Source organism: Paraburkholderia fungorum, from assembly GCF_046026025.1.
Classification (GTDB): domain Bacteria; phylum Pseudomonadota; class Gammaproteobacteria; order Burkholderiales; family Burkholderiaceae; genus Paraburkholderia; species Paraburkholderia fungorum_E.
Genome location: NZ_JAQQFL010000008.1, coordinates 115,344 through 173,014, shown reverse-complemented (window position 1 = coordinate 173,014; position 57,671 = coordinate 115,344). Strand labels below are relative to the sequence as shown.

Genomic DNA, 57,671 nt, shown 5'->3' with positions numbered 1-57,671 from the left:
AACGGCGCGAGCGGCCCGTATAGCACCCAGACAGTGAAGCCGGTGTCGAAGTAGAGAAAACACGCCACCAGTGCGCGCCAATCTCCACTCTTTAATGAGCTCATCACGTTTTTCATTAGGCATCCTCAAATAGACTGACTGTTTTCTAACCTGGTGCGTCGCGCCGATTCATTGCGCTCGTGCACTGTGCACCGGAGTGGTCATGACGTTGAATTCCGGTCTGAATATGCAACCTTCATGCCATCCGTGCTCCTGTACTTCGACTCTCTGAAATCGTGATGCCGCGCCTGTGCCAGTCGCGCAAAAAATCAATAAACGTCGCGTACGTAGCGCTTTTCCTGCGCTAAATGGCTCACATACTCGCCGGCTCTTTCTTCGCTCATGCCACCGTGCTGGGCGACCACCTGCTTGAGCGCCGCATCGACGTCTCGTGCCATCCGGTTTGCGTCACCGCAGACGTAGAAATGCGCACCGTCTTCGAGCCATGCCCACAGTTGCGCACCCTGCTCGCGCATGCGGTCCTGCACGTAGATTTTTTCCGTTTGATCGCGCGAGAAAGCCACGTCGAGCCGGGTCAGCACACCGCTGTCCCGCATCGCTTCAAGTTCGTCGCGATAGTAAAAATCAGTGGCTGCGTGTTGCTCGCCGAAAAACAGCCAATTGCGCCCCTTGTCACCGCGTGCACGCCGTTCGTGCAGGAAACCGCGAAACGGTGCAACGCCAGTGCCTGGTCCGACCATGATGATCGGTGTGCCGGAAACATGAGGAGGCCGAAAGTGTGCGGATTTCTGCACGAACACGGGCACATTGACGTCGCCTGCACGGTCGGCCAGGAACGTCGACGAGACGCCCTTGCGATGGCGGCGGCCATTGCTGTACCGAACCGCGGCAACCGTCAGATGGACTTCGCCGGGGTGCGCCTTCGGGCTCGAAGCAATCGAATACAGACGCGGTTGCAGGCGCTTGAGCATGCCGGTCAATTCGGTTGCCGTCAGCTTGACGGGAAATTCGTGGAGTACGTCGGCGAGCTGTTGGCCCCACAGCCATTGTTTGAGGTCGGCTTTGCGCTCGGCGGAGAGCAGATCGCGCAGTGCGCCGTTGCTACTGCGTGCGGCAATGAACGCGAGCGCTTCTGGGCTGGGGCGCGCGATTTCGTAGTGCCTGGCAAGCGCGTCGGCGAGCTGCATTTCACCCGCACCGGACACGTTGACGTTGACCGCCGCGTCGGCAGTCAAGCCACTCAGGCTGATCAACTCGTCGACCAGTTCAGGGCAATTGCTCGGCCATACGCCCAGCGCATCGCCGGCCTCGTACTCGAGACCCGAGTCGCGCGTGTTCAACGAGAAGTAACGCGTGTCTTTAGCCGCGCCCTGCTTGTTCAATTGCAGATTCCTGACGAGCCGCGATGCGGCCGGCCGCGTCTTGGTCGGCACGGCGCCAGGCACCACGGCGTTGATCATGCCGCCCGGCGGCACCGCATGCAGCGCCGCATCTTCTTCCTTGATGCGCACGATGATGCTTTCGAGCCATGCGTCGGCGTGCTCCTGATACTCGCTGTCACAGTCAACGCGATCCATCAACCGCAGCGCGCCTTGCGCGGCGAAACGGTCATCCAGACGGCGGCCGTGGCCACAAAACTGATCGTAGTTGCGGTCTCCCAGCGCGAGTACCGCGTAGCGCAAACCGTCGAGGCGAGGCGCTGCGTCGCTGGCGAGATGCGACCAGAAACTTTGCGCGTTATCGGGCGGATCGCCGTCGCCGAAGGTGCTCGACATCAGCAGCACGTATTGCGCTTTCGCCAGCGCCGAAACCTGGTAGTCCGCCATGCATGACGTGCGGATTTCGAAGCCGGACTCCATCAGACGCGTGGCATAACGCTCGGTCAGCGATTCCGTGTTGCCGGTTTGCGAGGCCCACAGCAAGGTCACTTTGGGGCGCACGCGCAAGATACGCACACCGGATGCATGCGCCGCGTCGGCATGCGGCGCGGCAAGCACACCTGCGGGCACGGCCGCATGGGTTCCGCTGCGGCTATAAAGTCCGGCCAGCAAACCGTCCACATACAGGCGGTTCGCCGGATCCACCGGTGCGCCAGCCGGGAGAACCGGCACGCTGTCGATGTTCTGTGCTTCTGCCGAGCGCAGGCCACTGACGAAACCAGCCAGATAGGCCCGCTCGGTTTCCGTGAGCGACGGCGCGGGTGTCGGTGGAAGCTGCAACAGGCTAGTCAGTGCGTTGATGCGGGGCATGTCCAGTTCCTCGGTGTCCGCCGATAGAGCGTTTGCTGTCGCTGCGTCGATTCCGGTGGCAAGCGCGTCGGTGAACGTTTCGGTGAGCGACTCGGTGAGCGTCTCGTCATCCGCGTTCGAAACCGGCTCGATGGCATCGGCCGCAACGGGGCTCAGCGCGACCGCGCAGAACTTGAGTTCGGGCTGCTGCGAGATCGGATCGATTGCATCGCTCGTGACGGCGTTGATACACAGGTCCTCGCCGAAGACGTCGTTCCAGTGCATGGGCGCAAAGCAGTTGCCTGCCTGCACGCGCTCGGTGACGACGGCAGGCAGCACGGCCCGCCCACGCCGTGAACGGATCTCGACCGGATCGCGGGCCTTGATGCCGAGTGTGGCCGCGTCTTCCGGATGAATCTCGACGAACGGGCCCGGATTCAGCTTGTTGAGCATCGCCACCTTGCCGGTCTTGGTCATGGTGTGCCATTGATGCTGCAAACGGCCCGTATTCAGCACGACCGGAAATTCCCGATCCGGCAATTCGGCCGGGGCTGCGAAGGCGCGGGCGAAGAACACGGCCTTGCCGCTCGCGGTCGGGAACACCAGCCGTGGGCGGCTGCCGTCGGGCGCTTCCTTCAGCGTCTGGCTAACGCCGTCGTTCAGATAACGAACCGGGTTGCGCTCGGCGCCATCGCTGGAAGCCAGCGGCCATTGCAGCGGCGTGTCCTTCAGCCGGCCGTGGCTTGCGCCGCGCAAGTCGTAGCCGGTTTTCGGATTCGACACGCGCGTGATTTCCGCGAAAATCTCTTCGGCGCTACCGTAGGTAAACGCATCGGCAAATCCCATTTCGCACGCTACACGCGCAATGATCTGCCAGTCCGGCAGCGCGGCGCCGGGCGGCTCGATGCCCTTTTGCATCAACGTCAGATTGCGCTCGGAGTTGATCATCACGCCTTCGGCTTCGGCCCATAGCGCACCGGGCAAGAGCACATCGGCGTAACGGTTGGTCTCGGTATCGAGGAACGCGTCCTGCGAGATCACGAGCTCGGCCGCGCGCAATCCGGCGATAACGTTCTGACGGTTCGCGACGCTCGCCACCGGATTCGTGCAGATAATCCAACACGCCTTGATCTCGCCCGCGGCCATGCGGCTGAACATATCGATCGTGCCGTTGCCGAGCGCCGTTTTCAACGTACCCTTTGGAATGCCCCACAGGTCTTCGATAAACACGCGGTCTTCTTCGACCAGCACCGAACGCTGCCCCGGCAAACCGGGTCCCATATAGCCCATTTCACGGCCGCCCATCGCATTGGGCTGACCGGTCAGCGAGAACGGTCCGCTGCCACGGCGGCAAATCTTGCCCGTCGCCAGATGCAGATTGCAAATCGCGTTCGTGTGCCATGTGCCATGCGTGCTCTGATTGAGACCCATGGTCCAGCAGCTCATCCACTCCGGCGCTGCGCCAATCATGTGCGCGGCCTGACGGATGTCCTCGGCGGCGAGCCCCGTGATCTCCGCGACTTTCTCGGGCGTGTAGTCCGCGAGGAAAGCGGGCATCGTGTCCCAGCCCTGGGTGGCGTCAGCGATAAAAGCCGCATCCGTATGGCCGTTTTCATGCAGCAGATGCAGCAGGCCATTGAGCAAGGCCAGGTCGGTGCCCGGCTTGATCGGCAGAAAGAGATCGGCCTTGTCCCCGGTCGTATTGCGGCGCGGGTCGACCACGATCAGTTTCGCCCCTGCCTTCACGCGATCCATCATCCGCAGGAACAGAATCGGATGACAGTCGGCCATATTCGCGCCGATCACGAAGAACAGGTCGGCATGATCGATGTCTTCGTACGACCCCGGCGGGCCGTCCGCGCCAAGCGAGAGCTTGTAACCGCTGCCCGCGCTCGCCATGCAAAGACGCGAATTCGATTCGATGTTGTTGGTCCCGACAAACCCCTTGGCGAGCTTGTTGACGAGGTACTGCGCCTCGATTGACATCTGCCCGGACACATAGAACGACAGCGCGTCCGGTCCGTGCGCATCGAGCAGGCCACGCAGACGCGCTGCCGTGTCACTGATCGCCTGCGCCATCGGCAGCGGTGTCGGGTCCTGGCCGCGGGCATGACGCACGAATGCGCCTTCCAGACGCCCCGACTTGCGCAACGCGACGTGCGCCGACTGGCCCTTGGTGCAGAGCCGCCCGAAGTTCGCCGGATGCTCCTTGTCGCCGGAGATTTTGACGACCTGCCCGTCCTCGACGTGCAGCACCATCCCGCAGCCGACGCCGCAGTAGGGGCACACTGTTTTTACGCTACGGGAGGACATGGCAGGCGGCATCGTCGAGAAGGTTGACCAGAAAATCAGCGGCTCACATCGCGACCCACACCTGCCCGCTTTCCACCCGCGCGGCGAATGCGCTGACAGAATAGGCCGGTGTTTCGAGGCACTCGCCGGTGCGCAGATCGAAGTGATGCTTGTAGATCGGCGAGGCAACGACAAGGCGCTCACCGAGATTGCCGATCAGCCCGCGCGAAAGCACGGCTGCCTGCGAGCCCGGATCGTAGTTTTCGATCGCATAGACGACGGCGTCGTCGTCGCCGTCGCCGTTGTTCACATGGAATACCGCCACCTGTTCGCCATTGACGAGCGCGCACACGCCCGTGTTGGGAACAATGTCGTCGATCGGGCAAATCGCTGTCCAGGCAAGCGGAAGACGGTCAAGGTTCATGGCGCAGGTCCTCAGTGAATGACGCAAAAAAAGAATCAGACGGTTTCGACAACCACAGGAATCGAAGCGAGTTTCGAGCGCCGCTCGTCGAGCGTCGCGGGCCGGATCTGGCCGCGTTCCTCGACGAAAGCGACGTTGCTGTCCGGCTCGCCACTGTTGACGAAGTGGCGGAAGCGCTTGCGCGTTTCAGGATCGGTCACGGCCTTCTTCCATTCGCATTCGTAGGTGTCGACCACCTGCTGCATGTCCACTTCGAGTTCCGCGGCCACGCCCAGGTGATCGTTGACGACGACGTCCTTCAGATAATCGAGTCCGCCTTCAAGGTTGTCGCGCCATACGCTGGTGCGTTGCAGACGATCGGCGGTACGCACGTAGAACATCAGGAAGCGGTCGATGTAGCGCACCAGCGTTTCCTGATCGAGGTCCGAAGCGAGCAGTTCGGCATGACGCGGCTTCATGCCGCCGTTGCCGCAGACGTAGAGATTCCAGCCCTTCTCGGTCGCGATGATGCCGACGTCCTTGCCTTGCGCCTCCGCGCATTCGCGTGTGCAGCCCGACACGCCGAATTTGATCTTGTGCGGGGTACGCAGGCCCTTGTAGCGGTTCTCGAGTTCAACCGCGAGGCCCACCGAATCGCCGACCCCGTAGCGGCACCACGTCGAACCCACGCATGACTTCACCGTGCGCAGCGATTTGCCGTAGGCATGGCCCGATTCGAAACCGGCCGCGATCAGTTCTTCCCAGATGAAAGGCAGTTGCTCGACCCGCGCGCCGAACAGATCGACCCGCTGACCACCGGTGATCTTCGTGTACAGGCCGTACTTCTTCGCGACCTGACCAACCGTGATCAAACCGTCAGGCGTCACTTCGCCACCCGCCATGCGCGGCACGACGGAATAGGTGCCGTCGCGCTGAATGTTGGCGAGGTAGTAATCGTTGGTGTCCTGCAGCGAAGCGTGTTCCTTCTTCAGCACGAATTCGTTCCAGCACGAGGCGAGGATGCTCGCCACGGCCGGCTTGCAGATATCGCAGCCCAGACCGTGTCCGTGCTTCGCCAGCAATTCGCCGAAACTGCGCACGCCTTCCACGCGTACGATGTGATACAGCTCCTGGCGCGAATACGGGAAGTGCTCGCACAGATGATTGTTGACCGCGAGGCCCTGCTTTTTCATCTCCGCTTTCATCACCTGCGTGACGAGCGGCACGCAGCCGCCGCACGAGGTGCCGGCCTGGGTCGCGCACTTCAACGCGCCGATGTCGGTCGCGCCCGCGCAAACAGCCGCGCACAGGTCGCCCTTCGAGACGTTGTTGCACGAGCAGATCTGCGCGGCGGCCGGCAATGCCTCGACGCCGAGCGCCGGTTTCGCCTGACCGTCGGACGATGGCAGAATCAGGAATTCAGGCGACGCCGGCAACTCGATCCGGTTCAGCATCATCTGCAGCAGCGTGCCGTATTCGCTCGCCTCGCCCACCATCACACCGCCGAGCAGATACTTGCCGCACCCGGACACCACCAGCTTCTTGTAGACCTGCTTGCGTTCGTCGCTGAACTGATAGGCGCGGCTGCCCGGCGTATTGCCGTGCGCGTCGCCGATGCTGGCAACGTCCACGCCCATCAGTTTCAGCTTGGTGCTCATGTCGGCGCCCGCGAATTCCGCCGGGCCGCCGAGCAGTTGCTTCGCCACCGCGCGCGCCATGTCATAACCGGGCGCCACGAGGCCGAACAGTTGGCCGTTCCACAACGCACACTCGCCGATCGCGTAGATGTGCGGGTCGCTGGTGCGGCACGCGTTGTCGATCACGATGCCGCCGCGTTCGCCGAGCGCGAGGCCGCTCGCGCGGGCCAGATCGTCGCGCGGACGAATGCCCGCGGAGAACACGATCATGTCGGTGTCGAGGAAGCTGCCGTCGGCGAACTGCATGCGATGCGTGCCGTTCTCGCCGTCGACGATCGCGGTGGTGTTCTTCTGCGTGTGCACCGTCAGGCCCAGCTCTTCGATCTTGCTACGCAGCACGCGGCCGCCGCCTTCGTCGACCTGTACCGCCATCAGGCGCGGCGCGAACTCGACCACGTGCGTTTGCAAGCCCATGTCGCGCAATGCCTTCGCGCATTCGAGACCGAGCAGGCCGCCGCCGACCACCGTGCCGGTCTTCGAGCGCGCGCCACATTCCTGCATGGCTTCGAGATCGTCGATGGTGCGATAGACGAAGCAGTCGGCCCGCTCGCGGCCTTGCACGGGGGGCACGAACGGATAGGAACCCGTAGCGAACACCAGCTTGTCGTACGGCAAGGTCTCGCCGGTCGATACCGTCACCGTGCGCGCGTCACGGTCGATCGCCACCGCTTTCGCATTCAGCTTCAGCAAGACGTTCTGGCGTTCGAAGAAACCCGGTTCGACGAGCGACAGGTCGTCCGCCGTTTTGCCCGAGAAGAATTCGGACAGGTGCACGCGGTCGTACGCGGGTCGGGATTCTTCGCACAGCACCGTGATATCGAGGCCATGCGCCGCGTCTTGCGCCAGGCATTCGACCAGTTTGTGGCCGACCATCCCGTGACCGATAACGATGATTTTCATGACCGCGATTCCTCAGTGTGCTGGGCTTGCTGTACTTCGGTCGCCAACGCGCGACATCGGGCGAAAGCGATTCCGGAAATAAAAACGGCGTCCCGCGAACCCAGTCGATGACTGAATTCGGGGGACGCCGTTGTCCTGACCTGTGTTGCAGCGAGTGCCCTGTTGTTGCGCTCGCGCCGGATCCACGTTGATCCGGTGGCAAGGCTTAACGCAAAGCCCGTGCCAAGCGTGTGAAATACGGGCTACAGCGCCGCGTAGCGGGCCTTCGAGGTGAATAACACGGGGGTGCGGCGAGACGCGCGCGCGTCACGATTTGATGCAGCCAGGCACAGGGATGGTGCGACGCAGCACTGTGCACGTGCGGGTGGCGGCTTTGGCAGTCCGGCGGAAATATAACTTCCCAGTGTGTAGATCTGCGCTGCGGGACGTGTGTGATGGGCTTGGTGAACAGCGTCTCGATGCGGCGGACCGCCTCGATATCCCCTGCGATTCGCGCTTTTTTATCCGCAAGCGGTAATTTTCATCGACGGTGGCGTCGGACAACTTGCCGGAATGACCGAAGAAAACATCTTTTGAGTCCCGATTTCAGCGGGACTTCAAATTGCTCAACATCAGGTACCAACCTGGAGAAACCGGATGTGCACTGACGATGCCGCACGCCTGCTGATCGCCGACGACGACCCGAATCTGCTGGCCGCCTACGTGCTGTTTTTCAGCGCGCATGGTTTCGACATCCGCACCGCGCGCAACGGTCTCGACGCGTTCGCGCAGTATTGCGCGTGGCATCCGCGAGCCGCACTGCTCGACGTCGAAATGCCGCGTCTCGATGGGCGCGCGGTCGCCCGGCGCATTCGCCGCGTGGCCGACACGCCACCGCCCACGCTGGTCGCGGTGACGGGCCTCTCACGCGTCGAGGACCGGATCGAGTCGTTGCGCTCAGGATTCAATCATCATTTCGTCAAGCCGGCACCAATGCCGGTGATCCTCGCCGCGCTGACCGGGCGCAGCCGGCATTAGCGGGAACAACCGAGGGAACAGCCGCAGGGACAGCGTGCCTCGGTTGAACCCCGGCTCAATCACCAAAACCCAATTCCGCTTCGACTTCTTGCCCGACACGCAGCCACGTCCCGGCCCCACGCGCGACGACGGCATTGTTGCCGAACGTCAGCGCACCGTTTCGCTGCGGATTCGCCCGGTAGGCGCTCATGGTGTCGGTTGGCTCGTTGGGCCACTCGGGATCGGGCGCACCCTTCGCCTGATCGATGGTCGGCATCGGACAGCGCGCGCACAGCTTGACCAGTTGCAACTGCACGGTCTCACCCTCCACGCTGTCGACATTCAAACTCTCGACATAGTCTTCTTCGTATGCATCGAGCCCCGTCAGGACGACGTTGGGGCGAAACCGGTCGATCGGAATCGACGGGGCGCCCTTATTGTTCAGGCGCACATTCAGATCGTCGAGCGAGGCCTGGCCGATCACCAGCAGCGGAAAGCCGTCGGCGAAATACGTGGTGGCGCCGCCGACGCTGGCGGTGTACTCCGGATCCACAATCCGCTCGCGCTCGGGGTTGAAGCGCAGAAGCCGTGCCGGCACGCCGAGAAACGCTGAAAACCACGCGGCGCTTGCTTCGCCGGTGTCGAGCCCGTAGGCCGCGTCGCGCCAGACCACGGTTTGCACCCTTGGCGCCGCGCCGAGTGCGGCGGCGTCGAGCGGCGTGCGCAAGACGCTCATGCCCGGCGCACTGATCACGAGTTCGTGTTCGCCGATCTCGGCCTTGATCAGCGCGAGGCGCGGATACTCGCGCTGCGTGAGCATCGCGCCGCTCGGGTCGGTGACCATCCAGTATCGATCGTATTCGAAGCCCGTGGCGAGCAGGCGCGCTTCCTTGAGCGCAATGCCGGCACACGATTTGATTGGGTAGACGAAAAGCTCGCTGATAGTAGGCATGGGGTGCATGCGTGGGGCGACACGCGATTTTTTGTGTGAGTGGGCAATTGTAGAGCCTATCAAGCGGCGGCACGTATGCGCGCTGCCGTAAAGGCCGCTTCGTGGCGCGGCATTCGCGCCGGTTACTCCCAGCCCTCCAGCCGCAGCGTGGCGCGCACGAGCCGCTGCTCTTCCTGTTCGATTTCCCGTAGGTTTGCGCACACACTGGCGATATGATCGGCCGCGGCCTTGCGGGCCTGCTCGGGCAGCTTGCCGGTCACGGCGTTGTAAAGCCGCGCATGTTGACGATCGATTACCCGTTTTTGCGGCTCGCGGTGATAGAGATTGTTCACCGACGCAAACACCGAACTCAATAGCAGGTCGGTCAGCGTACTCAAGGTATGCACCAGCACCGGGTTATGCGAGGCCTCGCAAATCGCGAGGTGAAACGCGTGATCGAGCCGCGCGTGGGTGGACGCGCTGGTTTCCTTGCCATGCGCCGCGAGCATGTCCTCGTAGCGGCGCGTGATCAGCACGAAGTCCGCGGGCGTGCCGCGCAGCGCCGCCAGGCGTGCGGATTCCGCTTCGAGCAAGGCGCGCACCTCGAACAGATCGTAGAGCGTGCGCGGCTGCGAACCGAGCAGATGCATCATCGGCGTGAGCGCGGGTTGCGCGGTGAGGCTGGCGACAAACGAGCCTTTGCCGTGGGAGGTTTCGATGATGCCGCGTGCCCGCAAGAGCTTGAGCCCTTCGCGCAGCGCCGTGCGCGACACGCCGAGCTTGTCGGTCAAACGCCGCTCGGAGGGCAGCGCCTGCCCTGTTTTCAGCACGCCGTCGACGATCAATCGTTCGATACGCTCGGCGACGACGTCCGCCACCTGGCGCGAGCCTTCCTGATCTGTTGTCTGCATTGCAATTCCAACTGGTATGACCACTTGAGAATGCTAACACGCAGACGTTACGTCTGTTCGCCCTGTCCTATATGTATAAACGTACTCGCGACATCTACCCAGAAACCATCCAGTCAAAAACTGGTACGACCACTTGCATGGCCGGTCGACAGCGACTGCCATAGCCGCAACAATTCCGCCTGAGACACGCTCGCGCACCCATATCCACGGGCTTGACCGCCAGGTTGGCGCGGCTCCAGGAGACCCCCACATGAGCTACCACTACGACGAGCGCATCGACGGCGCACTCGCGACGCACGACAAAGCCGCCGTTGTCGCGCAGTTGCACACGCTGATCCCCGATCTGCAACTCCTCCACGAACAGGAAGATTTGCGTCCGTTCGAATGCGACGGCCTCGCCGCCTATCGCACAACGCCAATGCTGGTCGCGCTGCCCGACAAGGTCGAACAGGTCGAGGCGCTGCTGAAATTCGCCAACGCCCAGAAGATTCCGGTAGTCGCGCGCGGCGCCGGAACGGGTTTGTCGGGCGGCGCGTTGCCGTTGGACAAAGGCATTCTGCTGGTGATGGCGCGCTTTAACCGGATCCTCGAAGTCGATCCCGAGGCCGGCATTGCCCGCGTGCAACCGGGTGTGCGCAACCTCGCGATCTCACAGGCCGCAGCGCCCCATGGCCTGTATTACGCGCCGGACCCCTCGTCGCAGATCGCCTGCTCGATCGGCGGCAACGTCGCGGAAAATGCGGGCGGCGTGCATTGCCTGAAGTACGGACTGACCGTCAATAACATCCTGAAGCTCGAGATTCTCACGATCGACGGCGAACGTCTCACGCTCGGCTCGGAAGCGCTGGACGCGCCTGGTTTCGATTTCCTCGCGCTCTTCACCGGCTCGGAAGGCATGCTCGGCATCGTCACCGAAGTCACTGTGAAACTGCTCCACAAGCCGCAAAGCGCGAAGGTCCTGCTCGCCAGTTTCGACGACGTCGGGAAAGCGGGTGCGGCGGTCGCACGGATCATCGGCGCGGGCGTGATCCCTGGCGGCCTCGAAATGATGGACAACCTCGCGATCCGCGCCGCGGAAGACTTTATCCACGCAGGCTATCCGGTCGAGGCCGAGGCGATCCTGCTGTGCGAAGTCGACGGCGCGGAGAGCGACGTACAAGAAGATGTGGAGCGGGTCGACGCGTTGCTGCGCGCGGCCGGCGCCACCGATATCCGGCTCGCGAAAGACGAAGCCGAGCGTCAGCGGTTCTGGGCCGGCCGCAAGAATGCGTTCCCGGCGGTGGGCCGCATCTCGCCGGATTACTACTGTATGGACGGCACGATCCCGCGCCGCGAGATGCCACGCGTGCTCAAGGGCATCGAGGACCTGTCGACCGAATATGGTTTGCGCGTGGCCAATGTCTTCCATGCCGGCGACGGCAACATGCATCCGCTGATCCTGTTCGATGCGAACGCACCCGGCGAGACCGAACGCGCCGAAGCGCTCGGCGCCAAGATCCTCGAACTGTGCGTGGCGGTGGGCGGCAGCATCACCGGCGAACACGGGGTGGGCCGCGAAAAGATCAACCAGATGTGCGCGCAGTTCAATCGCGACGAACTGGGTTTTTTCCACGCGCTGAAAGCCGCTTTCGATCCAGCGGGTCTCCTGAATCCCGGCAAGAACGTACCCACCCTGCACCGCTGCGCCGAGTTCGGCTCGATGCATGTTCACCACGGCGCACTGCCCTTTCCTGAACTGGAGCGCTTCTGATGCGGATCGAACCGGTATCGATGGACGATAGCGAACGGCTCGTCGCCGAAGTCTCGCAGGCACACAGAGGCGGCACGCCGCTGAAGATTCGTGGCGGCAACAGCAAGGCTTTTCTCGGGCGCCCGGTGCCAGGCACACCGATCGACACCCGCTCGCATCGCGGCGTAGTCAGTTATGACCCGACCGAACTCGTGATCACGGCACGCGCGGGCACCCCGGTCGCCGAATTGAACGCCGTGCTCGACGCGGCCGGCCAGATGCTGCCCTGCGAGCCGCCGGTTTTCAACGGCACGGCCACGGTCGGTGGGATGGTCGCGGCCGGCCTTGCCGGGCCGCGCCGGCCGTGGTCCGGTGCGGTGCGCGACTTCGTGCTGGGTTGCCGCGTCATTACCGCTGAGGCGAAGCATCTGCGCTTCGGCGGTGAAGTCTTGAAGAACGTCGCGGGCTACGACGTGTCACGTCTGCTCGCCGGCAGCTTCGGTTGCCTCGGTCTGATCACCGAGGTGTCGCTCAAGGTGCTGCCCAAGCCGCGCGCGCTCGGCAGTCTCACGCTCGATCTCGACGCGGGCGAAGCGCTGCGTGAACTGTCGGCGTGGCGCCGCGCCGCGTTGCCGATCAGCGGCGCGGCTCACGTCGACGGACGCCTCCATGTGCGGCTCGAAGGCGGCACGGGGTCGGTGGCCGCGGCGCTGGACCGCATCGGCGGCACCGAACTCGATCCGCAGTTCTGGCATGCGTTGCGTGAGCACCGTCTGGCGTTTTTCGACGACCCACGCCCGTTGTGGCGCCTCTCGCTGCCGAATGCTTCGCCACTGACCCGCTTGCCCGGCGACACGCTGCTCGACTGGGCCGGTGCGCAACGCTGGCTCAAAAGCGACGCGCCGGCAGCCGCGATCCGCCAGATCGCGCACGCCGCGGGTGGCCACGCGACCTGCTTCACGCCATGCGTAGACGCCGAACCGTTCACCCCGTTGCCGCCCGCGCTGCTGCGCTTTCATCAGCAGTTGAAACAGCAACTCGACCCGCGCGGCCTCTTTAACCCCGGCCGCCTTTATGCCGGCCTGTGAATCCTGGCCCACGAACCTTGGCCTAAAGCATCGGCCTGTGAAGCCCTGAAGGCGAACGACACCATGCAAACCAATCTCAGCGACGCCGCCAAAACCCTGTCCCGCGCCGACGAAGCCGAGCAGATCCTGCGCTCGTGCGTGCATTGCGGCTTCTGCAACGCGACCTGCCCGACCTATCAGTTGCTCGGCAACGAACTCGACGGCCCGCGCGGCCGTATTTATCTGATCAAACAGATGCTGGAAGGCGAGCCGGTCACGCAGAAAACCCAGTTGCACCTCGACCGCTGCCTGAGTTGCCGCAACTGTGAAACCACCTGTCCTTCGGGTGTCACCTACCATGCGCTGCTGGATATCGGCCGCGCCGAACTGCAGCGGAGGATTGTTCGGCCCGCCCCGGAACGCCTGCTGCGCGAGGGTTTGCGCCGGGTGATCCCGAATCCGGCAGTATTCCGCGCGCTGCTTCAAACCGGCCAGGCCATGCGGCCGTTTCTTCCGGCCGCGCTTGGACGTAAAATCCCCAAGCGAAGCGCTCGGTCAAATGCTGGGACAGAACCGAGGCCGGCGTCGCGGCATCCGCGCAAAATGCTGATGCTGGAGGGCTGCGTGCAACCCGCGCTGTCACCGAACACCAACGCGGCCGCCGCGCGCGTGCTGGACCGGCTGGGCATCGGCATCGTGAATGCCCGCCAGGCCGGCTGCTGCGGGGCGACCGATTATCATCTGGATGCGCAGGAGGCAGGCCTCGCGCGGGCACGGCGCAATATCGACGCGTGGTGGCCCGCCATCGAGGCCGGCGCCGAAGCGATCGTGCAAACCGCAAGCGGCTGCGGCGCGTTCGTCAAGGAGTATGGGCACCTGCTGCGCCACGACCCTCGCTATGCGTCAAAAGCGCAGCGGGTCAGCGAGCTGACGCGAGACCTCGTGGAGGTATTGGCTAACGAGCCGCTCGATCAGCTACAGGCGAATCAATTGCCGGCGGCGGCGTCAGCGAAGTTGTCAGATCAGACGCGGCGGAAAATCGCGTTTCACTGCCCCTGCACGTTGCAGCATGCGCAGAAGCTGGGCGGCGCGGTCGAGTCGATCCTGCAACGGCTCGGTTTCGACCTCGCCGCCGTGCCCGACGGCCATCTGTGCTGCGGATCGGCGGGCACGTATTCCATCACCCAGCCGGAGCTTGCGGAACGATTACGTAACAACAGGCTCGATGCGCTGGAAAGCGGTAAGCCGGAGATGATCCTCACGGCCAACATCGGTTGCCAGACCCATCTGAACGGCGCCGGGCGCACTCCGGTGCGCCACTGGATAGAACTTGTAGAAGCATCCCTACCATAAACGAAACAGGAAATTCATTATGCTGAGCAAACCCGTGTTGACTGTTGCCGAAACGACCCGAATCCTCGAAGCCGCCCGTGCGGAGGCCGAGAAGAACCAGTGGGCCGTCGCTATCGTGGTGGTCGACGATGGCGGCCATCAACTCGGCATGCTGCGTCTGGACGGCAGCGCGCCGGCCAGCTCGTACATCGCGACGGAAAAGGCCCGCACGTCGGCAATCGGCCGCCGCGAAACCAAAGTGTATGAAGACATGATCAACAACGGCCGCACGGCATTCCTGAGCGCGCCGTTGCAAGGCACGCTGGAAGGCGGTGTGCCGGTGATCGTCGACGGCCAGGTGATCGGCGCGGTCGGCGTGTCGGGCGTCAAGTCGGATCAGGACGCGCAAATCGCCCGCGCGGGTATTCAAGCGATCGCTGCTTAAGTTCGAGATCCGTTCGGATTCGTTCAAAGCGGCATCAATAAGAGCAAGAAGCACAACACGGACCGGTGCCCCCACATCGGTCCCATTCAAGGATGGAGCAGTCGATGACTCAGATGAACACGCGCGGTGGACTGCAAGTCGCCGCCAACCTCGACCAGTTCGTCGAAACCGAAGCCCTGCCCGGCACCGGACTCGACAGCGCCGCATTCTGGTCAGGTTTCGACGCCCTCGTGCACGAGTTGGCGCCGAAAAACCGTGCGCTGCTGGCCGAGCGCGACCGCCTGCAAACCGAACTCGATACCTGGCATCGCGCCAATCCGGGTCCGGTGCGTGATGTGCGCGCGTATCGCGCTTTCCTCGAAGGCATCGGCTATATCGTGCCCTCGCCGGCGAGCGTCAAAGCCACGACCGACCACGTGGACACCGAAATCGCCGAACAGGCCGGCCCGCAACTCGTGGTGCCGCTGTCGAATCAACGCTATGCGCTCAACGCTGCCAACGCACGTTGGGGCAGCCTGTACGACGCCTTGTACGGCACCGATGCGATCCCCGAGACCGACGGCGCGGAAAAGCAGAAGGCCTTCAATCCGGTGCGCGGCGCCGCGGTGATCGCTTATGCACGCAAGTTTCTCGATCAGGCCGCCCCGCTCGCGAACGGCTCGCACGCCGACGCCACGCTGTATAGCGTCGAAGGCGGCAAGCTGGTCGTCACGCTGAAGAGCGGCAAGACCGAACTGAAGACGCCGGCGCAATTCATCGGCTATCACGGCGATGCGAGCGCACCGTCCGCCGTGCTGTTGAAGCACAACGGCCTGCACTTCGAAATCCAGATCGACGCGAACGATTCGATCGGCAAGACCGATTCGGCTCACGTGAAGGACGTGCTGGTCGAAGCCGCGGTGAGCACGATCATCGACTGCGAAGACTCCGTTGCGGCAGTAGACGCAGCCGACAAGGTTCAGCTCTATCGCAACTGGCTCGGCCTGATGAACGGCACCCTAACGGAAGAAGTCTCGAAGGGCGGCAAGACCTTCACCCGCCGTCTGAATTCCGATCGCGAGTACACCGGCGCGGACGGTTCGTCGAAGGTCAAGCTGCATGGCCGCTCGTTGCTGTTCATTCGCAACGTCGGTCATTTGATGACGAACCCGGCCGTGCTGACGAAAGACGGTCAGGAGATTCCGGAAGGCATTCTCGACGCCGTCGTCACCACGCTGTGCGCGTTGCACGATCGCAAGCACAAGCTGAATTCGCGCACCGGCTCGATCTATATCGTGAAGCCGAAAATGCACGGCCCCGCCGAAGTCGCGTTCGCGAGCGAACTGTTCGCGCGCGTCGAAGACCTGCTGAAGCTGCCACGCAACACGATCAAGATGGGCATCATGGACGAGGAGCGCCGCACGTCGGTCAACCTGCTCGCCTCGATCGGCGAAGCGTCCGAACGTGTCGCGTTCATCAACACGGGTTTCCTCGACCGCACCGGCGACGAAATGCATTCGGCGATGGAAGCCGGCCCGATGATGCGCAAGGGCGACATGAAGTCGAGCGCATGGATCACCGCGTACGAGCGCAGCAACGTGCTGGTCGGTTTGAACGCGGGCCTGCGTGGCCGCTCGCAGATCGGCAAGGGCATGTGGGCCATGCCCGACCTGATGCACGCCATGCTCGAACAAAAGATCGCTCACCCGAAGGCCGGCGCGAATACCGCATGGGTGCCCTCGCCGACCGCCGCGACGCTGCACGCGTTGCACTATCACCAGGTTGACGTGCAGGCGGTGCAACAGGAACTCGAACGCACCGACTATGCAACAGTACGCGACGAACTGCTCGACGGCCTGCTGACGATTCCGGTCGTCGCCGAGGCGAAGTGGAATGCGGACGAGATCCGCAGCGAAGTCGAGAACAACGCGCAAGGCATTCTCGGCTACGTGGTGCGCTGGATCGATCAGGGTGTGGGCTGCTCGAAGGTGCCGGACATTCACAACGTCGGGCTGATGGAAGACCGTGCAACACTGCGTATTTCCAGTCAGCACATCGCCAACTGGCTGCATCACGGCGTGGTGACACGCGAGCTGGTCGAAGAAACCTTCAAACGCATGGCGAAGGTGGTCGACGAGCAGAATGCCGGCGATCCGCAATACAAGCCGATGGCGCCGGGTTTCGACACGCTGGCCTTCAAGGCCGCGCAGGCGCTGGTGTTCGAAGGACGTCAACAGCCGAGCGGCTATACGGAACCGTTGCTGCATAAGTTCCGGCTGGAAGTGAAGAAGGGGCACTAAAGGCTTTCTGGTTGTAGCTCGGGTCCAAGGCCTGGTTGTTTGGACCCGGGTTTCAGCCGCCCAGGCCAGACAGAAAGACGGGCGCCGCATCATGCGGTGCCCGTTTTAATTTGCGCGGTCGTGCTGCGCGATACTGTTGCGTGAACCTGATGCATCCAACCGTTGCATGACGCGTTTGCGACGGCCGCTTGCCCTTGCCTCTTACCCTGCTTCTTACCCTTAAGCCGCTTCCGCCGTGTACTGCGCGGGCACGCTGGCTTGCATATTCGCTTGCATATAGGTTTGCAGATACGCTTCGAAATCCGCCTTCACTTCCGGATGACGCAGCGCGAATTCCACCGTCGCCTTCAGATAGCCAAGCTTGCTGCCGCAATCGAAGCGCGTGCCGAAATAGCGATACGCAAGCACCTGTTCTTCGGTCAGCAGCGATTGCACCGCGTCGGTCAATTGCAACTCACCGCCGGCACCCGGCTTGAGCGCACGGATATGCTTGAAGATGGTCGGCATCAGCACGTAGCGGCCCACCACGCCGAGGTTCGACGGTGCCTTGTCCGGCGCCGGTTTTTCGACAATGCCCGACAGCTTGATCACATTGTCTTCCCACTCGCGGCCGTCCACGACGCCGTACGAGCGGCTATCTTCGGGCGCGATGGTTTCAACGCCGATCACCGAGCTGTGATAGTGATTGAACGTGTCGACGAGCTGGCTCATCACCGGCTTCGTGCTGTGCAGCAGGTCGTCCGCCAGAATCACGGCGAACGGGCTCTCGCCCACCAGTTTCTCGGCGCACAGCACCGCGTGGCCCAAGCCGAGCGCTTCCGCCTGACGCACATAAAAACAGTCGACGTTGGCCGGCTTGATGCTGCGCACGAGGTCGAGCAGCTTCTGCTTGTTGCGCGCTTCGAGTTCCGCCTCGATCTCGTAGGATTTATCGAAATGATCTTCGATAGCGCGTTTGCTGCGGCCCGTCACGAAGATCATTTCGGTGATGCCGGCGGCAATCGCTTCTTCAACCGCGTACTGGATCAGCGGCTTGTCGACGACCGGCAGCATTTCCTTCGGGCTTGCTTTGGTAGCCGGCAGGAATCGTGTCCCGAGGCCCGCTACGGGAAACACGGCTTTGGTGACTTTCAGCATGGTAGGTATTCCCACATCGGTTAGAAATTAGTGTGCTCGCGGGCCTGGCGGCCACTCGATGTCGCCGCAATGGCTAACAAAAAAATTCAATCCATTTCACGCGTTAATTTTTCAGATTCGAATAAATAAATCGATTATTTTTTCTAGATTCCAGGTCGCCCGACGATTCAGGAAACATTTACATATTCAAATGGAACTGTTTTCTGAAATTCAGAAAATATTACATATCCGGGGAGCTAGTGCTCCAGTGACCCGACCCCGAAGCGAGAGAGCGTTTCGATGCCGCTCACTCGTTCTCGTCGAGTTGCGGCAGCTTGCCCGGGTTGATGCGAAAGCGGCGAATCGGTTCGTTGCGCAGCGCTTCCCGGTATGCGGAGGCGGCGACAAGGATCAGCAGCACGGCGATGCCGGCGAGTAAATGCAGGTTCATGACTTCACCCCAGGTCAGAGAATCCGTGACTTAAATTAGCACGAAAAAAACCTCAAATAATTCACTGAATGGAATGCTTATGCTCAATTACAATTCGTCACAAAACCGCCATTTAATTCAATCCGATACGCAATTTTTTATGGTTTTTTTGCCTGCGCGGTGCACTAGCATGTGATGCACCGCGGACGCGCACAGCGCGCCCGCGAATAAGCTTTTTCCTTCTTCAGAATAAGGACCGCGCATGAGCGACTCAGCACTGGATGCCGCCGGCTCATCCCTGCCCCGCCCTCCGTCACGATCGGCCACTACCTCACGCACCCGCAGCGAAGTACGCGCCGACAGCGCCGGCAAGGAACATGTGATCGACGCAATGCGGGGCTTCGCTGCGCTTCTGGTCGCGTATTTCCATTGCCGCCAGGTCGAATGGGTCGGTATGCAGGCTTTTCACCAGAGCGTCGGTCATTCATTCAGTCTGAGTACGATTGCCGCCTATCTGACATTTCCGATTGCGTGGGGCTCGGCCGGCGTACCCATTTTCTTCGTGATCAGCGGTTACTGCATTCATCGTGGCGGCGCACTGCGCCTCGCTAAAAATCCCGACTACCGGCTCGACGCGGGCAATTTCTGGGTGCGCCGTTTCGCGCGTATCTATCCCGTGCTGCTCGCGGCGCTGGTGCTGACGTTCGCACTCGACTGGGTCAGCTTGCAGTTGCCACCGATCAATCACAAGATTCGCGAGATTGGTCTACAGGCGTTTCTGGTCAACCTGTTATCGCTCCAGGGCGCGGCCGGCAAGACGTATGGATCGAACGGCGCGCTCTGGACGTTATCGCTCGAAGTGCAGTTCTACGCGATTTATCCGCTGCTTTTCGCGCTACGCCGGCGTTTGGGCATGACATCCGTGCTGGCGATCGTCGCGGCGGTCAACGTGGTCTCCGCTTATGTGCTCGAGCGCCACGATATTCAATTCTTCACGTCGTACTGGTTTTCCTGGATGCTCGGCGCGTGGATTGCCGATGCGAGAGCCCGCTCCGCGCCGGATGCGCGTTCGTCGGTCTGGCTCTATGTGTTCGCCGCGGTATTCATTGCGCTGGGCTGCGTGGCGTTCCGTTACGGTCAATACGGTGCGTTTCAGTTCTGGGCGCTCGGTTTCGCGTTCTATCTGTATAAGGCGCTGGAACGCCCTCGGGCCGGCAAGAACGATTCGCCCGGCGTGCGGTTTTTATCGCGCTTCGGTGATTTCAGCTTCTCGCTGTATCTGATCCATCTGCCGATTTTCGTGCTGCTGTCGTCGATCCTGTTCCGCTCTTCGCTGCAAATGTCGATCTGGCCATCGTTCGGCTACATGCTGGTGGCGGTACCGGTCGCTTACGTCTTTTACCGGCTGGTCGAGCTGCCGGCGATGAAGTGGTCGGCGAGTTTCAAGTCGCGCCCGGCACAATAAAAAAACGGAGCGAAAGTCCTCAAGACTTTCGCTCCGCTGCGCTAACGGCAGAAACCGGCCGAGTTCCTGCCTACCCCCGCGTTAAGTACTATCTCACTCAACCGTCCTTCCTCAACCCTGCGCCCGGGTGCCCACAGAAGCCCCTCAACGCCCCGTCACACGCTTCAGAATCCGCGCGACACCTTCCACATAGGTTCCGGTCCCAAACCGGCTCAGCGCCGTCTGATACCCATTGCCGACCAGTTTCTCGCGCAGTTCGTCGTTCGAGCGTAATTCAGCCAGCGTATCGGCGAGACCATGTGCGTCGCCGGGCGTACACAGCACGCCGTTCTCGTAGTCGTCGATGATCTCCAGCACGCCGCCCGCGCGAGCCGCCACCACCGGCCGCTGCGCCAGCATGCCCTCGACGATCACGCGACCGAACGGCTCCGGCGTTATCGAGGTATGGACCACCGCGTCGACCGCGCGCATGCAAGCCGGAATATCGTGCTGGAAGCCGAGGAAATGCACCCGCTCGCCCAGCTTGTGCGCGGCGACGAACGCGTGCAGTTCGATCTCGTACGCGTCCTCGCCGAACAGCGGCGCCCCCACCAGCACGGCGTGCATCTGCGGATTCAGGACCATGGCTTCGAGCAGCACGTGCTGCCCCTTCCAGCGCGCGAGGCGGCTGAACGAGCCGACCAGAAACGCGTCTTGCGGCAAGCCCAGGCGCCTGCGCAGCGTCGCTTGCGGCACCGTGCTCAACGCGTCGAACGGCGCTGCGGAAATGCCGTTGAACACCACGTCGATACGCTTTTTGTCGAAGCGCGTGAGGTCCGCGAAGGCGCGGGCGGAAGCCGCCGAATTGGCGATCACGTGCGTGAGGCCGAGGCGCGCGCACCATTTGATGATCGCCAGTTGCTTGCGGCCGAAGTGTTCCGGGCTGACGATATCGCGCAGATGCCACACCACGGGCCGCTTCGCGAGCTTGCCGGCAATCGCGCCGATCACCATCGCGCGCTGCGTGTTGGCGTAGATCACCTCGGCGTCACGTGCGTGTTTCGCGGTGGCGCGCACGAGCGAGATCAAGCCCTTGAACGCCTGCGCCTTGGGCAACGATCCGCCTTGCTTGCGAACGTGGCGCAGTGCCCCTGCGTCCAGCACGTTGACGCTCACACCGGCTTTGGCCAATGCCGCACGGAACGGGCCATCGTCGAACAGCACGACTTCGATGCGCGAGCGCAAGGCTTTGACGATCTCCAGCAGCGATAGCTCAGCGCCGCCGAGCACCCCGCTCTGATCGACTGCGAGAATGCGAGGCGCGTCGGCGGCCGCCTCTGCCTTGTAGGGGACGTATGGCGGCAGCGTTGCCGAGCGCAATGCCGGCACTGAAGCCCGCACATGGGCGAAGAAACGTTCGCGGAAATTAGCGGCGGAAAACTGCTCGGCGTTCGCGCGGCAGTCCGCCGGGGAAAAACGCTTCACGTGGTCGTCGAAACGCGCGAGCGCCGCAACGATCGAGTCGACGCTCTGTTCGTCGAAGAACATGCCCGTGGGCCGCGCCTCGGACAGATCGCGCACGGTTTCGAGGGCCCCGCCCTTGCCGTACGCAATCACCGGCGTGCCACAGGCCTGGGCCTCGACCACCGAGATGCCGAAGTCCTCTTCGGCGGCGAACACGAAAGCCTTGGCGCGGCTCATGTGGTCCTTCAGCACCTTGAATGGCTGATAACCCATGATCTCGACATTGGGCCCCGCCTTCGCGCGGATCTTCTGCATGTCGGGACCGTCGCCGATCACCACCAGCTTGCGCTCCGGCATCCGCGCGAAGGCTTCGACGATCAGATCGATCTTCTTGTACGGCACCATGCGCGAAGCGGTCAGATAGAAGTCGTCTTTGTCAGCGCACAGTGAAAAAGCCTCGACGTCGACAGGCGGAAAGATCACCTTCGAATCGCGCTGATAGACCTTCCTGATACGTCGCGCGATGAACTCCGAATTTGCCACGAATCCATCCACCGAATTCGATGTACGGATGTCCCAGTTGCGGATGTAGTGAAGAATCAGCCGCGCCAGCGCCGATTTCGGTCCACCGGTCAGCTTCGACTGCTGCAGGTACTGGTGTTGCAAATCCCATGCATAGCGGATCGGCGAATGCACGTAGCTGATATGCACCTGGTCGGGACCGGTGAGAATGCCTTTCGCCACCGCATGGCTGCTCGAGATCACCACGTCGTAGGCCGACACGTCGAGCTGCTCGATCGCGAGCGGCATCAGCGGCAGATAGGCGCGGTACTTGGTGCGCGCGCGCGGCAGCTTCTGGATGAACGAGGTCGTGACCGATTTGCCGCGCAGGAAGCTGCGATCGTCGAGAAAATCGACGAGGCTGAACAGGTCCGCGTCCGGAAAGCACGCGACGATCTGCTCGAGCACCTTCTCGGCGCCCGCATAGGTCACGAGCCAGTCATGCACGATCGCAACGCGCACCGTCTTGTCGCTGCGCCACGCCGTGCGGCGCGGCGGCGTCTGAACACCGGGAGCGGTGGTGAGTTCAGCCAGCGCGCTGCGCGTTGTGGGTTGCAGCACGGCTTCTTCAAGGACTTCGTGGTTCATGCGCTTTTCCTCGGATTCAGTCGCAACAGCAGTGAACGCGCAAGATCGCGCAAAGCGGGGGTCATCGTGATGGACCAGGCGACGTTCGCAGCGACCATCACTACGCCGGCGACAATCGCCAAAGCGAGACCCGGCAGGAAGCTGGCGAGCCACAGGCTGGCCAGCAGAAAAGCGAGGTGGGCAAGCATGTCGAGCGCGATCTGGCGTGCCCGGATCGCCGACAGACGCAGCAGCACGACGTAGTCGAACAGCGCCCGGCCGGCCACGGCGATCGCCGCGCCGGTCAAACCGAAGTGGGTAATTCCGAACCACAAGGCCCCTGCAAACAAGGGCAATTCGAACAAGCCGACGCGCGCGGCAGTGGCCGGATTGACCTGCGACTGGATCAGAATCCGCGTGACGTTCGCCTGGCCGACGAGCCACACGGCGACGATCATGATGCGGCCCACGGGTGCCGCCACCGTGGCGATTTCATTGCCGACCCACAGATGCAGAAATGGCTCGAGCACCAGCATGGCGACCAGCGCGACCGGGGTGAACACCCCGTTGAGGAATTCGAGCGACTGCTGCGTGATAGTGTTCGCGTCCGCGCGCGCCACGGCGGACAGGCGCGGAAACAACGTGCGCACCAGCGCGGTCGGCACGATATTCAATCGCGTCACGAGGTTTTGCGGCACCGTGTAGTACGTGACGAAACGCGCGCCGAGACTCGTGCCGAGCATCACGCGGTCGAGCGATTCCGCAATCATGTTGGTGACGCTCGCAATCAGCATCCAGCCGCCAAAGTTGAAGAGACCTTTGGCCACGCCGAGTTGCGGCGCAAGAATGCTGCGAATCTCCAGCACCTTCAGTGCGGAACGGCCCAGCAGAATCGCCGCAAGAATCCGTGCCAATACGGCTGCGGCGAGCACGTTCTGCAGTGTCGCGCCTAGCCACAGCGCGGCGCCGAGCGGCAACAACTGGAACAGGAAGGTGCCGATGGTCTGATTGGTGTTGTAGATGCCGAAGCGTTCCGCGCCGTTAATCGCGCCGGCAAACACCCAGGACACGTTGGCAATCGGAATCGCCACCGCGAGCCACGGCAGCGCCATATAAACCTCGTGCTGCAACTCCGGCGACACCTTGGTGAAATACGCGGTGTACAGAAACGCGCCGAAATAAATGATCAGGCCGCCCACCACGCCGGTCGCGAGATTGAGCCACGTCGCGCTCCAGAACACGCGCGCGCTCTCGCCCTTGTCGCCCGAGGCGCGCGCCTTCGAGATGTGATTCTGGGCGGCCATACTCATGCCGAGATCGAGAATCCCGAAGTAGCCGATCAAGGTCCACACGAGACTGATCACGCCGTAGCGCTCGACGCCGAGCAGCTTGATATACGACGGCACGGTCACGAGCGAGACGAAAGTCGGCAGCACCAGGCCGAAAAAATTGATCGCTACGTTCTTGAGAATGCCTTTGTCCATCGGATGCCTTGGGTTAAATCAGTTGCCTGATGATTCATTCGGAAGCGCTCGCACCGTGAACGGCGCATCGCGTCATGTCACCTCATGTCACCTCATGACAGGTCAAGGCTTCCAGCGATACATCATCACTTTCCCGCGTGCGTCTTCCTCGACGAACACGAGGTACTCGCCGTTGCTGCGTTTCGTGGCGCTGATGCCGTTGGGCACGTCGACCCAGCCCGATGCGCTGCCCACCTCCGGGCCCGGACGGATCACACCGAGCTCCTTTCCGCTGTCCTTGTCCCACACGTGCACCGCGCCGACCGGCTCGACGCCGAAGACGTATTGCCCCTCGACTGTGAGGCCGATGATCGTGGCGATGGGTTTGGTCTGCGTGGTCCACGGCAGCGTGATCGAATAGCGCTGCACCGGATTGCCGCTCGACCATTTGTCGTAACGCACCAGCACGCGGCCCACTTCTTTCCAGAAGCCACGATCGGCCGGCGTATCGGGCGTATAACCGGTCAGGAACATCGTGTCGGTGTCGGGGTCGTAAATCGCGCGATGCAGCTCGGTAAACGGCTGCGGCACCGGGTAATGCGTGAGATTCGAGTACGCGTAGATGGGGTTGCCCTTCGCATCGAGGCCACCGAAACGGAAGCGATAAATGCCCTTGTTATCGCGGGTGCGCCAGATGTCACCCGCGCTATCGACCCACCAGCCCCAGCCGCCCGCGAGTTTCGTGCCGCTCGTGTTGAGCGTGAATTCGTCCGTATTGAACTTGCCGTCGCCGTTCACGTCGCGCCAGATCCAGTCGCCGCCCGGCGGCGCGTTCGGCACCCTGGCGACTGCGCGCTCACGTCCGGCAATGAAGCCCGAAGGAATCGCCACTTCGCCGTCGCGCTGCGGATCGAAGCGATAGATCTTCAGGTGATCCGCGTACATGTCGCTCAGGTACAGGAACGTGTGCCCCTTGAGCCTGCGGGCGATCGGCAAGCCGGGATACTGGTCGACGTGAAAGACCGGATCGTCGGGATACTTGAAACGGTTCGACAGAAAACCCGCGTATTTCCAGTCCTGACCCGCGGGCTTCGAGAGATCGAGTTCGAAACGCTTGTTGCCCGTGTAGACGCTATCCGGACGTGACGGATCGATCCATGCGCCGTCGACGAACAACAAGCCCTGCACTTGCCAGTTCTGCTTGCCGTCGGGCGCGTAGCTTTCGAGCGTGGCGCCGAGACCCGCGCCGATCGGCTCGTAGCGCGGACCGATGCCGTTGGTCGACACATAGACGTTGTCGCGTGCGTCCACGCCCACGCCGGTCAGACCGTTGAAGCGCTGCGGTCCCGGCTTGCCGGGGACACCGCTGAAAATGCCGCCGCGCTCGCCGAGCGACCCCGACTCCGCGTAACGGCCGCTACGCCTGCTGAAAAACAGCACTTGCTGACGCGGACCGTTGTCGGCGATCAGAACGCGGCCTTGTGCGTCGACTGCGATATCGACCGCGACCGTATCGGCGGCCAACGTGAAGGTTTCGTCGATGCGTTTGCCCGCGGCGGTGTAATGCTCCACTTGCGGCGCGCGGTCGGTGCGCGTGCCGCTCAACACCCAGAGCGTGCCATCGGGGGCAAGCGCCATACGGCCCGGTTCGTGCACGGTCCAGTTTGTGTTCTGCCGCATCGATTCCGCGTCATAGACCTCGATGCGATCGCGCGCGGTGTTGGCCGCGTACAGCGTGGTGTCGTTCGCCGCCAGACCGCCAATTTCGGCGCTGGTGCCGGTCGGCACCTCGTTCATCATCAAAAATCCGGCCGCCAGTTGCGCATGCGGGTCCGCGTTGTTCGCGGCCGGCTGGAACGGTGCGGCGCGCTTCGGATCGGCGATCTGCCGGCGCGAAATACCGAACCATTGCTTGCCCTTCTCCGGCCACACGCCCTGCTCGACCAGACGTCCCTTTTCGTTGCCGACGGCGATTGCCACGAAGGCGTATTTGCGATTCACCGCGATCGCATTGCCGCCGCCGTTGCCCCAACCGTGCGTGCCGCCCGCAAAACCGAGCATCTTGCCGTTCTGGTAGACGCTCGCTTCGGCGCCGCTTTCGTCCCACGGCGCGTTCGTATAGACCTTGCCGTCGGGCGCGACCGCGATCGCGGTGATATTGATCTGCGTCCACGTGCCGTCGCCGAAACCGAAGGTGTTGCCGATCCAGGAATTTTTCGCGTTCAACACGGTTTCCGCGGATGCTGTGAAGCTGACCGATGCGGCCGTCATGCCGGCCGCACAGGCAAGTACTGCAATCCAGGTTTTGAACGTGAAACGGGCCAAAGTCATTCCTCCAATCCGGGCCGTGCCGCGAAACGGGCACAGAGCCCGCTCGGTTGCGAAATCCAATGACTCGGACACGTGACGGATGCGCCCTCCCTGGGCGGCCAATTCGCACCGCTCACATTACGCGGAAAAAACACCGCGACGAAAATCGAAAATAATTCAAAAATATTCGCCGCTTTAAGCACCGCGAAAGAAAATTATTTAAAAATCGATTAAACGGAAATTCCCGTTGGCAGCTGTGCCAAGCCGTGCCCAGTTGTGACTTCACACCCATCCTTACCGATGCCGCCGGATTCCCGCAGCACTTCTTACGTTTTACGACAACGATAAGACACAAGCATAAAAATCAATTTCGAATGAGTAACGAAACACCCTGTTTCAATCTGATTCGCTTATCCATTTCATTCCCGTTTTTTCATCAATTTATTTTGCCTAGAATCGATTGCACATCCATTGCGATGCGCAGCGAGCGCGCCCCTGTTTTCCAAGCCCTGTTCCTGACTTGAGAAGACCCGCGCGATCCTTCGCCCCGACTCATTCGCTTCACTCCATGGACGGTTCATGACTGCTAGCGCACTGCCTTTAGCGCCTTCTCACTCGCGCCGCATCGTGCAACTCGACGGTTTGCGCGCCATTGCCGTGCTCGCCGTATTCGCCCAGCACGCGCTGAAAGCGCCGCTGTGGATGGGCGTCGATCTGTTTTTTGTGCTGAGCGGCTTTCTGATCACCGGCATCCTGCTCGAACGCAAGGCGCGTCAGCAGTCGTATTTCGGCTACTTCTATGCGCGCCGGGCACGGCGCATCCTGCCGCCTTATCTGCTGCTGATGGCGGTGTCGTCGATTCTGTTCGGCTTGGGTTGGGCACAGCACTGGCAGTGGTACGCGTTCTTCGCGACCAATATTGGCGACGCGCTCAATCAGAGCGGTCACGACAGCCTGAACGTGCTGTGGTCTCTGGCGGTCGAAGAGCAGTTCTACATTGTCTGGCCATTTGTGATTCTGTTGCTGCCGGAGCGTGTGCTCGGCTACGTGGCAGCCGCGTTGATCGTGCTGGTGCCGGTGCTGCGCGCGGTTGCCACACCCTGGTTCGATTCGTTCTGGCCGATCTATTACCTGACGCCGTTCCGCATGGACCTGCTGGCGGCCGGCGCGCTGCTCGCGGTCGCCGTACGACGCGATCGCAACGCCCTCGAACCGTTCAAGGGGCTCGCCGTGCTCGGCTTCTTTGCCGCGCTGGCCGTGCTTGCGTGGCTGCATCTGCATTACCCGCGATTTCGTGCGGCGAATACGCCGTTGTCGAACGCCGGGCTCTATAGCGTTTCGTTAGTGCTGTGCACTTCCGTCGTGGTCATCGCCCTGCAAAGCAAGGGCATCGTCAAGCGGCTGCTGTGCAACCCTGTGCTGGTCTATATCGGCACCATCAGCTACACGATTTATCTGATCCACCTGAGCGTGCTGTACACGCTGTGGCCGCTGCACCTGAACCGCTATCTGAGCGCGGCGCTCGCGCTCGCGATCACCCTCGCCTACGCCAGCATCACGTGGTTCGCGTTCGAGAAGCGTTTGATCTTCGGCACCGCGGGCAAGGCCCATACGCCCGCCGGCAGCGTTTCTGGCGGGGCCTCGCAAGCGCCGCAAAGCCGCGCATGAGGCGCCGCGCGTGGCTCACCGCGAGCGTAGCGGCCGTGGCGTCGGTGCTGGTTTCACTGGCGCAGGATGTGCATGCCGGCGGCTCAGCAACGCAGGTGCTGGTAGAGGCCTACGGCGATTCGACCACGCTCGGCATTACATGCAGCGACGGCCGCTGCGGGCCCCAGGCGCAAAACGCCGTGTCCTTCCTGCAGGACGAATTGCAGGCGAAGCACGGCGACCGGATACGCGTCACGAACTACGGCGTGGGCGGCACGACAGCCACCCAGTTGCGCGACGGCACCGGCAACCGCCGTGCCGGTCCGAGCGCCGGCCTGCCGTGGCAGGAACGGCTGGCCGCTTCCTCCGCGCAGATCGTGCTGATCAACTACGGCATCAACGAAGTGATGCAGAACCAGACGCCCGAGCAGTTTTACGCGGCTGAAACAACGCTCGTAAAGACCGCCCGCGCGCTCGGCAAAGAGCCGGTTCTGCAGACCTCGAACCCGATGCCCGACAACCGCCTCAACGCACGGCTCGCCGCGATGGTCGCGATGACGCGCCGGGTGGCCGCCGAACAGCAGGTGCCCCTCGTCGATCAGTTCGCCTACATCAGCAGTCTGCCGGACTGGAAGACGCTGATGTCCGACGGCGCGCATCCGAAACCGGGGTTGTACCGGCTCAAGGCCGAACAGGATTTTCAGGTCGTCGATCCGCTGGTGCGGCGACTGCTGGGCGGCACGCTCTGAAGCTCTTTTTTTCAAGTGCGCTTCTTTTTTCTTTTACCTATATCGAAGGCAAGCTATGAGCCAACCACGCAAAGCGATCATCACCGGCGTATCAGGACAGGACGGCGCCTACCTGACCAAACTGCTGCTCGACAAGGGCTACCACGTGACCGGCACCTACCGGCGCACGAGTTCGGTCAACTTCTGGCGCATTCGTGAACTCGGCGTGCTCGATCATCCGAATTTGCGTCTGGTCGAACATGATCTGACCGATCTCGGCTCCACGCTGCGCCTGCTCGAAGGCGCACAGGCAGGCGAACTGTACAACCTCGCTGCGCAAAGCTTCGTGGGCGTTTCGTTCGACCAGCCCGTGACAACCGCCGAGGTGACCGGCATCGGCGCACTGAATCTGCTCGAAGGCATCCGCATTCTGAATCCGAAGACCCGCTATTACCAGGCGTCGACCTCGGAAATGTTCGGTCTCGTGCAGGCCGTGCCGCAGCGCGAGGACACGACCTTCTATCCACGCAGCCCGTACGGTGTGGCCAAACTGTTCGCGCACTGGTCGACCATCAACTATCGTGAGTCGTATGGTCTCTTTGCGAGCAGCGGCATTTTGTTCAACCACGAATCGCCGCTGCGTGGCCGTGAGTTCGTGACCCGCAAGATCACGGACACGGTCGCGAAGATCAAGCTCGGCAAACAGGACGTGCTGGAACTCGGCAACCTGAGCGCCAAGCGCGACTGGGGCTTCGCACTCGAATACGTGGAAGGCATGTGGCGCATGCTGCAAGCCGATGAACCCGACACCTTCGTGCTCGCCACCGGCCGCACCGAGACGGTACGCGACTTCGTGCGCATGGCGTTTGCCGCGGCCGGTTATCAGCTCGAATGGTCGGGCAAGGAAGAACGTGAGACCGGCATCGACGTCGCCACCGGCAAGACGCTGGTGCGCGTGAACCCGAAGTTCTACCGCCCGGCCGAAGTCGACCTGCTGATCGGTTGCGCCGACAAGGCGCGCGAGAAGCTCGGCTGGAAGCCGGAAACCACGCTCGAACAACTGTGCCACATGATGGTTCATGCTGATCTTGGCCGCAACGAGCATCACGAGACGTTCTGATCTGGAAGGATGACGGGCGGCCGCGTTGGCGGTCGCAGTTTTACCTGTGCCGATGCGTTCGCCTGCCCCGAGGCGCGCTGAAATTCACTAAGCCTGATTGCAATGATTCAGGTCAACGCGACCAATACCTGGTAGTGCAAAAATAGTCTCTTCAGAAAGCGACGACCCCTTGCTTTGGGCGTGCGCCTTTCTACACCGCCACCCAGCCAGAAGGAGCAACACATGTTCCCCGAGTATCGCGACCTGATCTCCCGTCTTAAGACTGAAGACACCCACTTCTCCCGCCTGTTCGAACGCCATAACGCGCTCGACCATCGCATCCACAACATGGAAACGAACGTCACACCCACTGACGGCGCCACCATCGAAACGCTCAAGAAGGAAAAACTTTTGCTAAAAGACCAGTTGTATGGGGTCTTGCGCAAAGCAGCCGCGGCTTCTTGAGAAAGCGGCGGCGACTCGCGTGAATCCGTGCCTTCGTCGTCACGGCGCTCTACACGTCTGCGCTCATCCGTGCCGGCGCAAAAAACAATCTTCCATGGGGAGCCCCTCATCTTGAGCTCTGACCAAGACAAAATTCGCCGACGCGAGCCGGCGCCCCGGCTCGTCAGCCACGGCGACGTCGCCGTCGACGTTCGCGACGCCGCTCGCAGCGACTCGCCAGGTCGTACGGAGGCGGGGTTGCAGGCCGGGTTGCAGGTTGACCCGCATGGCGACGTCGCCGCTGGCCCGGCCCCCCACACCCTCGACGTCCGCTCTGCCCGTTCCGCCCGTCACGCGGCGCGTGCCGCCGAACGTAGCGAAACCAGCCGTTCAGTGGAAGCCGCCAACGCCCTGATCGTCAACGGCATGGAAAGCGTGCTAGCCGGGCAAGCCCTCGCCGAACACGAGCCTGGCGGTGCGATGAGCACCATCAAGACGCTGCTGGACGGTCTCTCGCCCGACGAAGCCCGGGCGCTGCGCACGCAATTGCTCGAAGGCAATCCCGCCACCTGGCATGCAGAAGCCGTGCGCGATCCCGACGACGAACTCTCCCCGGCGCTGCGCGAAGGCGGCTATCCGTACCGCAATCTGATGTCCCGCCGCGCGTACGAAAAGCAGAAATATCGCTTGCAGGTCGAATTGCTGAAATTGCAGGCGTGGGTGAGGGAAACCGGCCAGCGCATCGTGATTCTGTTCGAAGGGCGCGACGCGGCCGGCAAAGGCGGTACGATCAAACGCTTCATGGAACACCTGAACCCACGCGGCGCGCGTGTCGTCGCGCTGGAAAAGCCGACCGAGTCGGAACGCGGCCAGTGGTATTTTCAGCGCTATGTCCAGCATCTGCCCACGGCGGGTGAGATCGTCCTGTTCGACCGGTCGTGGTACAACCGCGCCGGTGTCGAACGGGTGATGGGGTTCTGCTCGCCGCAGGAATACGGTGAATTCATGCAACAGGTGCCCGAATTCGAGCGGCACCTTGCGCGCAGCGGCACGCATATCGTCAAGTTCTGGTTCTCGGTGAGCCGTGAAGAACAGCGCCGCCGCTTCAAGGAGCGGGAAGTTCATCCACTCAAACACTGGAAACTCAGCCCGGTCGACCTCGCCTCGCTCGACAAATGGGAGGAATACACGCAGGCCAAAGAAGCCATGTTCGCGCAAACCGATACCGCTGACGCGCCATGGGCCGTGATCCGCTCCGATTGCAAGAAGCGCGCGCGGCTCAACGCGATGCGCTACGTGCTGCATAAGCTGCCCTATGCGAATCGTGACGCCGCGGCGATCGGCGTGGTGGATCCGCTGATTGTCGGGCGGGCGATGTAACGCAGGCGCGGGAGCGGCGGAAAGATTCACAAGCTGCAACCGTGCCTGGCCGGGTCCTTCAGTGCATTTCAGTGCACCCCACCTGCCGCGATCGCCTCGCTATACACCGAGGCCACCCGCTTCGCGATCACCGCGTTGTCGAAGTTCTCGCGTGCATAGCGGCGGCATGCCTCGGCATCCGGCAACTTCAGTGAGCCGTTCAATGCGCCGGCCAGACCTGCCGCAATGGCCTGCGCCCCCGTCTCCGGCAGCACCAGATTCGGCGACAAACCCGCCACCGCTTCCGGCAAGCCGCCCACCGGCGTGACCAGCACAGGCGTGCCGGAAGCCAGCGATTCAACCGTAATCAGCCCGAAGCCCTCCAACGCCACCGTCGGCACCACGCTGATATTTGCTGCACGGTACAACGCCGCCAGATGCTGGTCGGGCACGAAGCCCAGCAGCTTCACGTTATTCTCCAGACCCGCTTCGGTGATCCGCGCCTGCAACTCGCCCTCGAGCCGCCCTTTGCCCGCGATCAGCAGCAGCACATCGGGCTCCGTGCGCTTGAGCAGCTTCACCGCATCGATCAGATCTTCGAGGCCCATACGGCGCACCAGTCGCCGCACGGCCAGCACGATCGGCCGGTCTTGCGGCAATTGCAGTTTCAGGCGTGCCTCCGCCGGCGTGATCGGCAGATTGAACTGCTCGACATCCACGCAGCCGGGCACGACACGCACGCGCTCCGGTGCGATGCGATAGCGCGAAGTCAGAATCTTGCCGAATGCCTCCGACAATACGATCAGCCGCGACGAGCGCACGTAGACCGATTGCTCCAGATAGCGCTTGGCACGCTGGCCGAGCGAATCGGCGCCTTCCACGTGGCTCTCGTCGGCCCATGGTCCCTGAAAATGCGAGACCTGCGGAATGCCGCGCGTCACGTCGAGACCCGGAAATGTGTACAACGCGAAGTGCGAGGAAATCACGTCCGGACGCGAGGCGCTGATTTCCTGGCGCAGCGCGCGGCGTGCCGCCATCAGCCGCAGCGGCAGCGATTGCGCGGCGGAGCCGAAACCGTTGATCGCACCGCCGGTGTCCGCGGCGACTTTGGGCGACCCCGCCACCACGCCGCGTACGGCGACGCCCGCGCCCGGCAGCGCGCCGACCAGCGAGTAATACATGCGGTCCAGACCGCCCGCGCGCTCAGGGAACCAGTGCATCCCGATCTGCAGCGATTTGATCGAACTCGTCGTCATGATTGTTGCCCCTGTGCGTTCTGAGAATGGTGATGAATCGTCTGCCCGGCCAGCGTGTTCAGCGTCAGCGCGTCGTTTCGCGCCACCGCCGCGGTTTCCGTTTCGCGGCTCCTGCGGTCTTTCTGCTGTCCCGCCAATTGCCGGTATAGCGCGATGTATTGGGCGGCCATCCTCGCCCAGCCGAAGCCCGTCGCGAGTTCGCTGGCGGCGGCGCCCATCGCGCGGCGTGCGTCGTCGTTATCGGCGAGACGCGCGACGGCGCTCGCCAATGCCTTGGGATCGTCCGGATCGTCGAGCACGATGCCGCATTCCGGTGTGATGATTTCGGCGCCGCCCGCCGTGCGCGCCGTGACCACCGGCAGGCCCGCGGCCATCGCTTCGAGCAGCGACAGGCTCATCGCTTCATAGCGCGACGGAAATACGAACGCGTCGACCGAATGCATCAGCACCGGCATTTCCTTCACCAGCCCGAGAAAATGCACGCGATGCGCAATACCCAGTGCCTTCGCTTCTTCCGGATAGGGACTGCCCGGCAGAAACCCGGCCACCGCGATCTGTACGTGCTCAGGCAGATGCTTGAGCGCCTGCAATACCGTGCCGAGGTTTTTACGCGGCGTGCGCAAATCGCCGACAAACAGCAGCAGGAAGGCGTCCGCGGGCAAACCGAACTTCGCGCGCTCGCCCGATGCGGCCGCGAAGCCTTGCGTATCGACGCCGTTGTAAATCACGTCGACCCGGTTATCAGGCGTCAAACCGATCGCGCGAATTTCATCGGCAACCTTTTGCGACACCGCCGTAATGACCTTCGAGCGCCGGTAGGCCCAGCGTTCGAGCCATGCGTTGCAGCGCGTATAGACCGACTGATACGCGGACCACACGCCTTTCGTGAGCCCGAACGGGTAGTACTTGCTGCCGTACCAGCCGCTATGCACGAAGTGCGAGGTGTTGACGTCGGCGGGCATCCACGTGATGAAGCCGTTCACGTGCAGCACGTCGTATTCGCGACGATGCGCGCGCAGCCACATCGCGCTCTTGAATGCGAACACCTGCTGGCGCAGCAGATTGGTGGGCCACCAGCGGCCGATTTTGATCGGCGCCCAGCGTACGGCCGGATGCGCGAGCAGATCCGGCGCGACGTGCGACGCAACCAGGGTGACCGCGATGTTCTCATCGAGCGCGGCGCGCGCAATCTCGTGGTTGACGCGCCCCTGGCCGTCGTTATGGCGCACGACGTGCGTGACAATGGCAACTCTCAATCAGTGCCTCCGTGGAAAAGTAGCGTGCGTCTGCGGTTCATCTTTTCGTAGTGCACCGCGGAAAGGATCGAAAAAACACTCATGAAAAGCAGCAGGCCACCGGTGCCGACCAGCGAATTGGTGAACACCAGCATCGCGAAGGTCGCGAGACTCAGGCTCAGACAGGCGGAAACGAATTTGTCGTTGCGCAGCTTGAACGACGCGAGCGCCGCGCGCACCACCAGCCAGACGATGCCGGACATGTAGAGCAAGGTGCCGGGCCAGCCGAGCACGAACGGAATGTTCATCACGCCGCTGTCGAAGTTGCCGTACTGGCCGAGCTGGCCACCGTCGTTCGAGAGCTTGGTCGAGGTGCCGGTCGCGCCCATGCCCTCGCCCGATACGTCGGTAAAGGCGGTCTTCGCGAAGGTCGCGTAGAACTCGTTGCGGGCGGCGTAGCTCTGGTCGTCACTCAGGTTGACGAGCGTGTTCAGGCGCGCCTGCATCCGCTCGGCGACCGGGCCGACCGTGAGCAGCGGCACGCAAAGACCGGCAAGCAGCACCGCGCTCGCGACGATCCGCACGCGCACCTTGTTGTTCGACTTGACCAGTTGGATCAGAAGCGCGATCACCCAGCCGCCCCACGTCGAACGCACGAGGCTCAGCGCGAACGAAAAGAAGCCGAGCGCCGCCGCGATCCAGCGCACGCGATGGGTGGCCGCCATCACGTAGACCATCGCCCCCATCATCGCGAACGCGAACGGTCCCGACGAGTTCATCGTGCTGAACACGCGCACGCCCATCGGCACGGGGTCGCCCTGCGAATTCATCTGTGAGCCGAGCATCCACAGCGCGTCCCACGGCGGCATGATGAAAAACTGGATCAGGCCGTAGCCGCCCATCACGAGCATGCCCCAGATAAACGTGTTGACGATGGTGTCGCGATACTTCGGATACTGACGCGTGTGCGCCATGATGTGAAAGCCGATCAGGATCGGATAGAGCCAGTTCGCGAGGTCGTAGGTCGCGGCGAGCGGCCCGCTCGACATCACGCCGATCATGAATGCGTACGCAAGCCCCATCAGAATCAGCAGCACCGGCAGGCCGCGCCGCTGCGAAAGCAGCTTGTAGTACCGGAGCAGGGAAAACGCACTGATCATCGTCACCGCGAGCGGCGCGATCTGGATCAGGCTGGTCGGCGTGAACGAGCCTTTGGACCAGTCGGCGAGACGCCGCACTTCCGGGCTCAGGAACCACAGCCACCACATAAAGCCAATGTAGCGCGCCGGGCTCTTGAAGTAGAGCCACAGCCCCGTCAGGATCGCCAGCACCGGGAAGCCGAGCGTGAGCACCGTACCCTGATGCGCGCCGATCAGCATCGCCGTGATCAGCCACAGTAAGGCCTCCGGCAGCCACTCCTTGCGAGCGCCGGACAGCACCCGTCCGGCGTTGTCGCCACCGGCTCGCGTGATTGTCGACATCGTTTAGAGGCCTCCGCGTGATTCGCGCGAAGGACCTTGACTCGGCCCCCTACTGCCCGCACGCACCCGCACCGGCTGACTCGCCGTAGCCGTGGCCGTGGCCGTAGCAGTAGCCGGCGCGGCACGCGGCGTTGCCGCCTCGGCGCCGGCCGCGCCTGCCGTCGCGCGCCCGCGCGCCGCTGCACGCACTTGCAGCATCTCCTGAGTCATCCTCACGTGCTGCATTGCATAGTTCTGCGTGGTCAGGTCGCGTGACAGCAAACCGGCCGCCGCCGCCCGCGCCTGATGCAACGCATCCGCGGGAGAGGCCGCGAGCTGGTCCACCGCCTCGCGCAACGCCTGCGGATTGAACGGCGGAATATAAGCCGCCTCGCCCGCCGGAAAATAATCCTGCAACGCGCCGACGTCGGTGACCACCATCGGCTTGCCGACCGCCGCCGCTTCCAGCATGACGGTGATGCCCGAGGCGTGTGAATTCGGACGCAGCGGCACGACAATGACGTCGGCCCAGTCGTAGAGTTCGTGTTGTTTCCTGATCCCCGAGAACAAGGCGATCTCGACGTTCGGCGCGCGCAGCGAAGCGGGAATGCGCCGGCGTGTCGCGAGCTTGACCGTGTAGCGCGCATCGTTAGCGAAAGCCTTGATGAGCGTGTCCCAATCGCGGTCGCGATCGTTGCCGATCGCGGCGATACGGATCGGCGTATGCGGTTTCCATTCGGTGGGCGCCTGCACGGGAAAGTCCTGCGTGTTCAGCCCGTAGAAAAGCGGTTTCGCCTCGCGCCCGAAGTATCGCTGGCACAGCTCGGCGTTTTCGCTGGCGAGCGTGGTCAACTGATCGGCGCGGGTGATCAGCTTGCGATACAGCCAGCTGCGCAGAATCCCGTAGGAAGGCCATTTATCGAGCAGCCACACGCTTTGCGCGAGCAGCAAGGGGCCGCCATCCGCCCCAGCCTTGCGGCCGCTCAGCAGCAGCATCAGCGCGGCGGCGAGCCATTCCTGCTCGGTATGCGTCCAGATTACGTCCGAGCGCAGCATCTCGGCGCGGTTGCGCCACGTATGGATGAAGTCGAACCCGAGCGCCGCCTTCAGCGCGCGGCGCAGCAAACGCACCGGCTTGCTTTCGCGGGCGTCCTCCGAATAGGTCAGCGCGAATGCGTCGGATTGTGCATGGTGATAGCCGTACAGACAGCCGATGTTGTCGCCCGGCCGGTAGAAGCGCGGGTCGGCGCCGTAAAACAGATGAACGTGAACTTTCGTACTCATGCAGACACTCCGCTCTGCCGGTGGAAAGGAGCATCGGCGTGCGCACGCAGGCGCAAGTGCCGATGCACGGACGTGCGGGACGTGCCGGACGATTGGGGCATGCGGGAGGCAAGCGGGGTCATGCGGTCCGCGACAGCGCGCGGCGCGCTTCATGCGCGCCGGTACGCACCGCGCGCCAACGGGTCAGCCTCAGGCCGGCCTGTTTCGACACCAGCGCGAGCGCGGCATGCGTGAGGCCCGGATAGACCCGCGTGCCGACCAGCGTCCACCACCACCACGCGGTTTCGCGCCGCAGTGGTGGCAACTGGTCGCGCAGGATCAGATGAAAATTGAAGGCGGCATTGCGCAACGCCGCCATGGTTTGCGCATCGCGCCGGTCGTCGTCGAAACGTTCGGCCGGAAAATGGTCGACGGCTACACGCGGGTCGTACATCAGTTTCCAGCCGGCGTTCTTCACGGCGAGGCTGAAGGCCATGTCGTTGTGAACCTGGGCGCCCGCGCCACGCAGGCGCTGATCGAAACGGATCGTGCGCACCGCCTCGCGCCGGTAGCTCATGTTGGCGCCCTTGAGGATGTCGACTTCACGTGCGCCGCCCACCCCAAGGTGATGATTGCCAATGATCTTGCCGTGGGCCGTAACCTTGCCGACCAGCGGCCGTGCTCCGTCAAGCACACGGCCTTTTTCATGGACCCAGTCGCGGCCTCCCAGCGCCCCCAGACGCGCGTCGCTCTCAAACGCGGCAGCGATACGCGCCACCCAGTCGGCGTGCGGCGCGGCGTCGTCGTCGGTGATCGCGATGACCTCGCCCGTGGCCGCATCCAGTCCGCGATTCAGGGCCGCGACCTGGCCTGGCACGTCCACCAATGCGACGGACAATGGCAACGCGCCCGATACGGCGGGGTCACGCAGGCAGGCGTGGCTCGCTTCGTCGTCGGCGCGCGCGACCACCACCACTTCGTCCGGCATGCGCGACTGCCGTTGCAGCGCCGCGAGGCAGCGCGCCAGGTCGGCCGGGCGGCGGTAAGTCGGAACCAGTACCGTCACTTTCATCGTGATGTCCTTTTATCTCGTGCTTTTATCTCGTGTTTGCGCCGGGATCGGAGCAATCGGCTCGAGCGCCGCCGGCTCAAGCGCTCAAATATTCCTGGACCGCTGCATAGCCACGCGCATAGCCGCCGCGCGAACGTGCCGGCATGCCGTTGAAGATGCCACCCTGCACGTGCACGCCGGCCGCGCGCAGACGCTTCAATGCCTCCGCGATCTCGCCTTCGCTATGCACGCCTGAGCGCATCACGAAGAAGGTCGAGCCGGCATACGCGCCGATAATCGACGCGTCGGTCACGGCCAGCACCGGCGGCGTGTCGATCAGGATCACGTCGTAGCGCTTGGCGAGGCCGTCCAGATATTGAGGAAGACGCGGCGACATCAGCAGTTCCGACGGATTCGGCGGACGGCGGCCGCACGAGATGAAGCTCAAGCCTTCAACGTTGGAGCTGCGGATCGCTTCCTCAAGCGAGATCTGCCCGCTCAGCAGTTCCGACAGACCGTTGTCCTGTGCACCGCCCACATACCGTTCGAGCACACCGCGACGCATGTCGCCGTCGATCATCAGCACGCGTTTGCCCGAGCTCGCCAGCAGCACCGCCAGATTGACCGTCAGGAAGCTCTTGCCGACGCCGGCCATCGGGCCGGTCAGCATGACGATGCGGTTCTTCGCATCCATCACCGTGAACTGCATGGAGGTGCGCAGGCTGCGCAGGCTTTCGATCGTGACGTCCTTCGGCCGCGCATTCGCCAGCACGAGGCGAAGGCGTTCGCCGCCGCGCTGGAAGGCGCCTTCGAGCACAGCCTGTTCGGCGCTCAAGGGCACGAGACCGTACACCGGCAAGTGGAAAGCACGCTCGATATGGTCGGGGTCGTCGATCCCCTTGAACATATTGCGGCGCAGGAACACGAAACCGGTGCCGCAGATCAGCCCGAGAATCACCGCCGCGGACAGGATCAGCACTTTCTTCGGCTTGACCGGCGCACCCGGGCGCATCGCCTCGTCGACGATATGCACGTTGCCGCCGGTACCGGCCTTCTGCACCGACAACTCCTGCACGCGGTTGAGCAGCAACACGTAGATGTCTTCCGCCACCTTCGCGTCGCGTTGCAACTGCACGGCCTTCACTTCGGTTGCCGGCAAATCGCGGAAGCGGTCCGCGTATTTGGTGCGTTGCGCTTCCAGTTCGGCCATCTGCTGGCGCGCCGCGACGAGCAACGGATGGTCGTCGCCATAACGTTCGTTCAACTGCGTCATCTGCAGACGCAAACCGGCGATCTGCTGCTCGTACTGCACGCTGCCTTCGAGGTAGACCTTGGCTTCATCGCTCGCATTGATCGAGCCGGACTGCCGCTGGTACGCGGTCAAGGCCGCTTCGGCGCGTTCGAGGTCGGCCTTCAGGCGCGGCTCTTCGCTCTTCAGGAAGTCGAGCATCTTGCTGGCGTCGACCTGCTTGTTCGACACGTGCTGACGTACGTACGAATGCGCGAGGGCGTTCGCCACCAGCGCCGCGTGTTCGGGACTCTTGTCTTCCAGCGAGATCTGGATCACGCCGGTTTGCTTGCCCTGCTCCTGCACGGTGATCGCCGACTGGAACGCGGTGATTGCGTCGAGGTCGTTAAAGCGCGTCACGATGAACGTTTCACCCGGACGCGCCACCAGCTTGCTGACAAGGATCGTCACGCCGCCGCCCTGTTCCTGCCGGCCGACCTGGCCGCGCAGCAGCAGTGCGCCATTGTCCGCGTACAGTTCGTAGTGCTGGTCGTCCTGCACTTTCATCGTCAGCTTCACGCCTTCCAGCGCGGGCACCACGTCGATCGAATCGACCTCGGCGTCCTCACCGCCCCATGCATAGGACGACAGACCCAGCCACGGCCGCGCCGGCTGGCCCGGCGTTGCCAGGTGTGCGGCGATGCTGCCGAGCAGCGGAATCGTCTTCGGCGCCACGCTGAAGTTCAGCTTCAATTGCTGGACCACCGGGCCGACTACGCCGCGGCTCTTGATGATCTCGATCTCGGCGTCGGTTGGCAGCGAGGTCGAGCCGGTGGTGATCGCCGCCCCCGTCTGGGTTTGCGTGAGCGCCTGGGAGGTGTTGTCGGACTGCTCGACCCGCACGTGCGCATCGGCCGAATAAATCGGCTTGGCGAGCAAACAGTACGCGGCGGCCAGCGCGACGATCGCCGCGGCGATTGCGATCAGCCACCAGATGTCGTCGAGGATCACCTGCACCAGTTGCCCGAGGACGACGTCCTCTTCTTCGGTCCTGATCGGACCGGCCATGTGTGGAGAGATTTGATTGCTCACAATTCGATCCCGTTTTCGGTTGCTTCGGCGTGGGCTTCAGCGGGTGCTTTGGCATCTGCTTTGCGTTTGCCTCGGCGTTTGCTTCGGTCCCGCGCCCTATGAAAGCGGCGCGGGCCTGTCGACGGTTCAGACGCTTACTTCGTCAACTGCTTCAGGTAGAACAGCGTCTGTATGGTCGGCAGAACTTGCTGCAACACACGGTTGAACGTGGTCGAAGCGGCAGTGCCCACATACACGACATCCATCGGTTGCAACTGGAACTGGGCCGACAGCATGATCGCGTCAGGCTGCGTCATGTCGAGGCGGTACACGTCCGGCGTGGTCGGATGTTCGCGCATGCCGCGCATCACGAAGATCTGGCGCGGATTGGCGTCCGTGTCGAGAATGCCGCCTGCCTGGGTGAGCGCGTCGGCGATCGTCAGGCGACCCTTGAGCATCGGCACCTGGATCGGCGTCTTCACCTCGCCCATCACGAAGATGCGGCTATCGCTGCGATCCGGCACGTTGATCAGGTCGCCGTCCTGCAACATCACGTTCTGCGTGGTGTCGCCCTGGTCGAGCATGCGGTTCGCGTCCAGCACGTACAGCTTGTTGTTGCGCGTGAGGCGCACACGCTGAATGTCGGCGTCGCTGTTCGTGCCGCCCGAGCGCGTAAGCGCATCGACCAGCGTGATCGGCACGTCGCTGATGGCGAGCGGGCCCGGCGACTTCACGTCGCCGGTGATCTGCACTTTCTGGCCGCGGTACGACAGCACGCGCACGTCGACCTGCGGATTGCGGATATAACGCACGAGCCCGGCGCTCAACTGATCGCGCAGCTCGCCGACAGTCTTGCCCGCGGCCTTGATGCGGCCGACGAACGGGAAAAAGATCGTGCCGTCGGCGGCCACGGTCTGGCCGTAAGGGTCGGCCTGGCCCGGCAGCGCGGCCGTGTACGGCTGCTGCAGCGCGCCGGCGACACTTTGCGTGGTGTTGCCGCCCGCGGACAGCGTGCTGCCCTGCGGGGTGGTCAATTCAGGGTGGTCCCAGACGGTGATGCCAAGAATGTCCTGCGGCGCGAGCCGGTACACGTACTGCGACGGGTTAGCAAAGCGCGAGACCGGCAGCGCCTGCTGGGCGGCGCTGGCTTGCGCCTGCGCGAGTTCCGCGACCAGCGGGCCGTCGATCAGATGGACCGGATAGGTCTCCGTGGCTTGACTCTGGTGCCGGCCGTCGTCTTTCAGACTGGACGTGTCGAGGTAATTGCCCGGTGCGGTAGCGCAGGCCGACAGAAAAGACGTCAGCAAAAGCGTGGCGGCGAACCTCGATTTAAAGGCCGCCGGCTTGAAGTTGGCAAACGTGTGTGCAGTGGTTTTTTTCATCAGCATATTTTTTTCAGCCATCCCATGACCAGATGTTCGATGAGCACGAGACTCTCCCTATAGTCGGCTTCCACGTGACCGTGCGGATCGGCGACGTCGGAGCCGTCTTCCCATTTACCGAGTGGGTACACCTTGCCGCGCGAAGCCGGATCGAGCGCTTCGACCGCGCTCACCTGCGCGCGCTCGGTGACGAGCACGAGGTCGGCGGCGCGTACGAGCTGGCGCTCGAGGCGCCGCGAGTAGTGGGTACTGGAGGCGACACCCTGCTCGGCGAGCAGGCGCCGCATCACCGGGTCCATGCCGTGGCCGTTCACGGCACGCAAGCCTGCCGAATGAAACGCGATCGGCGCTGAGGACGAGCGCGACGCCGCGCGTTGCCGCGACTTGAACAGCATTTCAGCTGCAGGCGAACGGCACACGTTGGCGTGGCAGACGATCAGAACGTTGGCGAACATAGCGGGCTCCTTGACGAGGCGCAGCGGCATAGTGATCAGCTTATCGAGCGGCTTATTGAGCGGTTTCGACGGGATCGGCCGGGTGGGCCGCCCCCGCCGTTACCGCCAAACCGTTCGCGCCGACTCGCGCCGGCGCATTGCGCAGCGCATGCTGACGGCCGATCGCGTGGTACTCGATACCGAGTTCGAGCAGCGCGTCCGGCTCGTACAGATTGCGGCCGTCGAAAATCAGCGGCGTGTTGAGACTCGCCTTGAGCAAGCTGAAATCCGGACTCTTGAAGACTTTCCATTCGGTGAGGATGACGAGTGCGTCGGCGCCCTCGGCCGCTTCCATCTCCTCGTTCACGAACGACAGGCGCGCGTGCTGTTGCGGCACGTCTTTCAGATCGAGTGCGAACACGCGCTTCGATTCGTCGATCGCCACCGGGTCGTAGGCCTTCACGCGCGCGCCGCGGCGCAGCAGTTCGGCGATCAGCGGGCGGCTCGGCGCTTCGCGCATGTCGTCCGTGTTCGGCTTGAACGCGAGGCCCCACACGCCGAAGGTGCGATCCGACAGGTCTTCACCCAGACGATCGACGATCTTGTGCGCGAGAATCTTTTTCTGCGTGTCGTTGACGGCTTCCACGGCCTCGAGAATGCGCAGGTTGGCCTTGTGATCGGCTGCCGTGCGAATCAGCGCCTGCACGTCTTTCGGAAAGCACGAGCCGCCATAGCCGCAACCGGCATACAGGAAGTCGTAGCCGATTCGCGGATCGGAACCGATGCCGCGGCGCACCGCTTCGATATCCGCGCCGACGCGGTCGGCCAGATTCGCGAGCTCGTTCATGTACGAGATGCGTGTGGCGAGCATCGCGTTGGCCGCGTATTTGGTGAATTCGGCGGACCGCACGTCCATGTAGAGCGTGCGTTCGCGATTGCGGTTGAACGGTGCGTAGAGGCGCTTCATCAGATCGCGCGCTTTTTCGCCCGGTACGTCTTCGTCGCAACCGAGCACGATTCGATCGGGCCGCGTGAAATCTTCCACGGCCGCGCCTTCTTTCAGGAACTCAGGATTCGACACCACGGAGAACATGTGGCCTGCATTGCGCGCGGCCAGTTCCCCGGCAATCACGTCGCGCACGCGCGACGCCGTGCCGACCGGCACCGTCGATTTGTCGACAATCACCTTGAAGCCCGTCATATGGCGGCCGATGTTGCGCGCGGCCGCGAGCACGTATTGCAGATCGGCGGAACCGTCTTCGTCGGAGGGCGTGCCCACTGCGATGAACTGAATATCGCCGTGCGCGACCGCGGCTTCGATGTCGGTCGAGAACCGCAGGCGGCCTGCCTTGCGATTGCGCGCAATGATCTCCTGCAGACCCGGTTCATGGATCGGCACGCCGCCGTTGTTGAGCACGTCGATCTTGCGCTGATCGACGTCGAGACAGAACACGTCGTGGCCGATGTCGGCCAGACAGGCGCCCGTCACAAGGCCTACGTAGCCACTACCGATGATCGTCAGGTTCATGCGTTACACCTCGGAAAATGGAGTTGATTCAGGGGAGCCGTCGCGTGAAGCGGGTTGCTACGGCTGCCCGATAAATGGTCGATGAGCCGGTGAATAAGCGGGTCAATAAGCGTTACTGCCCACAAAGCCCTTCCACAGCGTCAGCACGACGATCTTGATGTCGAGCCAGAAGGTCCAGTGCTGCATGTAGTACAGATCGAGCTTGACGCGGCCCATCATCTTTTCGATGCGATCGGTTTCGCCGCGATAGCCGTTGATTTGCGCCCACCCGGTGATGCCCGGCTTGATCCGGTAGCGGTGCATGTAGCCCTTCACCAGATCCTTGTAGATGTCGTCGTGTTCGAGCGCATGAGGGCGCGGACCGACCACCGACATCTCGCCGCGCAGCACATTGATGAATTGCGGCAATTCGTCGAGGCTGGTGCGCCGCAGGAACGCGCCGACCGCCGTGATGCGCGGATCGCGCCGCGTGGCCTGAGTGATCTTGCCGACCTCTTCCTTGTGCATCTTCATCGAGCGAAACTTGTAGATTTCGAACTGATTGCCGTCGATGCCCTTGCGCTTCTGGCGGAAGAACACCGGGCCCGGCGAGCTCAGCTTCACCATCGCGGCGATCACCAGCATCACCGGCGCCAGCGCGGTCAATGCGGCCAGCGCGAACAAACGGTCGAAGATGCGTTTGGGCAGCACACGCAGATCGGTGATTGGCGAGGCGGCCAGATTGATCGCCGGCACGCCGAGCAGATCGACCATCGGCTGATTGAAGAGCGTGAGACTGCGCACGTCCGGAATGAAGCGGATGTTCACGAAATCGTTCTTCAGGTCCATCACGAAACGGTGGATCGCCTTTTCCTTCGAGATCGGCAGTGCGAGCCACAACTCGCGAATCGCGCGCTGACGCACCAGCTGGAGCATCCGTGCGTAATCGCGCTCGACCGGTACGCCTTCGATCGCGTCGCACACATCAGGATCGTCGTAAGGATTGATCGAGCCGTCCTCGTCGAACACCACGACGGGGCTGAAGCCCGCTTCCGGCCGGCTGCGCATCTGCTCAATCAGGAATCGCCCGTACGGCGCGCCGCCGACGATCGCCACCGCGCGCTGATTAAAGCCTTCGCGGCGCAGTCCGCGCAGGATCGAGTAGACGATCACCTTGGTGACGACCAGCAGCACGATCGTCGCGACCGCCCAGTAGACCAGCCACAGCCGCGACAGGCTGTCCGAGCGGTGCAGGCTGAAACTGATCAGCACACCGGTGACTTCCACGATCAGCCAGCCGCCAGCGACGCGGCACAGCAGGTCGTAGAGCGGCTTGCCACGCCAGGACTGATAGATCCCCAGCGCCGGAAAGAACACCACCACCAGCAGACAGTCGAACGCGAGCGACACGCTTTGGACGTCGTCCAGCCACACCAGTTTCCCGCTGTGCACGGCCGTCGCGATAGCGGCGCCGAGCGCGACCATGGCGATGTCGATGATTCTCGATAGAACGCTCAGCATGCGCTGCCCCTCAGTTCGTCAGTCAAGTGCCATCCGTTGGTAGGTTGAATTCCCGTCACACTCATCAAGTCCCCAGCGCAGCAACACAACGCCGATATCCGCGCCGTCCAGATAAATGCGCGACGCGAAACTGATTTAACCGGTGCTAATTGCCACGCTGCTTTCCTGACAAAAAATTGCCTGAACGGCCGACCCGGAAAGCAGGTATCTGAATGAGTGAATACCCTTGTACAGGTATAGATAAAGCGATATTAAAATTCGGACTGCAAGACTGCAAAATATCTCAAAATGTATCGGTCAAATTTTCAGTATTTTTTCTGACATTTTCGCGGCAATTGTTACCGGATTTTCGTTCTAAGGTGGCTTCTTTCGCCTTTCCCGGGCTGGTAGAGAGCCAATCTGTCTGTTTTCCTACGAAGCTTACGCCACGTTCTTTGTCTTTATTTTTCGCTATTCCAGCGGACAAAAAAATTCACCGCTATTTTTTTCGTGTAATTTTTCTTTTTTAAAAATTATCCAGACATTTTTCTTTCACGAAATGGATAATTTTATTGGACGCTTTATATAGTTTCTATTTAACGCGCTTTTATTGATTCTTTACTTCGTGATAAAACTCGACGCATTCACCCAGCCTCGAGGAGTCCATCATGACAGCTCCGGTTACGGCCACGCCCGCCGACACCCGGTCCACGCAAGCTATGCCCCTTAACGTCAAGCTCAAAGTCCATCCCGTGATTCTCGCGGGCGGCTCCGGCACACGGTTGTGGCCCATGTCGCGCGAGCAATATCCGAAGCAACTGATTGGTTTGCTAGGCGAAGACTCGCTGCTGCAATCCACTACGCGCCGTCTCGACGGACTCGAAGCCGGTCATCTGCTCTCCGAGCAACTTGTCGTGGTGGCCAACGAAGAGCATCGCTTCACCACCGCCGAGCAATTGCGCACGAGCGGCAAGCCGAGCCGGCTGATTCTTGAGCCGGTCGGGCGCGACACGGCTCCGGCGCTGACGGTAGCCGCCCTTTCGATCGCCGCGCAGGACGAGGACGGCATCATGGTCGTGATGCCCGCCGATCACGCGGTGACCGACATCGACGGTTTTCGTGCTGCGGTAGCCGCCGGCGTACAGCTTGCGGCAGCCGGCCATATCGTGACGATGGGCATCGTGCCGACGCGTGCGGAAACCGGCTATGGCTACATTCGCATTGGCACGGCGCTTGGCATGCCTAACGACGCGCGCGAACCGGATACCGATACCTCCCGCAAGATCGGCGCGCACAAGCTCGATCGTTTCGTGGAAAAACCGCATCTGGAGTTGGCGCAGCGTTATATCGAATCGCAGGAGTACTGGTGGAATAGCGGCATTTTTATCATGCGCGCTTCGATCTGGTTGAAGTCGATTCGTCACTTCCAGCCGGCGATTTACGAAGCCTGCGCAGCGGCGTTCGCCGGTGGCAAGGCAGACGGCGATTTCTTCCGTCTGCAACGCGACGCGTTCAGCGCGTCACCGTCGAATTCGATCGACTATGCGGTGATGGAGCAACTGGGCAACGATCAAACCGCCGCGTCCGGCGTGGTTGTGCCGCTGCAGGCGGGCTGGTCGGATGTCGGCTCGTGGGACGCGATCTGGGACATCTCGGAGAAAGACGCCGATCAGAATGTGGGCCGCGGCCGCGTGATGTTCGAAGGGGCCGCCTCGACCTTCGCGCATTCGGAAGGACGCCTGATTGCCTGCGTCGGCACGCGGGACCTTGTGGTGGTCGAAACGGCCGACGCGATTCTGATCGCGGACAAATCGCGGGTGCAGGACGTCAAGAAGATTGTCGGACGGATCCGCAGCGATGGCGGCCTGGAAGCGGCCAACCATCGCAAGGTACATCGCCCGTGGGGCAATTACGATTCCGTCGATACCGGCGAGCGCTTCCAGGTGAAACGCATTGTCGTGAAGCCGGGCGCGCGGCTCTCGTTACAGATGCATCATCATCGCGCGGAACACTGGATCGTGGTGCGCGGCACCGCGCTCGTCACGCGAGGTGAAGAGCGCTTCATCGTCTCCGAAAACGAATCGGCCTATATTCCGCTGGGCGTCACCCACCGTCTCGAGAACCCGGGCAAGATGCCGCTCGAAATGATCGAAGTGCAATCGGGTTCGTATCTCGGCGAAGACGATATCGTGCGCTTCGACGACACGTACGGACGTCAATGATTCACAACGGATGAAGCGGGAACCTGCGGCGGTTGCTCCTGACTGCCGCGGGGTACTGCTACGCTAGGAGCCGGTTCTGCGACCACACCAAGCGGCCGTGCTTAAGACCATGCTTACGGCCCTGCTAGCAACCGCCCTCACCCCGCATGGGAAATGAGTTCCGGAAATGACGGAAAACGATCTGAAGCGCTACCGCTTTCGGTTGCGGGCGCAGCCGGTTCACTCGGATAACGGCGCAGCGGTCCTCGGAACGCATTGAGCGGGCCGTGCAAAGGGCCACCGTGATTCACCGTGACGGGTTCCGGCACATGACGCATGGCCGGTAACGGTCGCGCCACCCCTGCCACCGCGCTGGCTGCCGGTGCAGCACCTGCCGCAGCCTGCGTGCGGCATTCCCGGTCGATCCACTGCCTCGCCCATTCGAGCGCGTATTGCTCCGCCGCGTCGGCCTGTGCAAAGCGCGGTCCGACGAGGCCGGAACGCTCGACGCGTTTACCGTCCTTCATGATCTCCGCCCACGCGCGATACATGGCGTTGGGCACCTGCTCCGCCGCAACGTAGATCACATAGCCGTGCTGATCGGCAACTTGCGTGCCACGCGGCGCGAGGCTCATCGACAACGGGTTGCGCGGGTCTTCGAGCTGTTGCGCGCGGCGTGCCGACGCAATGGCCGAATCGAGGCTGTGCATGGCAGCGTCAACCGCTCGCGCCTCGTCCATGCCGTGTGAATCGGCGAGCATCGCCGGCCGCGCCGCAAGCGACGAGGACGCCGAAGATGCACGGGACACCGGCGGTACGTTCGACAGCCCGGATAACTGGCGGGTGATATCGGCAATCGGATCGGCCGAGCGCCAGTGGCTCAGGTTGCTCGATACACCGGGTGCCTGCCACGACTCGGGGCTCTTCCACGACACACCCCGCAGACCTTCTTCACGCACGCTCGGCGTTTCCGCGACCGGCACGGCCGGCTTGGCCGCGATGGGCGGCGCCGGCTGCGGGATATAAGCGAAGGCACGCCCGGTTTGCGACAACAGCCGCACCATCTCGAGCAGGGTGCCGTTCAACTGCCACTCTTCGAAACGACGCCGGCATGTCGGCCCCGACGGATAGCGCCCAGGCAGCTTCGACCAGGGTTCGCCCGTTGTGAGAATCCACAGGACGGCATTCGCCACGATGCGCGGTTCGGCGCGTGGCCGGCCGCGCCGGTTAAGACGGACGGCCGGCTCATCAGAGACAAGCGCTGCCAGCAGCGCCCATTCGTCATTGCTTAGCTCATCGAAAAACATTGGGTTTTCTCCACGCAGCCTGGCCCGGCCGCGGCTTTGGGCAACCACGGATTCAACTTTCACGATCCGTGTGCAGCCCTCGGTTGCACAAATATGTCTTGTACGTTCTGTTTGCTGGTCAATATCGCACTGGCTTAGTGCGGTTTGTCCCTATTGCGAAGCACAAAACGTGGTCTCACTCGTGCATGGGAGAATTTGTGCACGAAGCATACCATCCCCAGGGTTTGCGTGAATATCATTGAGACAAGTGTTACGGATGGAAACAATCTTGTCCTTTTCGCTGCGTCGGTTCACGCATTGCTGTAACAGAACGGCCATCGGTCGAGGCTTCGAAAGCGACTATTGCACGGCACAACGGCATGAAAAAAATGCGAATTGTTTTTACGAAATCCGCACTCGATCCATCATGCATTTCGATGCGCTTCGGATGGCTTTTTTCCTCGCGTGGGCGGCGCACGGGTGTACCAGATGGATACTACCCGACTGACATCGAAGCGCAATTGCCGAGGAAACGAACGTGGCGTTTGCGCATGCAGTTCGCATTCCTCTCGACACCGTGCGAGCATGATCGGCTGACTTGCCGCTAGCGCACCGGATTCGACGCGCCCTCACCCACCACGGTCATCCACTGGCGTACTCGCCAGCGCGTCACGAGACCGGCAAGCACATAAGGATCGGCTCTGGCAAAGGCTTCGGCGGCGGCGGCAGAGTCACCGTTGAAGAGCAGTACAGCCGTGTCTACAGGATCGGTCAACGCGCCGGCCAGATGCAATTCACCGCGCTGCGCTGCCGCCCAGGCGAGTTTCAGATGCGCGTCGCGATATGCGCCACGCCGTTCGAGGTAGTCCGGTACAAGCTCGTAAGTCAACAGATAGTGCATGGTGTGCCTCCTTTGACCTGCGCGTCGCAGACGCCGGGCGGCGCCTTGGCGCAGGAATTCAAGTCAAGATTACTCCGTGAGTCTTCAACGGGATTTTCTGCCGATTTCCTATTCATTTGCATGTGCAGCAATTCAGATTGAATATTTAATATCAGATCAATCTTTATCGAATGACGATGAGCTAATTCATTCGCATGCGTTTCGAAAATTAATCTGGATTGCATAACATATTTTCGACAGCGTTTCGAGCCAGCCGTGTCAGCCCCCGGAGCACCGTCATCCCTGCCGTGTAGGGGAAAACCTGCGTGAGCGCCTGTCAACCGGAATGCGCTTTTATCCGTTCTGGCAGACAGCATTTGCCATAATGGATGTGCCGAGGGGTCCTGGACGCCGTTGACGCCCGCGCGCACGAACGACCAAAAACGTTTTCACCACCGATGGAGTGTCACATGAAAGTCCAATCCGCTATCGCTACGCTGGTGCTGGGTGCTGTCCTCGTTTCGCCGGTGTTCGCGCAAAACAGTCAGCAAACGAAAATGGCCGACTGTAACAAGCAGGCCGCCGACAAGAAGGGCGACGACCGCAAAGCCTTCATGAAAACCTGCCTGTCCGCCAAACCGGCGGCCGCGGCGCCGATGAGCCAGCAGGACAAGATGAAGGCGTGCAATACGCAAGCCACCGGCAAGAAAGGCGATGACCGCAAGGCCTTCATGAAGACCTGCCTGTCGTCCGCGCCGGCTAATTAAACGCGACGCAAGCGGCGCGGCTCACACGCCGCGCGCTTAGCCGCGTGTTGCTCGAACAGGGCCGCGCCAATTTCAGGCGCGGCCCTATCTCTCTTCTTTCCTTGCTTCGGTGCTGGCCTCTGTTCCTGCCGCCCCTTCACCCTGCATCCCTTCGCAGTCCATCTCTCCGACGGCAGCCGTCGCGCCATAGATTCCTTCGCTTCCCATCCGCGCGAACGCGCCGTTTTTCTTCTATGATGGCTGCGGAGACGGCCCACCCCCTACATAACATTAGACGGGCCGCCATCTTGTCGTAGATGCTGCAGAGCATCGATCGGAGGCAAGGATGGTAACGAAGCATAAAAACCGCTGGTTGAGGCGGTGGCTGGTCGTCATCATATTCTGGGCCGTGCCCGTGGCGATCGTTGCGGTCAGCGAGATCCGGGAGGAAATGGCGTACAACGCCGTCGACCTCGACCGCGCACTGACCACCTGGAATTTCACCGACGCACAACGTGCCGCCGGCGCGCCCGCGCGCTGCCATGGCAAGCCCGACGACGCACAAGCCGCCGGCTGCCCAGCCGACGTGCTGGCCGCCAATTTGCCGCGTCAGCAAGACGCCCGCAATGAATACAGCGTGCGCCGCTCCACGCTCATGGCTTACCTCTGGCATGCATTCGTGGGCTACTGGATCGTGCCGGCCGTCACCTTGTTCCTGATCGGCGTGTTGATCGGCATGATTCGCCGTGCGCTGCGGCGCCCGCCTGTCAAAAGCCCGGCGAACCATGGGTGAGGACACAGGTGCAGCGTCACGGCAACACTTTCAGTTAGATTTCAATGCGAATCGTGAAGACTGAAAATCGGTAAAAACAGGGACCCGATACGGCCTCGCCTCGACCGCCGGCGAGCCGCTCGCCGCCCGCCACGATTCACCGGGAGCCTTTCGAGCGCACTGTCCTGGCGTCTTCCAGGCCTCTTCCGAAGCCGGTCAAAATTACACCGGCGCGCCCCGCGACAAGTCGCAAACCCCCGCCACACAAGGCTTTTCGCCAGACGACGAAGTACGCCTTCCGCGCTTGCGTGTGATATAACTCAAAGGCAACCCGGCAACACCATATGAGGTTGTGCCCAGGAACCATGATGGAGAAAAACGATGCAAAGACGAAACTTCATGCTGAAGACTACCGCTGCGCTCGCTTTCGGAGGGCTTTCACTCGCTGGTTGTACGACCAACGGCAGCAGCCCGAACACTCCCTCCACTGATGCATCCAAACGCCAGTCGATCGACGCCAGCGTCGACGGCACCATGTCACGCCTGTTCACGACCGTGAAGGGTTCGCGCGAACTCGTCTCCAAGGCGCGCGGCGTGCTGGTGTTCCCGTCCGTACTGCAGGTGGGCTTCATCGTCGGCGGCCAGTATGGCGAAGGTGCGCTGCGCGTGGGCGGCAGCTCGGTGGGTTACTACAGCACGATTTCCGGTTCGTTCGGCCTGCAGGCGGGCGCACAATCGAAGGCCATCATCTTCCTGTTCATGACCCAGGATTCGCTCGATTCATTCCGCAATGCCGACGGCTGGTCGGCGGGCGGCGACGCCTCCGTCGCACTGGTGAAGATGGGCGCCAACGGCGCGATCGACACGACTACGGCGACCGCCCCGGTTGAAGTATTCATCCTGACCAACACGGGCCTGATGGCCGATATCTCGCTGCAGGGCACCAAGGTGTCACGCCTGAAGATCTAGGCGGCTATCCGCACCGAGGTACCCGCCTGCGCAGGCCCCAGATCTTGGGTCCTGTTATGCAGCGGCAATAAAAAACGGCGATGCGCATTGCACGTCGCCGTTCTTTTTCACGGTGCCGGGTGAGGCCACGCCAGCTCGCTCAGCTTCCCGACGTATCGATCACCTTGAAGCGCGAGCGCTTCTGCGCGCGAATCACCGACTGATACGCGTCCACATACTGCTGCGCCATGCGGTGTGACGTGAAGCGCTCTTCGAAGCGTTGCCGCACGCCCGCACGCGGCATCTTATGCAGGCGATTCACCGCCGCCACCGCGCCGATCTCATCTTCGACGATAAAGCCTGTCACGCCGTCATCCAGCACTTCCGGCACCGAACCGCGGTTAAACGCGATCACCGGCGTACCGCACGCCATGGCTTCGATCATCACGAGGCCGAACGGCTCCGGCCAGTCGATCGGGAAAAGCAACGCATGCGCGCCCGACAGAAACTCGGCCTTCTGGGAATCCGCGATCTCGCCGATGAACTCGACATGCGGCAAATCCAGCAACGGCCTGATCTCGCGCTCGAAGTACTCACGGTCGGCGGAATCGACTTTCGCGGCAATGCGAATCTGCATCCCACAGCGCCCGGCAATCCGGATCGCCGTGTCGACCCGTTTTTCCGGCGAGATACGGCCGAGAAACGCAAGGTACTTCTGCTCGACCGGCTGCGGCGTGTAGAGCTGCTCCGGCAGGCCGTGATAGACGGTGGTCAGCCACTTGGCCTGCGGCAACGGGTGACGCTGCGCGTTTGAAATGGAGATCACCGGTGCGGTATTGAAGGTGTCGAATACCGGTTGTTGCTCAGGCAAGTCGAGACGGCCATGCATCGTCGTGACGAATGGCGTCTCCTGACGCTTGAAGACCGAAAACGAGTAGTAGTCGAGGTGAAAATGCAGCACATCGAAATTTTCGGCCTGGCGGCGCACCAGTTCCATCAACAGCATATGGGGTGCGATACGATCCCGGATCCCCGGGTCCAGGCGCAGTGCGCTCGGCCATACCGCTTCGAGCTTGGCGCTCGTGACGGAATCGCCGCTCGCGAATAGCGTCACGTCATGGCCGAGTTCGACGAGCGCCTCGGTGATATAGGACACGACGCGCTCCGTGCCGCCGTATAGCTTCGGCGGCACCGATTCGGTCAGGGGGGCGATCTGCGCAATCTTCATATTTGTCTCCGTGAACTGACGGCTCGCGCCGATGGCGGTACACGTCAGCGGCGCTGCTGATTAGTTAGCGCCGGTCCTTCTCCATCAATGCGCGAACATCAGGTATTCGCCTGCACCATCCGCATCAAAGCATTATTCATCAAGGCGTAACAAAAAGCCCCTGCCTTTGCAATTCCTGCGTGCTGTTACATTCAGCTTACATTCCGCGGCGCGCCTATTATCCACTGCGCCAAGGTCATCGCGCCGGCCATTTCCACGCCGGCAAGTCGCGATCGTCCGCATCGGCGATACGGGTCGCGCCGAAGTGTTTCTCAAGCACGATCGACTGGCTGCCGTCCTCCCGTTCGAGCGCCGCGATCAGCCGCGCCGCGTGCGACACGACCAGCACCTGGGAATGCGCGGAAGCCCGCGCGATCAGGCGCGCCAGCGCCGGCAGCAGGTCCGGGTGCAAGCTCGTCTCCGGTTCGTTCAGCACCAGCAACGCGGGCGGACGAGGTGTCAGCAGCGCGGCGACCAGCAGCAGATAGCGCAAGGTGCCGTCCGACAGTTCAGCGCCCTTCAGCGGCCGCAGCAAACCATGCTGCTGCATCGACACTTCGAAGCGGCCGTCCTGCGAGGCGATGTCGAGGCTCGAGCCGGGAAAGGCGTCGTCGATAGCGGCGTCGAGCGCCGTGGGGTCGCCGATCTCGCGGATGGTTTGCAAGGCTGCGGCGAGGTCCGCACCGTCGTCTGAAAGCACCGGCGTGTGGGTGCCGATCTGCGGCAAACGTGCGGCCGCTTCGGCATCCGTGCGGAAGTGGTCGTAAAAGCGCCACGAGCGAATCTGCTCGCGCACCGTGATCATTTCGGGGGCGGTCCGCGGGTCGGAGAACTCCGTCATCATGCTGTCGAAGCTGGCAACCGGCTGGGGAATGGTTTGCCAGTCGCCCTGTTCGTCACGCGTGCGCAAAGCCGCGCCATGCCGGTCGACCAGTAATGCGGACGGTCGCAGCACGGGGCCGCTCCAGATGCACTCGCGCTTGATCGTGGGGTCGAGGGGGAACCGGGTGGCCCGGTCGAGCGGCGGCAGACCGAGATCGATCGAATAGCCGAATTCATCGCCGGAAAATCCAAGCCGCAGACTCACCGGATCTTTGCGGCGCGTGCCCTCCACCGGCAACTCGCCAGCCAAGACCGCGCGCGAGAAACGTTCAGGGCCGGCCCACAACGTGGACTGCAACCCACCTTCACGCGCAAGCGACGTAATCACGCCACCGCGCGCGGTCTCGGCCAGCAGCCGCAGCGAGCGATACACGCTCGATTTGCCGCTGCCATTCGCCCCCGTGATCACATTCAACTGCCCGAGCGGCACGATCAGGTCGCGTAGCGACCGATACCCCGCGATGGCCAAAGTCCTCAGCATGCGGCCACCTTTCGAACCAGCATGCGCCCTGGGACGCCCAGCAAAACAACCCCGTTCAAACACATCATCACTTATGCCCGCCGCCCTTGCCCGGCTTCTGCACGGGCACATTACGCAAATCGTTGAGGAAGGTATCGCGCCACACGCCAAGATCGTTCTTGCGCAGCGCCGCCATGTTGATCTCGTGACGCCGCTTGCGCGCATCGAGCGGCATCTGCAGTGCGCGCTGCAACGCCTCGCACATGCCGATCGCGTCGTGTGGATTGACCAGCAGCGCACCGCTCAACTCGGCCGCCGCGCCAGCGAAGATCGACAACACTAGCACGCCGGGATCGTCTGGATTTTGCGCGGCGACATATTCCTTCGCGACCAGGTTCATACCGTCATGCAACGGTGTGACAAAGCCGATCTGCGACTCGCGAAACAGCGACATCAACTTCCAGCGGTCGTACTGCTGATTCAGATAGCGGATCGGCGTGTAATCGAGGCCCGAATACCGGCCGTTGATGCGCCCTGCTTCGTATTCGAGATCCTGGCGGATCTTCTGATAGGTGGCGACGTCCGAACGGGTCGGCGGCGCGATCTGCACCAGCGTGACATTGCCGCGCCACTCGGGTGAGCGCTCCAGCAACTGTTCGAAGGCGCGAAAACGTTCGACGAGCCCCTTCGAATAATCGAGCCGGTCGACGCTCATGATCAGCTTGCGGCCCTCCAGACTCTGCTTCAGTTCGAGTACATGCTGGCGGCTTTCGTAGCGCTTGGCCTGCTCGGCGATTTCGTCGGGGAACACGCCGATCCGATAGACGCCTGTACGCAGCTTGCGGCCGAATGCTTCGACGTGGTTACCCTCGGTCACGGTGCCGCGCGCGTGGCGCGTCACGTAGTCATGGAAAGCGAGTTCGTCGGTCGCGGTCTGAAAGCCCAGCAGGTCGTAGCAGGACAGCGATTTCACCAGCTCTTCGTGCGGTGGAATGTTGAGCAGGATCTGCGGCGCGGGAAACGGAATGTGCAGGAAAAAACCGATGCGGTTCGTGATGCCCTCGGCGCGCAGCGCTTCGGCGAAGGGGATCAGATGGTAGTCGTGAATCCAGATCACGTCGCCGGGTTCGAGCAGCTTGATCAGCTTGTGCGCGAGCCATGCGTTGACGCGCCGGTAGCCCGCATACTCCTCGCGCTCGTAGCGCGCGAGGTCGTTGCGGTAGTGGAACACCGGCCACAGCGTCGCGTTCGAAAAACCGCGGTAGTACTGGTCGTAATCCTTGCGTGTGAGGCCGACGGTCGCGAAGGTCACCGCGCCGTCCTGCTCCAGGGTCGGCCCGGCATTGGCGACGGTCTCGCTCACCACGTCGCCGCTCCAGCCGAACCACACGCCGCCCGCATCCTTCAGTGCACCGAACACGCCGACCGCGAGGCCGCCCGCCGATCCTTTGGTTTCCGTCGGCGTTGCGACACGATTCGACACGACGATCAGTCGGCCCATGTTGGTAGTCCTCCCTGGTTCGTTTGGCGCGGGGTTCGCGTTTCACGCGCTGGTGATGTCTGCTGGTGACGTGCGCTTGTGAAGTCCGCTTGTGACATCCGCCAGCAACGTCTCGAACGCTGTAGCATTTTGAAGACCCGAAGCGGGTAACGCACGCGATACCGCGCCAGGTTCGTGAGTCCGATGGAGTGTTGGACTCCTTCGGCACCCGGTCGGTTGCACGCATCTTCGCGTGCGGCGGGCGCGATGTGGACTGAAGAAAGGTGTCGAAGGCGGCGCTTCGGAAAGCGCGCGGCGGCTTTGAGCCGGCATGGAAGCGGGCTTCGCTGCGAGGCTTAGCTGCGGGGCTTCGTTGCGAGCTTCCATGCGGACAGGCTGACGTGCCTGACGTACCCGATCCGGGCACGCGGCGCCGCCGTCAGCCTGCGATTCACGTCAGATTCAAAGCAACCAGACGGTCAGTTGCCGCTCCGGCAAGGAAATGCCTTGCCGAGCCCCAGCGAGATCGCCGTACTGGCGTTATAGCCCGCGACGATCGGGTTATCGGCGATGTACTTGCGCACCGCGTCGGTGAGTTGCGCCGAACGCGCGTCCGGCGGCAGGCAGAAGTACTGGCCGACGCGCGGCCCGGTGGTGCCGCCGATTGCGTCGATCGTGTTGAAGATGCCGTCGGCGGCGCCTTCGATATAGGCGGCGCACGCACTACGCGAAGCCACATCGGTCTTCGTGCATAGCTTGTTGAGGTCGCCTCCCGTAAACGCGGCTGCCGACAGGGGGACGGCAAACGCGCTGGCGAAAATCAAGGCCCGCAGCATGGTGTTCCTTTCCAGGGTCGTTTATCAGGCGGTCTTGCGCCGCATCGAACCGGCGCGCCTCGTAGCGCGCCAAGTCGCCATTCTGCACTGTTTTACGAAGCGGCAGGCATGCCAACCGCCGCTATCTTCAGTCAAATTTGTCGGCCGGCGCTCCGGTGGGCGGCATTCCGTCAGCCGGCGCACCGAACGCCGGCATACCGACGCTGAAGCGAGTTCGATATTCCGGCAACCGGCGCACCGAACGCCGGCGCACCGGTTTTCCGCCCAATTTATTTCTGTTGCATCTGCTGCAGGCGCGCGGTGAGTCCTTCAACCACGTCCGGCTCCTTGTAGGTTTTCGCGAAATCGAGCGCGGTCAGGCCGATCTGGTTCTTCACCGTGAGGTCCGCGCCGTTGTCGAGCAGCAGCTTCACCGTCGACACATGACCGCCGCGCGCGGCCATCATCAACGGCGTGGTGCCGTTCGGCGAGCCGGTGTCGACGTAGGCCGAATGATCGAGCAGGACCTTGACGATGTCGTCGTGGCCGTTCGCCGCCGCGTAGTGCAGCGGCGCCCAGCCCTTCTTGTTGACTTCGGCGTCCTTCGAAATCAGCAGGTTGACGAAGTCGAGGTCGCCGTTCAGCGCGGCCATCATCATCGCGTTTTCACCGGCCTTGTCCTGAATCTCGATGTTGGTCTTCGGG

At 62.5% G+C, this 57,671-nt stretch carries 44 protein-coding genes (2 of these 44 cut by a window edge); 16 read left to right on the top strand and 28 right to left on the bottom strand.

Annotation, left to right across the window (positions count from 1 at the left end; genetic code table 11):
• The 4 genes from PQR67_RS11840 to nirB all read right to left on the bottom strand — a co-directional run.
• Positions 1-116, bottom strand: partial view of an MFS transporter gene (locus PQR67_RS11840; RefSeq protein ID WP_408458629.1) — the start only. The gene continues 1,252 nt to the left of window position 1, outside the view; 116 of the gene's 1,368 nt are visible here — the first part of the coding sequence; the start codon lies at positions 114-116; the stop codon falls past the left edge of the window.
• 192 nt (positions 117-308) lie between these two features.
• Positions 309-4,541: a bifunctional nitrate reductase/sulfite reductase flavoprotein subunit alpha gene (locus PQR67_RS11835; RefSeq protein WP_408458626.1), complete on the bottom strand. Its 4,233-nt coding sequence runs from the start codon at positions 4,539-4,541 to the stop codon at positions 309-311.
• Between the two features lie 43 nt (positions 4,542-4,584).
• A complete protein-coding gene (nirD, locus tag PQR67_RS11830) occupies positions 4,585-4,944 on the bottom strand; it encodes a nitrite reductase small subunit NirD (RefSeq protein WP_408458624.1) in 360 nt (119 codons plus the stop codon).
• 35 nt (positions 4,945-4,979) lie between these two features.
• A complete protein-coding gene (nirB, locus tag PQR67_RS11825) occupies positions 4,980-7,520 on the bottom strand; it encodes a nitrite reductase large subunit NirB (RefSeq protein ID WP_408458622.1) in 2,541 nt (846 codons plus the stop codon).
• A gap of 636 nt (positions 7,521-8,156) precedes the next feature.
• On the opposite strand from nirB, the gene PQR67_RS11820 reads away from it, so the two are divergent.
• Positions 8,157-8,537 (top strand): response regulator, encoded by a 381-nt coding sequence (locus PQR67_RS11820; protein ID WP_408458619.1) that lies wholly within the window; start codon positions 8,157-8,159, stop codon positions 8,535-8,537.
• A 55-nt stretch (positions 8,538-8,592) separates the two neighbouring features.
• Here the strand turns inward: PQR67_RS11820 and PQR67_RS11815 are convergent, their stop codons facing one another.
• Together PQR67_RS11815 and glcC are read right to left on the bottom strand one after the other, a co-directional pair.
• Positions 8,593-9,468 (bottom strand): MOSC domain-containing protein, encoded by an 876-nt coding sequence (locus PQR67_RS11815; RefSeq protein ID WP_408458617.1) that lies wholly within the window; start codon positions 9,466-9,468, stop codon positions 8,593-8,595.
• Positions 9,469-9,590: 122 nt separating this feature from the next.
• A complete protein-coding gene (gene glcC / locus PQR67_RS11810) occupies positions 9,591-10,358 on the bottom strand; it encodes a transcriptional regulator GlcC (protein ID WP_408458615.1) in 768 nt (255 codons plus the stop codon).
• Between the two features lie 250 nt (positions 10,359-10,608).
• Between glcC and glcD the strand changes: the two genes are divergently transcribed.
• The 5 genes from glcD (at position 10,609) to PQR67_RS11785 (ending at position 17,210) form a co-directional block, all read left to right on the top strand.
• The gene (glcD, locus tag PQR67_RS11805) at positions 10,609-12,108 is read left to right on the top strand and encodes a glycolate oxidase subunit GlcD (protein ID WP_408458612.1); all 1,500 of its coding nucleotides are present in this window, start codon (positions 10,609-10,611) and stop codon (positions 12,106-12,108) included.
• Positions 12,108-13,175 (top strand): glycolate oxidase subunit GlcE, encoded by a 1,068-nt coding sequence (gene glcE / locus PQR67_RS11800; RefSeq protein WP_408458609.1) that lies wholly within the window; start codon positions 12,108-12,110, stop codon positions 13,173-13,175. The genes glcD and glcE overlap by 1 nt, the downstream gene beginning before the upstream one ends.
• 63 nt (positions 13,176-13,238) lie before the next feature.
• On the top strand, positions 13,239-14,507 hold the full coding sequence (gene glcF, locus PQR67_RS11795; RefSeq protein WP_408458606.1) for a glycolate oxidase subunit GlcF: 1,269 nt from the start codon (positions 13,239-13,241) through the stop codon (positions 14,505-14,507).
• A gap of 19 nt (positions 14,508-14,526) precedes the next feature.
• Entirely contained in the window at positions 14,527-14,931 is a 405-nt protein-coding gene (locus PQR67_RS11790; protein ID WP_408458603.1) for a GlcG/HbpS family heme-binding protein, read from the top strand.
• A 104-nt stretch (positions 14,932-15,035) separates the two neighbouring features.
• Positions 15,036-17,210 carry a malate synthase G gene (locus PQR67_RS11785; RefSeq protein ID WP_408458600.1) on the top strand — a complete coding sequence of 725 codons (2,175 nt, stop codon included), beginning with the start codon at positions 15,036-15,038 and terminating at the stop codon, positions 17,208-17,210.
• A gap of 219 nt (positions 17,211-17,429) precedes the next feature.
• Here the strand turns inward: PQR67_RS11785 and galU are convergent, their stop codons facing one another.
• Together galU and PQR67_RS11775 are read right to left on the bottom strand one after the other, a co-directional pair.
• Positions 17,430-18,347 (bottom strand): UTP--glucose-1-phosphate uridylyltransferase GalU, encoded by a 918-nt coding sequence (galU, locus tag PQR67_RS11780; RefSeq protein ID WP_408458597.1) that lies wholly within the window; start codon positions 18,345-18,347, stop codon positions 17,430-17,432.
• Between the two features lie 286 nt (positions 18,348-18,633).
• Positions 18,634-18,777: a hypothetical protein gene (locus tag PQR67_RS11775; protein ID WP_167346791.1), complete on the bottom strand. Its 144-nt coding sequence runs from the start codon at positions 18,775-18,777 to the stop codon at positions 18,634-18,636.
• Between the two features lie 241 nt (positions 18,778-19,018).
• Between PQR67_RS11775 and PQR67_RS11770 the strand changes: the two genes are divergently transcribed.
• Complete coding sequence (locus PQR67_RS11770) at positions 19,019-20,221, top strand: acyltransferase family protein (protein WP_408458594.1); 1,203 nt, start codon at positions 19,019-19,021, stop codon at positions 20,219-20,221.
• Between the two features lie 144 nt (positions 20,222-20,365).
• Here PQR67_RS11770 and PQR67_RS11765 read toward each other — a convergent pair whose 3' ends face one another.
• From PQR67_RS11765 to PQR67_RS11755, 3 genes are all read right to left on the bottom strand, one after another.
• Positions 20,366-22,813: a glycosyltransferase family 4 protein gene (locus PQR67_RS11765; protein WP_408458592.1), complete on the bottom strand. Its 2,448-nt coding sequence runs from the start codon at positions 22,811-22,813 to the stop codon at positions 20,366-20,368.
• Positions 22,810-24,276, bottom strand: coding sequence for a flippase (locus PQR67_RS11760; RefSeq protein ID WP_408458590.1), 1,467 nt, complete (start codon positions 24,274-24,276; stop codon positions 22,810-22,812). Before PQR67_RS11760 ends, PQR67_RS11765 begins: the two co-directional genes overlap by 4 nt.
• Before the next feature lie 102 nt (positions 24,277-24,378).
• Entirely contained in the window at positions 24,379-26,580 is a 2,202-nt protein-coding gene (locus PQR67_RS11755) for an NHL repeat-containing protein (protein WP_408458789.1), read from the bottom strand.
• Positions 26,581-27,144: 564 nt separating this feature from the next.
• Between PQR67_RS11755 and PQR67_RS11750 the strand changes: the two genes are divergently transcribed.
• From PQR67_RS11750 to ppk2, 5 genes are all read left to right on the top strand, one after another.
• Positions 27,145-28,233 (top strand): acyltransferase family protein, encoded by a 1,089-nt coding sequence (locus PQR67_RS11750; protein WP_408458587.1) that lies wholly within the window; start codon positions 27,145-27,147, stop codon positions 28,231-28,233.
• Positions 28,230-28,961: an SGNH/GDSL hydrolase family protein gene (locus PQR67_RS11745; protein WP_408458584.1), complete on the top strand. Its 732-nt coding sequence runs from the start codon at positions 28,230-28,232 to the stop codon at positions 28,959-28,961. Before PQR67_RS11750 ends, PQR67_RS11745 begins: the two co-directional genes overlap by 4 nt.
• 55 nt (positions 28,962-29,016) lie before the next feature.
• On the top strand, positions 29,017-30,060 hold the full coding sequence (gmd, locus tag PQR67_RS11740; RefSeq protein WP_408458582.1) for a GDP-mannose 4,6-dehydratase: 1,044 nt from the start codon (positions 29,017-29,019) through the stop codon (positions 30,058-30,060).
• A 222-nt stretch (positions 30,061-30,282) separates the two neighbouring features.
• Positions 30,283-30,504 (top strand): HP1242/YdcH family protein, encoded by a 222-nt coding sequence (locus PQR67_RS11735; protein ID WP_408458579.1) that lies wholly within the window; start codon positions 30,283-30,285, stop codon positions 30,502-30,504.
• Between the two features lie 372 nt (positions 30,505-30,876).
• Positions 30,877-31,863, top strand: coding sequence for a polyphosphate kinase 2 (gene ppk2 / locus PQR67_RS11730; RefSeq protein ID WP_408458786.1), 987 nt, complete (start codon positions 30,877-30,879; stop codon positions 31,861-31,863).
• Between the two features lie 68 nt (positions 31,864-31,931).
• On the opposite strand, the gene PQR67_RS11725 is transcribed toward ppk2, so the two are convergent.
• The 10 genes from PQR67_RS11725 to PQR67_RS11680 form a co-directional block, all read right to left on the bottom strand.
• Positions 31,932-33,098 (bottom strand): glycosyltransferase family 4 protein, encoded by a 1,167-nt coding sequence (locus tag PQR67_RS11725; RefSeq protein ID WP_408458577.1) that lies wholly within the window; start codon positions 33,096-33,098, stop codon positions 31,932-31,934.
• Positions 33,095-34,354 (bottom strand): glycosyltransferase family 4 protein, encoded by a 1,260-nt coding sequence (locus PQR67_RS11720; protein ID WP_408458574.1) that lies wholly within the window; start codon positions 34,352-34,354, stop codon positions 33,095-33,097. The genes PQR67_RS11725 and PQR67_RS11720 overlap by 4 nt, the downstream gene beginning before the upstream one ends.
• Positions 34,351-35,814 (bottom strand): glucose-6-phosphate isomerase, encoded by a 1,464-nt coding sequence (locus tag PQR67_RS11715; RefSeq protein ID WP_408458571.1) that lies wholly within the window; start codon positions 35,812-35,814, stop codon positions 34,351-34,353. Before PQR67_RS11715 ends, PQR67_RS11720 begins: the two co-directional genes overlap by 4 nt.
• 3 nt (positions 35,815-35,817) lie before the next feature.
• Positions 35,818-37,077 (bottom strand): glycosyltransferase family 4 protein, encoded by a 1,260-nt coding sequence (locus tag PQR67_RS11710; protein ID WP_408458568.1) that lies wholly within the window; start codon positions 37,075-37,077, stop codon positions 35,818-35,820.
• Between the two features lie 118 nt (positions 37,078-37,195).
• The gene (locus tag PQR67_RS11705) at positions 37,196-38,128 is read right to left on the bottom strand and encodes a glycosyltransferase family 2 protein (protein WP_408458566.1); all 933 of its coding nucleotides are present in this window, start codon (positions 38,126-38,128) and stop codon (positions 37,196-37,198) included.
• A gap of 76 nt (positions 38,129-38,204) precedes the next feature.
• The gene (locus tag PQR67_RS11700; protein WP_408458783.1) at positions 38,205-40,403 is read right to left on the bottom strand and encodes a polysaccharide biosynthesis tyrosine autokinase; all 2,199 of its coding nucleotides are present in this window, start codon (positions 40,401-40,403) and stop codon (positions 38,205-38,207) included.
• A gap of 158 nt (positions 40,404-40,561) precedes the next feature.
• Entirely contained in the window at positions 40,562-41,794 is a 1,233-nt protein-coding gene (locus tag PQR67_RS11695; protein WP_408458563.1) for a polysaccharide biosynthesis/export family protein, read from the bottom strand.
• Positions 41,788-42,243: an arsenate reductase/protein-tyrosine-phosphatase family protein gene (locus PQR67_RS11690; protein ID WP_408458560.1), complete on the bottom strand. Its 456-nt coding sequence runs from the start codon at positions 42,241-42,243 to the stop codon at positions 41,788-41,790. The genes PQR67_RS11695 and PQR67_RS11690 overlap by 7 nt, the downstream gene beginning before the upstream one ends.
• A 52-nt stretch (positions 42,244-42,295) precedes the next feature.
• Positions 42,296-43,750, bottom strand: a complete 1,455-nt coding sequence (locus PQR67_RS11685; protein ID WP_408458557.1) for a UDP-glucose dehydrogenase family protein — start codon at positions 43,748-43,750, stop codon at positions 42,296-42,298.
• A gap of 102 nt (positions 43,751-43,852) precedes the next feature.
• Complete coding sequence (locus PQR67_RS11680; protein WP_408458554.1) at positions 43,853-45,250, bottom strand: undecaprenyl-phosphate glucose phosphotransferase; 1,398 nt, start codon at positions 45,248-45,250, stop codon at positions 43,853-43,855.
• A 647-nt stretch (positions 45,251-45,897) separates the two neighbouring features.
• Here PQR67_RS11680 and PQR67_RS11675 point away from each other — a divergent pair.
• Complete coding sequence (locus PQR67_RS11675) at positions 45,898-47,451, top strand: mannose-1-phosphate guanylyltransferase/mannose-6-phosphate isomerase (RefSeq protein WP_408458552.1); 1,554 nt, start codon at positions 45,898-45,900, stop codon at positions 47,449-47,451.
• Between the two features lie 137 nt (positions 47,452-47,588).
• On the opposite strand, the gene PQR67_RS11670 is transcribed toward PQR67_RS11675, so the two are convergent.
• Positions 47,589-48,737: a DUF6566 family protein gene (locus PQR67_RS11670; protein WP_408458549.1), complete on the bottom strand. Its 1,149-nt coding sequence runs from the start codon at positions 48,735-48,737 to the stop codon at positions 47,589-47,591.
• 583 nt (positions 48,738-49,320) lie between these two features.
• A complete protein-coding gene (locus PQR67_RS11665) occupies positions 49,321-49,617 on the bottom strand; it encodes a YciI-like protein (protein WP_408458544.1) in 297 nt (98 codons plus the stop codon).
• Positions 49,618-50,066: 449 nt separating this feature from the next.
• Between PQR67_RS11665 and PQR67_RS11660 the strand changes: the two genes are divergently transcribed.
• The 3 genes from PQR67_RS11660 (at position 50,067) to PQR67_RS11650 (ending at position 52,083) form a co-directional block, all read left to right on the top strand.
• Positions 50,067-50,363 (top strand): PsiF family protein, encoded by a 297-nt coding sequence (locus tag PQR67_RS11660; protein ID WP_408458541.1) that lies wholly within the window; start codon positions 50,067-50,069, stop codon positions 50,361-50,363.
• Positions 50,364-50,688: 325 nt separating this feature from the next.
• Entirely contained in the window at positions 50,689-51,135 is a 447-nt protein-coding gene (locus tag PQR67_RS11655; protein ID WP_408458538.1) for a hypothetical protein, read from the top strand.
• A gap of 360 nt (positions 51,136-51,495) precedes the next feature.
• A complete protein-coding gene (locus PQR67_RS11650) occupies positions 51,496-52,083 on the top strand; it encodes a BPSL1445 family SYLF domain-containing lipoprotein (RefSeq protein ID WP_408458535.1) in 588 nt (195 codons plus the stop codon).
• Positions 52,084-52,222: 139 nt separating this feature from the next.
• Here PQR67_RS11650 and PQR67_RS11645 read toward each other — a convergent pair whose 3' ends face one another.
• The 5 genes from PQR67_RS11645 to PQR67_RS11625 all read right to left on the bottom strand — a co-directional run.
• Positions 52,223-53,290 (bottom strand): glycosyltransferase family 4 protein, encoded by a 1,068-nt coding sequence (locus PQR67_RS11645; RefSeq protein WP_408458533.1) that lies wholly within the window; start codon positions 53,288-53,290, stop codon positions 52,223-52,225.
• A gap of 235 nt (positions 53,291-53,525) precedes the next feature.
• Positions 53,526-54,692, bottom strand: coding sequence for an AAA family ATPase (locus PQR67_RS11640; RefSeq protein WP_408458530.1), 1,167 nt, complete (start codon positions 54,690-54,692; stop codon positions 53,526-53,528).
• A 67-nt stretch (positions 54,693-54,759) separates the two neighbouring features.
• On the bottom strand, positions 54,760-56,172 hold the full coding sequence (otsA, locus tag PQR67_RS11635; RefSeq protein WP_408458527.1) for an alpha,alpha-trehalose-phosphate synthase (UDP-forming): 1,413 nt from the start codon (positions 56,170-56,172) through the stop codon (positions 54,760-54,762).
• A gap of 458 nt (positions 56,173-56,630) precedes the next feature.
• Positions 56,631-56,987 (bottom strand): Rap1a/Tai family immunity protein, encoded by a 357-nt coding sequence (locus PQR67_RS11630; RefSeq protein ID WP_408458524.1) that lies wholly within the window; start codon positions 56,985-56,987, stop codon positions 56,631-56,633.
• 269 nt (positions 56,988-57,256) lie between these two features.
• Positions 57,257-57,671, bottom strand: partial view of an ankyrin repeat domain-containing protein gene (locus PQR67_RS11625; RefSeq protein ID WP_408458521.1) — the 3' portion only. Its footprint extends 326 nt past the window's final position; only the last 415 of its 741 coding nucleotides appear in the window; its start codon lies off the right edge, out of view; it ends in the stop codon at positions 57,257-57,259.

Bases quoted from the DNA above. Each gene is read 5' to 3' on its own strand.
- PQR67_RS11835 (WP_408458626.1), bottom strand. From the start codon at position 4,541: ATGTCCTCCCGTAGCGTAAAAACAGTGTGCCCCTACTGCGGCGTCGGC.
- nirD (WP_408458624.1), bottom strand. From the start codon at position 4,944: ATGAACCTTGACCGTCTTCCGCTTGCCTGGACAGCGATTTGCCCGATC.
- nirB (WP_408458622.1), bottom strand. From the start codon at position 7,520: ATGAAAATCATCGTTATCGGTCACGGGATGGTCGGCCACAAACTGGTC.
- PQR67_RS11820 (WP_408458619.1), top strand. From the start codon at position 8,157: ATGTGCACTGACGATGCCGCACGCCTGCTGATCGCCGACGACGACCCG.
- PQR67_RS11815 (WP_408458617.1), bottom strand. From the start codon at position 9,468: ATGCCTACTATCAGCGAGCTTTTCGTCTACCCAATCAAATCGTGTGCC.
- glcC (WP_408458615.1), bottom strand. From the start codon at position 10,358: ATGCAGACAACAGATCAGGAAGGCTCGCGCCAGGTGGCGGACGTCGTC.
- glcD (WP_408458612.1), top strand. From the start codon at position 10,609: ATGAGCTACCACTACGACGAGCGCATCGACGGCGCACTCGCGACGCAC.
- glcE (WP_408458609.1), top strand. From the start codon at position 12,108: ATGCGGATCGAACCGGTATCGATGGACGATAGCGAACGGCTCGTCGCC.
- glcF (WP_408458606.1), top strand. From the start codon at position 13,239: ATGCAAACCAATCTCAGCGACGCCGCCAAAACCCTGTCCCGCGCCGAC.
- PQR67_RS11790 (WP_408458603.1), top strand. From the start codon at position 14,527: ATGCTGAGCAAACCCGTGTTGACTGTTGCCGAAACGACCCGAATCCTC.
- PQR67_RS11785 (WP_408458600.1), top strand. From the start codon at position 15,036: ATGACTCAGATGAACACGCGCGGTGGACTGCAAGTCGCCGCCAACCTC.
- galU (WP_408458597.1), bottom strand. From the start codon at position 18,347: ATGCTGAAAGTCACCAAAGCCGTGTTTCCCGTAGCGGGCCTCGGGACA.
- PQR67_RS11775 (WP_167346791.1), bottom strand. From the start codon at position 18,777: ATGAACCTGCATTTACTCGCCGGCATCGCCGTGCTGCTGATCCTTGTC.
- PQR67_RS11770 (WP_408458594.1), top strand. From the start codon at position 19,019: ATGAGCGACTCAGCACTGGATGCCGCCGGCTCATCCCTGCCCCGCCCT.
- PQR67_RS11765 (WP_408458592.1), bottom strand. From the start codon at position 22,813: ATGAACCACGAAGTCCTTGAAGAAGCCGTGCTGCAACCCACAACGCGC.
- PQR67_RS11760 (WP_408458590.1), bottom strand. From the start codon at position 24,276: ATGGACAAAGGCATTCTCAAGAACGTAGCGATCAATTTTTTCGGCCTG.
- PQR67_RS11750 (WP_408458587.1), top strand. From the start codon at position 27,145: ATGACTGCTAGCGCACTGCCTTTAGCGCCTTCTCACTCGCGCCGCATC.
- PQR67_RS11745 (WP_408458584.1), top strand. From the start codon at position 28,230: ATGAGGCGCCGCGCGTGGCTCACCGCGAGCGTAGCGGCCGTGGCGTCG.
- gmd (WP_408458582.1), top strand. From the start codon at position 29,017: ATGAGCCAACCACGCAAAGCGATCATCACCGGCGTATCAGGACAGGAC.
- PQR67_RS11735 (WP_408458579.1), top strand. From the start codon at position 30,283: ATGTTCCCCGAGTATCGCGACCTGATCTCCCGTCTTAAGACTGAAGAC.
- PQR67_RS11725 (WP_408458577.1), bottom strand. From the start codon at position 33,098: ATGACGACGAGTTCGATCAAATCGCTGCAGATCGGGATGCACTGGTTC.
- PQR67_RS11715 (WP_408458571.1), bottom strand. From the start codon at position 35,814: ATGTCGACAATCACGCGAGCCGGTGGCGACAACGCCGGACGGGTGCTG.
- PQR67_RS11710 (WP_408458568.1), bottom strand. From the start codon at position 37,077: ATGAGTACGAAAGTTCACGTTCATCTGTTTTACGGCGCCGACCCGCGC.
- PQR67_RS11705 (WP_408458566.1), bottom strand. From the start codon at position 38,128: ATGAAAGTGACGGTACTGGTTCCGACTTACCGCCGCCCGGCCGACCTG.
- PQR67_RS11700 (WP_408458783.1), bottom strand. From the start codon at position 40,403: ATGGCCGGTCCGATCAGGACCGAAGAAGAGGACGTCGTCCTCGGGCAA.
- PQR67_RS11695 (WP_408458563.1), bottom strand. From the start codon at position 41,794: ATGCTGATGAAAAAAACCACTGCACACACGTTTGCCAACTTCAAGCCG.
- PQR67_RS11690 (WP_408458560.1), bottom strand. From the start codon at position 42,243: ATGTTCGCCAACGTTCTGATCGTCTGCCACGCCAACGTGTGCCGTTCG.
- PQR67_RS11685 (WP_408458557.1), bottom strand. From the start codon at position 43,750: ATGAACCTGACGATCATCGGTAGTGGCTACGTAGGCCTTGTGACGGGC.
- PQR67_RS11680 (WP_408458554.1), bottom strand. From the start codon at position 45,250: ATGCTGAGCGTTCTATCGAGAATCATCGACATCGCCATGGTCGCGCTC.
- PQR67_RS11675 (WP_408458552.1), top strand. From the start codon at position 45,898: ATGACAGCTCCGGTTACGGCCACGCCCGCCGACACCCGGTCCACGCAA.
- PQR67_RS11670 (WP_408458549.1), bottom strand. From the start codon at position 48,737: ATGTTTTTCGATGAGCTAAGCAATGACGAATGGGCGCTGCTGGCAGCG.
- PQR67_RS11665 (WP_408458544.1), bottom strand. From the start codon at position 49,617: ATGCACTATCTGTTGACTTACGAGCTTGTACCGGACTACCTCGAACGG.
- PQR67_RS11660 (WP_408458541.1), top strand. From the start codon at position 50,067: ATGAAAGTCCAATCCGCTATCGCTACGCTGGTGCTGGGTGCTGTCCTC.
- PQR67_RS11655 (WP_408458538.1), top strand. From the start codon at position 50,689: ATGGTAACGAAGCATAAAAACCGCTGGTTGAGGCGGTGGCTGGTCGTC.
- PQR67_RS11650 (WP_408458535.1), top strand. From the start codon at position 51,496: ATGCAAAGACGAAACTTCATGCTGAAGACTACCGCTGCGCTCGCTTTC.
- PQR67_RS11645 (WP_408458533.1), bottom strand. From the start codon at position 53,290: ATGAAGATTGCGCAGATCGCCCCCCTGACCGAATCGGTGCCGCCGAAG.
- PQR67_RS11640 (WP_408458530.1), bottom strand. From the start codon at position 54,692: ATGCTGAGGACTTTGGCCATCGCGGGGTATCGGTCGCTACGCGACCTG.
- otsA (WP_408458527.1), bottom strand. From the start codon at position 56,172: ATGGGCCGACTGATCGTCGTGTCGAATCGTGTCGCAACGCCGACGGAA.
- PQR67_RS11630 (WP_408458524.1), bottom strand. From the start codon at position 56,987: ATGCTGCGGGCCTTGATTTTCGCCAGCGCGTTTGCCGTCCCCCTGTCG.